The 57,671-nt window shown below is 42.1% G+C and carries 55 protein-coding genes and 6 pseudogenes (1 of these 61 running past the window's edge); 13 read left to right on the top strand and 48 right to left on the bottom strand.

Annotated features, from left to right (window positions below; genetic code table 11):
• The 3 genes from NE473_RS08300 to NE473_RS08290 form a co-directional block, all read right to left on the bottom strand.
• Positions 1-141, bottom strand: the start of a protein-coding gene (locus tag NE473_RS08300; RefSeq protein WP_006775234.1) for a DUF3267 domain-containing protein. It extends 480 nt beyond the left edge of the window; the window shows 141 of its 621 coding nt (coding positions 1-141); its start codon is at positions 139-141; its stop codon lies off the left edge, out of view.
• Positions 142-207: 66 nt separating this feature from the next.
• Positions 208-798, bottom strand: a complete 591-nt coding sequence (locus NE473_RS08295) for an NAD(P)H-dependent oxidoreductase (protein ID WP_039892288.1) — start codon at positions 796-798, stop codon at positions 208-210.
• Between the two features lie 439 nt (positions 799-1,237).
• Entirely contained in the window at positions 1,238-2,041 is an 804-nt protein-coding gene (locus NE473_RS08290; protein ID WP_006775237.1) for an SDR family NAD(P)-dependent oxidoreductase, read from the bottom strand.
• An 89-nt stretch (positions 2,042-2,130) separates the two neighbouring features.
• Between NE473_RS08290 and NE473_RS08285 the strand changes: the two genes are divergently transcribed.
• The gene (locus NE473_RS08285) at positions 2,131-2,490 is read left to right on the top strand and encodes a MerR family transcriptional regulator (protein ID WP_055650793.1); all 360 of its coding nucleotides are present in this window, start codon (positions 2,131-2,133) and stop codon (positions 2,488-2,490) included.
• 96 nt (positions 2,491-2,586) lie between these two features.
• The gene (locus NE473_RS08280; RefSeq protein WP_055650792.1) at positions 2,587-3,255 is read left to right on the top strand and encodes a helix-turn-helix domain-containing protein; all 669 of its coding nucleotides are present in this window, start codon (positions 2,587-2,589) and stop codon (positions 3,253-3,255) included.
• A gap of 89 nt (positions 3,256-3,344) precedes the next feature.
• Here NE473_RS08280 and NE473_RS08275 read toward each other — a convergent pair whose 3' ends face one another.
• A complete protein-coding gene (locus NE473_RS08275) occupies positions 3,345-3,872 on the bottom strand; it encodes a nitroreductase family protein (RefSeq protein ID WP_006777254.1) in 528 nt (175 codons plus the stop codon).
• A gap of 162 nt (positions 3,873-4,034) precedes the next feature.
• Here NE473_RS08275 and NE473_RS08270 point away from each other — a divergent pair, with 162 nt between their 5' ends.
• The gene (locus NE473_RS08270) at positions 4,035-4,382 is read left to right on the top strand and encodes a winged helix-turn-helix transcriptional regulator (protein ID WP_006777253.1); all 348 of its coding nucleotides are present in this window, start codon (positions 4,035-4,037) and stop codon (positions 4,380-4,382) included.
• A gap of 276 nt (positions 4,383-4,658) precedes the next feature.
• Here the strand turns inward: NE473_RS08270 and NE473_RS08265 are convergent, their stop codons facing one another.
• Positions 4,659-5,357 carry a helix-turn-helix domain-containing protein gene (locus tag NE473_RS08265; protein ID WP_006777251.1) on the bottom strand — a complete coding sequence of 233 codons (699 nt, stop codon included), beginning with the start codon at positions 5,355-5,357 and terminating at the stop codon, positions 4,659-4,661.
• Between the two features lie 241 nt (positions 5,358-5,598).
• Between NE473_RS08265 and NE473_RS33110 the strand changes: the two are divergent.
• A pseudogene (locus NE473_RS33110) lies at positions 5,599-5,864 on the top strand (transposase domain-containing protein); the annotation flags it as partial.
• A 211-nt stretch (positions 5,865-6,075) separates the two neighbouring features.
• Here NE473_RS33110 and NE473_RS08250 read toward each other — a convergent pair.
• Entirely contained in the window at positions 6,076-6,750 is a 675-nt protein-coding gene (locus NE473_RS08250; protein ID WP_006777676.1) for a hypothetical protein, read from the bottom strand.
• Positions 6,751-6,814: 64 nt separating this feature from the next.
• The gene (locus NE473_RS08245; RefSeq protein WP_039894240.1) at positions 6,815-7,063 is read right to left on the bottom strand and encodes a hypothetical protein; all 249 of its coding nucleotides are present in this window, start codon (positions 7,061-7,063) and stop codon (positions 6,815-6,817) included.
• 315 nt (positions 7,064-7,378) lie between these two features.
• On the opposite strand from NE473_RS08245, the pseudogene NE473_RS33105 reads away from it, so the two are divergent.
• Positions 7,379-7,495, top strand: a pseudogene (locus NE473_RS33105) (helix-turn-helix domain-containing protein); the annotation flags it as partial.
• Positions 7,496-7,547: 52 nt separating this feature from the next.
• On the opposite strand, the gene NE473_RS33100 reads toward NE473_RS33105, so the two are convergent.
• The gene (locus NE473_RS33100; protein ID WP_006777335.1) at positions 7,548-7,859 is read right to left on the bottom strand and encodes a hypothetical protein; all 312 of its coding nucleotides are present in this window, start codon (positions 7,857-7,859) and stop codon (positions 7,548-7,550) included.
• A complete protein-coding gene (locus NE473_RS32795) occupies positions 7,768-8,043 on the bottom strand; it encodes a winged helix-turn-helix domain-containing protein (RefSeq protein WP_341461068.1) in 276 nt (91 codons plus the stop codon). The genes NE473_RS33100 and NE473_RS32795 overlap by 92 nt, the downstream gene beginning before the upstream one ends.
• 339 nt (positions 8,044-8,382) lie before the next feature.
• Between NE473_RS32795 and NE473_RS08235 the strand changes: the two genes are divergently transcribed.
• Entirely contained in the window at positions 8,383-8,856 is a 474-nt protein-coding gene (locus NE473_RS08235) for a hypothetical protein (RefSeq protein ID WP_006777337.1), read from the top strand.
• A 122-nt stretch (positions 8,857-8,978) separates the two neighbouring features.
• Here NE473_RS08235 and NE473_RS08230 read toward each other — a convergent pair whose 3' ends face one another.
• The gene (locus NE473_RS08230) at positions 8,979-9,776 is read right to left on the bottom strand and encodes an amidohydrolase family protein (protein ID WP_039893876.1); all 798 of its coding nucleotides are present in this window, start codon (positions 9,774-9,776) and stop codon (positions 8,979-8,981) included.
• A 129-nt stretch (positions 9,777-9,905) separates the two neighbouring features.
• Here NE473_RS08230 and NE473_RS08225 point away from each other — a divergent pair, with 129 nt between their 5' ends.
• Positions 9,906-10,235, top strand: coding sequence for a winged helix-turn-helix transcriptional regulator (locus NE473_RS08225; protein WP_055650826.1), 330 nt, complete (start codon positions 9,906-9,908; stop codon positions 10,233-10,235).
• A 12-nt stretch (positions 10,236-10,247) separates the two neighbouring features.
• Here NE473_RS08225 and NE473_RS08220 read toward each other — a convergent pair whose 3' ends face one another.
• Together NE473_RS08220 and NE473_RS33095 are read right to left on the bottom strand one after the other, a co-directional pair.
• Entirely contained in the window at positions 10,248-10,775 is a 528-nt protein-coding gene (locus NE473_RS08220) for a DUF5131 family protein (RefSeq protein ID WP_006777524.1), read from the bottom strand.
• A gap of 28 nt (positions 10,776-10,803) precedes the next feature.
• Positions 10,804-11,079, bottom strand: a complete 276-nt coding sequence (locus NE473_RS33095) for a 4Fe-4S dicluster domain-containing protein (RefSeq protein WP_080552361.1) — start codon at positions 11,077-11,079, stop codon at positions 10,804-10,806.
• Between the two features lie 183 nt (positions 11,080-11,262).
• Here NE473_RS33095 and NE473_RS08215 point away from each other — a divergent pair, with 183 nt between their 5' ends.
• On the top strand, positions 11,263-12,081 hold the full coding sequence (locus NE473_RS08215) for an alpha/beta fold hydrolase (RefSeq protein WP_055650791.1): 819 nt from the start codon (positions 11,263-11,265) through the stop codon (positions 12,079-12,081).
• Positions 12,082-12,402: 321 nt separating this feature from the next.
• On the opposite strand, the gene NE473_RS08210 is transcribed toward NE473_RS08215, so the two are convergent.
• From NE473_RS08210 to NE473_RS08205, 3 genes are all read right to left on the bottom strand, one after another.
• Positions 12,403-13,791: an MATE family efflux transporter gene (locus NE473_RS08210; RefSeq protein ID WP_055650790.1), complete on the bottom strand. Its 1,389-nt coding sequence runs from the start codon at positions 13,789-13,791 to the stop codon at positions 12,403-12,405.
• A 118-nt stretch (positions 13,792-13,909) separates the two neighbouring features.
• Entirely contained in the window at positions 13,910-14,089 is a 180-nt protein-coding gene (locus NE473_RS33090) for an ATP-binding domain-containing protein (RefSeq protein WP_167594040.1), read from the bottom strand.
• Between the two features lie 70 nt (positions 14,090-14,159).
• Entirely contained in the window at positions 14,160-16,136 is a 1,977-nt protein-coding gene (locus NE473_RS08205; RefSeq protein ID WP_055650789.1) for a HelD family protein, read from the bottom strand.
• Positions 16,137-16,254: 118 nt separating this feature from the next.
• Here NE473_RS08205 and NE473_RS08200 point away from each other — a divergent pair, with 118 nt between their 5' ends.
• Positions 16,255-16,794: a PadR family transcriptional regulator gene (locus NE473_RS08200; RefSeq protein ID WP_055650788.1), complete on the top strand. Its 540-nt coding sequence runs from the start codon at positions 16,255-16,257 to the stop codon at positions 16,792-16,794.
• A 157-nt stretch (positions 16,795-16,951) separates the two neighbouring features.
• Here NE473_RS08200 and NE473_RS08195 read toward each other — a convergent pair whose 3' ends face one another.
• From NE473_RS08195 to NE473_RS08130, 14 genes and pseudogenes are all read right to left on the bottom strand, one after another.
• Positions 16,952-19,273 (bottom strand): ABC transporter permease, encoded by a 2,322-nt coding sequence (locus NE473_RS08195; RefSeq protein ID WP_055650787.1) that lies wholly within the window; start codon positions 19,271-19,273, stop codon positions 16,952-16,954.
• Positions 19,257-19,953, bottom strand: a pseudogene (locus NE473_RS08190) (ABC transporter ATP-binding protein). Before NE473_RS08190 ends, NE473_RS08195 begins: the two are co-directional and overlap by 17 nt.
• Before the next feature lie 62 nt (positions 19,954-20,015).
• Positions 20,016-21,245 (bottom strand): sensor histidine kinase, encoded by a 1,230-nt coding sequence (locus tag NE473_RS08185; protein WP_006775768.1) that lies wholly within the window; start codon positions 21,243-21,245, stop codon positions 20,016-20,018.
• Positions 21,242-21,934 carry a response regulator transcription factor gene (locus NE473_RS08180; RefSeq protein WP_055650825.1) on the bottom strand — a complete coding sequence of 231 codons (693 nt, stop codon included), beginning with the start codon at positions 21,932-21,934 and terminating at the stop codon, positions 21,242-21,244. The genes NE473_RS08185 and NE473_RS08180 overlap by 4 nt, the downstream gene beginning before the upstream one ends.
• Positions 21,935-22,317: 383 nt before the next feature.
• Entirely contained in the window at positions 22,318-23,016 is a 699-nt protein-coding gene (locus tag NE473_RS08175) for a response regulator (protein WP_006775765.1), read from the bottom strand.
• A pseudogene (locus NE473_RS08170) lies at positions 23,009-25,705 on the bottom strand (ATP-binding protein). Before NE473_RS08170 ends, NE473_RS08175 begins: the two are co-directional and overlap by 8 nt.
• 249 nt (positions 25,706-25,954) lie before the next feature.
• Complete coding sequence (gene kdpC, locus NE473_RS08165; RefSeq protein ID WP_006775762.1) at positions 25,955-26,557, bottom strand: potassium-transporting ATPase subunit KdpC; 603 nt, start codon at positions 26,555-26,557, stop codon at positions 25,955-25,957.
• 25 nt (positions 26,558-26,582) lie between these two features.
• Positions 26,583-28,649, bottom strand: a complete 2,067-nt coding sequence (gene kdpB, locus NE473_RS08160) for a potassium-transporting ATPase subunit KdpB (RefSeq protein ID WP_006775761.1) — start codon at positions 28,647-28,649, stop codon at positions 26,583-26,585.
• A gap of 14 nt (positions 28,650-28,663) precedes the next feature.
• Entirely contained in the window at positions 28,664-30,481 is a 1,818-nt protein-coding gene (gene kdpA / locus NE473_RS08155) for a potassium-transporting ATPase subunit KdpA (protein ID WP_055650785.1), read from the bottom strand.
• Between the two features lie 329 nt (positions 30,482-30,810).
• Complete coding sequence (locus NE473_RS08150; protein WP_006775758.1) at positions 30,811-31,005, bottom strand: hypothetical protein; 195 nt, start codon at positions 31,003-31,005, stop codon at positions 30,811-30,813.
• Positions 31,006-31,402: 397 nt separating this feature from the next.
• Positions 31,403-31,909, bottom strand: coding sequence for a YbhB/YbcL family Raf kinase inhibitor-like protein (locus NE473_RS08145; RefSeq protein ID WP_055650784.1), 507 nt, complete (start codon positions 31,907-31,909; stop codon positions 31,403-31,405).
• An 81-nt stretch (positions 31,910-31,990) separates the two neighbouring features.
• Positions 31,991-32,356 (bottom strand): winged helix-turn-helix transcriptional regulator, encoded by a 366-nt coding sequence (locus tag NE473_RS08140; RefSeq protein WP_006775756.1) that lies wholly within the window; start codon positions 32,354-32,356, stop codon positions 31,991-31,993.
• Positions 32,357-32,589: 233 nt separating this feature from the next.
• Positions 32,590-33,243 (bottom strand): hypothetical protein, encoded by a 654-nt coding sequence (locus tag NE473_RS08135; RefSeq protein WP_006775755.1) that lies wholly within the window; start codon positions 33,241-33,243, stop codon positions 32,590-32,592.
• The gene (locus tag NE473_RS08130) at positions 33,240-33,698 is read right to left on the bottom strand and encodes an RNA polymerase sigma factor (protein ID WP_006777050.1); all 459 of its coding nucleotides are present in this window, start codon (positions 33,696-33,698) and stop codon (positions 33,240-33,242) included. Before NE473_RS08130 ends, NE473_RS08135 begins: the two co-directional genes overlap by 4 nt.
• A gap of 182 nt (positions 33,699-33,880) precedes the next feature.
• On the opposite strand from NE473_RS08130, the gene NE473_RS08125 reads away from it, so the two are divergent.
• Both NE473_RS08125 and NE473_RS08120 read left to right on the top strand, forming a co-directional pair.
• Positions 33,881-34,237, top strand: coding sequence for a BlaI/MecI/CopY family transcriptional regulator (locus tag NE473_RS08125; RefSeq protein WP_006777049.1), 357 nt, complete (start codon positions 33,881-33,883; stop codon positions 34,235-34,237).
• A gap of 21 nt (positions 34,238-34,258) precedes the next feature.
• Positions 34,259-35,560: a M56 family metallopeptidase gene (locus NE473_RS08120; protein ID WP_118033135.1), complete on the top strand. Its 1,302-nt coding sequence runs from the start codon at positions 34,259-34,261 to the stop codon at positions 35,558-35,560.
• Positions 35,561-35,667: 107 nt separating this feature from the next.
• Here the strand turns inward: NE473_RS08120 and NE473_RS08115 are convergent.
• The 17 genes and pseudogenes from NE473_RS08115 to NE473_RS08040 form a co-directional block, all read right to left on the bottom strand.
• Positions 35,668-35,922, bottom strand: a pseudogene (locus tag NE473_RS08115) (IS1634 family transposase); the annotation flags it as partial.
• Positions 35,923-36,970: 1,048 nt separating this feature from the next.
• On the bottom strand, positions 36,971-37,375 hold the full coding sequence (locus NE473_RS08110) for a hypothetical protein (protein WP_256265206.1): 405 nt from the start codon (positions 37,373-37,375) through the stop codon (positions 36,971-36,973).
• A gap of 4 nt (positions 37,376-37,379) precedes the next feature.
• Positions 37,380-37,997: a septation protein SpoVG family protein gene (locus NE473_RS08105; RefSeq protein WP_039893629.1), complete on the bottom strand. Its 618-nt coding sequence runs from the start codon at positions 37,995-37,997 to the stop codon at positions 37,380-37,382.
• A gap of 25 nt (positions 37,998-38,022) precedes the next feature.
• Positions 38,023-38,967 (bottom strand): hypothetical protein, encoded by a 945-nt coding sequence (locus NE473_RS08100; protein WP_147418912.1) that lies wholly within the window; start codon positions 38,965-38,967, stop codon positions 38,023-38,025.
• 59 nt (positions 38,968-39,026) lie between these two features.
• Positions 39,027-40,841: a reverse transcriptase domain-containing protein gene (locus NE473_RS08095; RefSeq protein ID WP_055650144.1), complete on the bottom strand. Its 1,815-nt coding sequence runs from the start codon at positions 40,839-40,841 to the stop codon at positions 39,027-39,029.
• A 552-nt stretch (positions 40,842-41,393) separates the two neighbouring features.
• Complete coding sequence (locus tag NE473_RS33085) at positions 41,394-44,903, bottom strand: helicase-like domain-containing protein (protein WP_419066706.1); 3,510 nt, start codon at positions 44,901-44,903, stop codon at positions 41,394-41,396.
• 1,748 nt (positions 44,904-46,651) lie between these two features.
• Positions 46,652-46,957: a TnpV protein gene (locus NE473_RS33080; RefSeq protein ID WP_419066705.1), complete on the bottom strand. Its 306-nt coding sequence runs from the start codon at positions 46,955-46,957 to the stop codon at positions 46,652-46,654.
• Positions 46,958-47,763: 806 nt separating this feature from the next.
• Positions 47,764-48,285, bottom strand: coding sequence for a hypothetical protein (locus NE473_RS08085; RefSeq protein ID WP_006776038.1), 522 nt, complete (start codon positions 48,283-48,285; stop codon positions 47,764-47,766).
• Positions 48,282-48,842: a DpnD/PcfM family protein gene (locus tag NE473_RS08080; RefSeq protein WP_006776039.1), complete on the bottom strand. Its 561-nt coding sequence runs from the start codon at positions 48,840-48,842 to the stop codon at positions 48,282-48,284. Before NE473_RS08080 ends, NE473_RS08085 begins: the two co-directional genes overlap by 4 nt.
• A gap of 81 nt (positions 48,843-48,923) precedes the next feature.
• Complete coding sequence (locus tag NE473_RS08075) at positions 48,924-50,438, bottom strand: C40 family peptidase (protein WP_256265205.1); 1,515 nt, start codon at positions 50,436-50,438, stop codon at positions 48,924-48,926.
• 667 nt (positions 50,439-51,105) lie between these two features.
• Positions 51,106-51,603: a hypothetical protein gene (locus tag NE473_RS08070; protein WP_006776041.1), complete on the bottom strand. Its 498-nt coding sequence runs from the start codon at positions 51,601-51,603 to the stop codon at positions 51,106-51,108.
• A 114-nt stretch (positions 51,604-51,717) separates the two neighbouring features.
• A complete protein-coding gene (locus tag NE473_RS08065) occupies positions 51,718-52,116 on the bottom strand; it encodes a HEPN domain-containing protein (protein ID WP_006776042.1) in 399 nt (132 codons plus the stop codon).
• On the bottom strand, positions 52,104-52,433 hold the full coding sequence (locus NE473_RS08060; RefSeq protein WP_006776043.1) for a nucleotidyltransferase domain-containing protein: 330 nt from the start codon (positions 52,431-52,433) through the stop codon (positions 52,104-52,106). Before NE473_RS08060 ends, NE473_RS08065 begins: the two co-directional genes overlap by 13 nt.
• Positions 52,434-52,740: 307 nt before the next feature.
• The gene (locus NE473_RS08055) at positions 52,741-52,944 is read right to left on the bottom strand and encodes a hypothetical protein (RefSeq protein ID WP_055651432.1); all 204 of its coding nucleotides are present in this window, start codon (positions 52,942-52,944) and stop codon (positions 52,741-52,743) included.
• A complete protein-coding gene (locus NE473_RS08050; RefSeq protein WP_432764158.1) occupies positions 52,916-53,641 on the bottom strand; it encodes a DUF6674 family protein in 726 nt (241 codons plus the stop codon). The genes NE473_RS08055 and NE473_RS08050 overlap by 29 nt, the downstream gene beginning before the upstream one ends.
• A gap of 48 nt (positions 53,642-53,689) precedes the next feature.
• Positions 53,690-54,466 (bottom strand): hypothetical protein, encoded by a 777-nt coding sequence (locus NE473_RS08045; RefSeq protein ID WP_055651431.1) that lies wholly within the window; start codon positions 54,464-54,466, stop codon positions 53,690-53,692.
• A 78-nt stretch (positions 54,467-54,544) separates the two neighbouring features.
• Complete coding sequence (locus NE473_RS08040; RefSeq protein ID WP_256265204.1) at positions 54,545-54,766, bottom strand: hypothetical protein; 222 nt, start codon at positions 54,764-54,766, stop codon at positions 54,545-54,547.
• 302 nt (positions 54,767-55,068) lie between these two features.
• On the opposite strand from NE473_RS08040, the gene NE473_RS08035 reads away from it, so the two are divergent.
• The gene (locus tag NE473_RS08035) at positions 55,069-55,305 is read left to right on the top strand and encodes a DUF6061 family protein (RefSeq protein WP_004841179.1); all 237 of its coding nucleotides are present in this window, start codon (positions 55,069-55,071) and stop codon (positions 55,303-55,305) included.
• 487 nt (positions 55,306-55,792) lie between these two features.
• Here the strand turns inward: NE473_RS08035 and NE473_RS08030 are convergent, their stop codons facing one another.
• Both NE473_RS08030 and NE473_RS08025 read right to left on the bottom strand, forming a co-directional pair.
• Complete coding sequence (locus NE473_RS08030) at positions 55,793-56,365, bottom strand: hypothetical protein (protein ID WP_005421581.1); 573 nt, start codon at positions 56,363-56,365, stop codon at positions 55,793-55,795.
• 116 nt (positions 56,366-56,481) lie between these two features.
• The gene (locus NE473_RS08025) at positions 56,482-57,453 is read right to left on the bottom strand and encodes a DDE-type integrase/transposase/recombinase (RefSeq protein WP_256265203.1); all 972 of its coding nucleotides are present in this window, start codon (positions 57,451-57,453) and stop codon (positions 56,482-56,484) included.
• On the opposite strand from NE473_RS08025, the pseudogene NE473_RS08020 reads away from it, so the two are divergent.
• Positions 57,404-57,583: pseudogene (locus NE473_RS08020) on the top strand (ImmA/IrrE family metallo-endopeptidase); the annotation flags it as partial. The gene NE473_RS08025 and the pseudogene NE473_RS08020 sit on opposite strands and share 50 nt — an antisense overlap.
• Positions 57,584-57,671: the final 88 nt, after the last annotated feature.

The following is a 57,671-nucleotide window of genomic DNA, read 5'->3' as shown; positions in this document are numbered from 1 at the left end:
CATCAATATGATAGAAATTGGAAGCGAATACAAAATTGCTATACCCAAATTGGAGGGTTCCTTTAATCTATTCCAGCCAGATGATAGTAATTCTTTTGTTCTCTTTTTATTCTCGCCAGGTATTTTTTTCATAAATTGCATGTTTAAGTAATCTCCTCAGTCTCCTATTTGTGTTCCGTTCAACCTACCTGCAGGCGAAAAGCTGCTTTACGGGAAATAGTGGTTTACCATGCTCCTGGCCTGATTTAACCATTCTTCCCGCTCAGTGCAGCTGCTGTAAGCAACCACTCGAAACATGATTCGATCAAACACCGATACGCCGCAAAAATCAAAGATACAGTCCTTCCAAAGGCGGTTTAGCGGGTCACCAAATGTTTCAACTTCTCGCCTCTCGGGGGTATTTGAAGTATTGAATACAAGCCCTGCCTTTGCATTCAAAAGCCCAATAGGAAGTCCGCCGCCATTATCACCTTTCGGAAAAGTATAAGCAATGTTTTCCCGTAATACCCGGTCAACCCAGCCTTTTAATATTGCCGGCGGCTGTCCCCACCAGTTTGGGTGAACAATAATAATCCCGTCTGCTTCCCGGATTTCCTGTTGATGGAGCGCAACCAGACTATCTTTAGTTTGGTCGCTCACCAATTCTTCTTTGGGAATAACAGGATTAAAATTCTCCTGGTATAAATCATGAAACATAACCTGATGGCCGTTTTCCCTTAATGCTTCAACAACCGTTTTTGCAATAGCAGCATTAAAGCTGCCTTCATATGGATGTCCTAAAATAACCGATACTTTCATTGATACCTCCTTGTCAACTTTCCATTTATTCTGAATTCTACCCGTTATCTGCACCACCAATCCACATCCATAGAACCAACTCCTTTCAAAAAACAAAAAGCCCCTGTCCCCAAAGGAACAGAAGCCATAAACTCTGCAATGCCACCTACTCGGTTTTTCACATACAAACATATGCTCTCATCATAACGGTTAGAGTTTCCGTCAGCGCCTACTTGAAATTCGGGCTGCCCTCATAAGCCCATTCACCGCAGCTTGAAATGCCTTCTTCCACCAATGAAGGCTCTCTGTGATTTCTCCGCCATGGTTACTCCGCTTACTCAACGGTTTTTCATGTAAAATTGAACTTATTGTACTCCTCTGCAGAAACACTGTCAATAAGGCATTTGTAAAAACTAAAATTCTTAAGCCGCTCATAGACAATTCATAACCTCTTCATAGCTCAGCCCTGAGATTTCACAGCTTTCTGATTATGCCTGGAATTTCCCGCATAGTCAAATCTTGGACCGCACAGTCTAAATTCAAAGGTTTCCCGGTCAACCGCGCCAACTACCTGGTCACTGTCATACAGCTCCATCAGGAACGCTGCCATCTGCCAGCTGGTGTGGTAGGTTCCAAAGAGCCTGTCATAATCATACTCACCGGCATTGTTTGCCACTCTTCCAAATTCTGTTTTTGTGGCTGCCGGCGCCAGAACCTTGGCCCGCATCTTCGCCCCAACTTCCTCTAATTCCCTTGCCAGGCCTTCCGTGAATGTACTGACATAAAATTTTGCCGCACAATAAGTAACGGCAGTAGGTACGATTGTGTATCCGCCACAAGAGGATATATTAATAAGCTGCGTCCCCTCTGTGTCCTTATAATCCCGCACAAACAAGGAAGATAAAATCGTAAGCGCTTCCACGTTTAAGTGGAGCATACTTTCAATCTTTCTCAAATCCTGATGCGCCACGCTGTCATAGTTCCCAAAACCTGCATTATTAATCCATGTATCCAGCGGATACTCCTTCAGGCTTTCATAGAACTGATACACATTTTCCATAACGGATAGATCCGTGGCTCTGACCACCACATCCAGCGCAGGATTGTTCGATAAAATGTCTTTCTTCAGGGCTTCAAGATTATCCTGGCGGCGTGCTGCCACAACCAGGTTCCTTCCACGGGCGGCAAATGCCTTGGCTGTCTCATCACCGATGCCGGAACTGGCACCGGTGATTACCGTATATGCTCCTTTTTTCTGTACCATTTGAAAATCCTCCTTTATCTTGATATAATCGACTATACAATGTAGAGTAAACTCTATGTCAAGAAATTTTACCTGGAGGTGAATTTACCTTGGAATATTCAATCGGTGAATTTTCCAGGCTCACGGGCCTGGGAATCCATACCCTGCGCTATTATGAACAGGAAGGCCTTATTGCCCCGGAACGTAATTCCGGCAACCGCCGCCGGTATTCAGACCGGGACATTGCATGGATCAGCTTTATTAAACGCCTCAAGGATACCGGAATGCCCATTAAAGAGATTAAACGGTACGCACAGCTGCGGGCCGAGGGGAATCCGACGCTTCAGGCACGGCTGGAAATGCTGGTGCAGCACCGGCAGGCATTAAATGAACAGATTATGCAGCTCCAGGAGCACCGGGACCGGCTGGATGAAAAAATTGATTTTTACAGGAACGAAATCGGGAAGTAAAAGCACCATGCAACCAATAGTTTCCTGATAGTTGGTAGAAAGTAGCCACCCAGGCAGATATCATTTGCTTAAATACATTTCAAGGAGGCATATAACATGGACACACTGGGAAAACGCATCGCATACTACAGAAAACTACAGGGACTTTCACAAGAAAAGGTGGCCGAGCATATTGGTATCAGCCGGCAGGCAGTTACTAAGTGGGAGAACGATAATTCCAGGCCAAATACAGATAATCTGCTGCAATTATCCGCGCTGTTTGAAATTCCATTAAATGAACTGGTTTCTTCTTACTCGGAAGACCATTCACCAGAGGAGAAAGCAACGCGGATAGATGAAAATGGTTTGTTAAGAAACCGTATGCGAATCATTATCCCCATTTTCCTATTTACGTGTGGGATGAATTTACTGGGAATCAGCTTTCATACTTACAATGCAGATGGAGCTATAAACCGGGCGTTTTGGCTTTTTTCGATGCTGTCGGTTTTTATCCCTGCCTGTTTCATGGGTACTAATATCCTGCTTGACAAAGAACTTGACAGAGTAAAAACTGCAAGAGTGGAATTACTCTATGTCATTTTTCAGGCAGGGATTCTTATTTTAGGAGAAGTGTTGATTGGAAATATTATCAGTTTGGCGCTGTCTGCTCTGGTATACTGGGGTTATGTTGTGAAAATCAACAGGAGCAAATTAAACAGGCCGCTTTATATTGACAAATCAAAAAAACAAGCCAAACGTGATAGTTCTTCTCCTGATTTCCATTAGATATGCTCTGCGAATACCGTAAAATAGAAAGAGCTGCCAAAGTTTCTCCTGGCAGCTCTTTCGTTATACTCATATGGAATATCATTTATCTATAATTGCTCATAGGATACCGTACTGGAAAGCGGCTTGCGGAGCCTTCCATGGCGATCCGGCGACAATGCAGGTTCTTTCTCTGTATCTGCATAGCCAATCGCCAGGATATTGACCGGTTCCAGCCCCTCCGGAATTGCCAACTCCTCTTTCAGTACATCCGGCTTAAAATAGCAGATCCAAACGGAACCCAGACCCAGATCTGTGGCCTCCATCATCATATGGTCCGTAATGATACTGGCATCAATATCCGTCAGCTTTTTGCCGTCAAAAGGCCTTGTCCAGGTTACATTCCTGTCACTGCAGATGATGATTACCAGCGGCGCCCCATAAGTATTTGCTGCTTTTCCGACCTTATTCATTCCCTCATCACTCTCTACAACAATCAAATGCTGAGGCTGGTTATTTGCTCCCGTAGGCGCCACATGGGCGGCCTCCAGAATCGCTTCCAGTTTCTCTTTCTCCACCTTTTTTTCGGTATAAGCCCGAACGCTGTACCTCTTTTTTGCCAAATCCAAAAAGCTCATGATAATCCTTCCTTTCCTGTGTCAATTTTATTTTTAACCGAATACCGGAGGTAATTGCCTTATCCGTTATTCCATGCTATAATTCTAACATTGATTTTCAAAAAAGGAAGAACGCACTTTTTCCATATATACTATATAAAAAGATAGCGTGAGGAGGAACTTATGAAAAGCTGTCCCAGCAGTTATAACTGTCCGGTAGAAGCCACGCTGGACCTAATCGGCGGGAAATATAAAGCCCTTATCCTGTGGCACCTGATCGACAATATATTAAGGTTTAATGAAATCAGTAAGTTAATCCCCCAGGCGACACCTAAAATGCTGACGCAGCAGTTAAGGGAACTGGAAGCAGACCAGTTAATCACCCGCACAGTCTACCCAGTTGTGCCACCCAAGGTAGAATATTCTTTAAGCAGCTTTGGAAAAAGCATTATTCCGGTTCTGGATTCAATGTGCAATTGGGGAGCCGCTTACCTGGATGGACTGGATGTAAAACCGCCTTGTTCAAAATAACTGGTATCATTTACATGATCCACATGAAAGATACCTTCCTGTCAGATAATTGTCGTAATACTGGCGTTCCTTATTTTTTCCACTTCGGACAAATGGCTGTTGTCGAACAGGTAAATCATGGTTTTAACCGCAAATGCATGTGAGACAATCAGGACATTGTCGCCTTTCTCCAGCGCAGAATTCCCGATACCCTCCAATGCAGACTTTAAGCGTGTTCAGATTTGGTTCAAATGGTGATATGTGGCGGCAAAACTCTTGCTATTGCCACCTGTTTTGCTATTTCTTTTCTTGATTTTTTCTTGATTTTTTTCTATGACTTAAATAAGCTAATGTTCTCAACACTCCAAAACCTACTATGGCAATTCCTACAAAAAATATAAGTGCGCTATGAACCGCCTGAGGCATTGTTGCGCCCAGTCTAATATAACAAATTGCCAATACAATAGCGAATGCTCCCGCGCATATTACAGCTATCAACATATCTATAAAGGGAGTGCTTTTGAATCTGGAGCCGGTCTCCCAAACCCCATTATAGGTCATTACACCAATATACGCCACCCCGCCAACAAGTAAAACGACGGTTTCTCCCACAACAACCGATAAATTTGCCGCAATAAGCAACTGAATCACTATCACCACCGTACAAACAACAAAAGTCAAACCAAATGCAACATTTCCAGCCTTTGTCACCTTTTCTTTTTCCAGCTTGTTGTAATCAGCTACTTTCGATAACGTTTCTTTCAATTCTTTATCCATAATCTCGCTTTTCCTTTCTCCATCTAAAATTTCTTTTACTTCTACATCATAAAACTCTGCCATTTGAATTAGGACACTTAAATCTGGCATATTCATTCCTGTTTCCCACCGGGAGACTGTTCTTCCCGATACAAGAAGACTTTCCGCAAGCTGTTCTTGCGTCAATCCCTTTTCCTTGCGAAGTACCTTTAGAAATTCTCCTATCTTTTTCGTATCCATACTTTCACCTCACTTTCACTTACACATTATCATTAGTGCCAATAGCAAAACACGACACAAAACGAGAAATGCCTTATTTTCACTATTAGACACGATTGTCTAGCTGAATTTTCTTATTTTGCAAAACGATTTTACCAGATACTCACTTGATGACGGAATCTTCGAATTTAAGCATTCTTTTTGAAAAGATGAGGATAAAAATATCCTGCGTATAACGCCGCTTATGCACATATGCGGATAAGCGGCGGAACGCAGCATCCGACCATTTAATCGTCAGAAACAACTGGTTCCAGATCAATACGGTCAGCGGAGCCAAAGCCAGCGCAATCGCATACAGCATTGCTGAAACCGCGAAAGCAAACAAATTGAAGCCGTATTGGTATTTTCACTATCTGCTGGAAGAGCTGCCAAAGCATGGGGAACTGGGATCTTTCTTATATCGAGCAATTGTTTCCATGGTCGGAAACATTGCCGGAGTGCTACCAGAAAAAGATATCCAAAAACTGATCCGTTTTGTTTCTATCTGCCGTCCACAAAAGACGGCATTATTTTTAGCCAGATACTGGCTATGGGGCATTTACATTACATCTTCTATCACAGCCAAAAAGACCTACACCACATAAATAGTACCCCATATATGATATTCATAGGCTACTATCATATATGGAGTACTATATATATTCAAATATTATTATGACATAAAAAATAGGATTTTATTTTAGAGATAATCTAAAATATTATTGTCAAAATAATTACAGGTTACATCTAAGGACCATGTACCAGAACCCGCATGGTTTAAGTCTATATGAGAATTTGCTCCCAATACGCCTGTAGCAATGTCGGACACGTATGTAGTATATCCGGTGCTGTAGGAGAAAGTATTGCTGCTTGGGAACTTGGCAGTAATTTGATTCTGGTGGTTAACATCTTGGCATGTATATGAAACACGCCGATTTGACATTGTTACAGCATTATCTGATTTTTCCCATTTTCCATTCACTTTGGTTAATTTATAGCCTTTCAAACCGTTAGAAAGTGTCGTTGACGCATATGTAATCGTAATATACCCATGAACACTTATAGAGTCATCCCATTCATCATTACTCTGGCCACCTCTAGTACTAGGAGTAACTCGCTGCATATTTTTGCTATCTAACGAATAGCTATACGTTTTTGCTATATCACCATTACTACTTCTAAGCTGCATCTGAGGTTCTTCAACCGCCATAACATTGTATTTAATGCCATTTGGGCTGGTCAACGTAATAATACATGTCTCATGTGGTACATCAGACGATAAAGTACTGTTTTCGTTTGCAAAGCTGTAAATGGTATTACTTGCCACAAAAACTAAAGTTAATAATAAAGTTACTATCTTTTTAATTTTCCTCATAATTTCCTCCTAAAATTCTGGTTTTTGTTTTCTTATGTCATAACATATTTAAAATCTTAATTAATCATTGGTATTCATCCTTTGCATATTTTTTTATCTGTTCATCTATTAAAAACTTAGCTTTTGATGCATCACTTTTTGAAGTATAAATATAATACATTATTTCACAAGATGTATTTTCTCCAAACTGCCCTAATATTCTGCCAGTTCTCCTATTTGTTGAGCCCATATTGTTATTTTTTATTTCATATTTTATATTTCCACTTTTTAATGCCTGTTGAGCATAATGAAATAAATCCACTCTATTTGTCATGTATACTTCCTGTCTATTTAACCAAAACATATTTTAACCTCGATTCATATATAAATAATTATTGAACTTTATACTTTAAAACAAACGACTATTTTTTGTAGTCAACTAAATTGTATCACTATGTCTTAACTTTGTCAATGTAATTTGTCCTTGAGTTTCCGTAGTTTAATCCACATATAAATTTTTAAAGTAAACGCAACCCCTATATACGCTGCCAGTTGCATTTACTTTAAAAATATAAAAGGTTGCATTTAGTATGACAAATTTTGTATCATCCTCCTGTCGTGTCTGGGATTACGATTGGAGGTTATCATCATGAAGAAAACTCATTTATCATTAGAAGACAGGTTCACAATCTCACAGATGCTTTCACAACAGTCCTCCTTTAAACAGATTGCCGATGCCCTAAACAAAAACTGCTCCTCCATCTCCCGTGAGATCAGAAATCATTTGCAGTTAGACGCTCCGGCGGATACGGACGCTCCTATAATGCCTGCCTTGCAGACTTTAAGCGTGTTCCTATGCACTCAAAGCTTTCCAACCAGCCGGACTCATCTGCCCATACAAGGATATCAGGAATTTCTTGCAGACGCTGATTCAACTCTTTCATTCCGATTTCCGTCTCCAGCTCCTGGCGAATCTTCTGAGTAAAATCCCTATTTGAAATTCCTTCCAGGCTGCCAAAGCACCACTCACGCAGCCGTTTATCCTGTTTTAGCTTTACCGGATGCTGATGCCGGCCAGAATAATTCGTGCCGTCTCCACCGCCCGTCCACTGTTCGGATATATCCGCCATTGGGATTTTCCTGTTTTAACTTTCGCCGGATCTGGCTGATGATGTTGGTTACTGCTGTTACACAATGTTCACCTGCTTCTTTCCTGACGAACTCATAAATCTGTTCTTTAGAGAATACCCACCCCTGATGTCCGGCCAGGAAGCAAAGAGTAAAAAATTCATATCTGCTTAGTGAAATCTGCACGCCGTCCGGATGCACAGTCTATTCTCTCATCCGGATTTGCCGGCCAGCAAAAGATAATTCCTTCTGGTTCTTCAAGGAGGCAAGTATATCTGCCATTTTATCAGACCGCCTTTCCCAACAGATTTTTCTATCTATACAAAAAAAGCGGGGAATATCACTATACGATACTCTTCCGCTTCCTCGCAGACCAACTCACCCTAGATCTTAAAAAAAAAAATTCAAGAAACTTTCACATTATTTTCAATACTTTTTCACTTTAATCAGTTATATTATCCTCAAAAGAACCTTACGATTCCCATAGCCGCAAAATAGACTACACCTAAATGAAAGGAGCTTTCCATGGATAAAAAAAGAGTTTCCATACCCGTCTTGTTATTCTCCATAATCTGCACAGCCCTATGTACTGTAATTGCATCACAATGGTATTTTATAAAACAGGACGGGGATAAATACAGGACCCAGCTGGCAGGAGAGGTTGTCTCCAATGATGGCCGCCAATTAACTATTAAAGGCCAGGTAACCAATCCAAAAGGCCAGAATGGTACATATGTGGTTAAATATCATACTGGATTAACTGTATATGATTCAGCCAGAAATGAAATAAACTTTTCTGATTTACAACCAGGCAGCCCGATATCTGTTTACTATCACTGGAACATTCCTAAATATGTATCGCCCCGTACGGAATTTGATGAATTATTTGCCCTGGAAGAAAGCCAGCAAATACCTGATGTATCAGCAATTGCCCTTCTTGGGGATGACGAATCAGCAAAATCAATCGACTTTTTTAATACCAACCTTACAACCCCCTGATTAGAGGTTTAAAGAAAAAATTCTGATTTTTAGAAGTCTTCTTTTTTATAATAACATTTTCAAGCTCACAATTACCATGGTAATCTAAGTCAGTGAACCAAAGAATAAACTGCCATGCTACTTTAAATATGCAGAAGTTCCTTAATGTTATTGCCTAAAGCCATATCAGCAATTTCCTTTGATGGACTGACAAATTCAATCAGTTCCCGATATAGATATGGCTCTCCATATGGAGCATCGGAACTAAACAGACACCTTTGAGGCAGCTCTATCAATGCCATTCTGGTAGCTATCGATGCAAATGCAGCCGATAAATCCAAGTACACATTTTTATTTGTTTTTGCGAACTTTATTACCTCAATCCAATTTTTCCCGCCTAAATGTCCGAAGATAACAGGCACTCGCGGATATCGTTCGCACAATCCCATTAACAATTTTATTCCCCCCATTGTAACAGGTGAGAATGTATGCACCCACACAGGACAGATTTCAGTAGCTTCAATGGCCTGAAATACGGTATCTAATTGTAAAATCTGCTGCTCATTTCCCGGTGTGAATTCTCCAATACCCAATAGCGAGTTGGATATGATATAGTCCGTTATCCAGCTCTGTGTTTCATTGAAAGACATCCCTAACGGTACTGGTCCGAATCCCCCGAAACGGTCCGGATGTTTTCTGATAATGGAAACAAGCTCGGATATACTTTTCTGTTGCCGAATGATATTTGCTTCTATACTGTTGGATCCAGATAAAACTTTATAAAGCTTATCCATTTCTATTTCAAGCCCATTCAGTGAAGAGGCTTTTTCCGGATGCGGCACCGTGCTGAATAGGATTGTTTTATCAATTCCGGCTGCGTCCATCATCTGCATCTGCATTTCTGTGGGGAGCATCATATGCTCATGACTGTCAATAATCATATTTTAATCATTCCTTTCCAGCAGATTTTCTGCTATAATCAGGGTATCATTCCTACTAAAAAGACACAAGAACGCACTATTTTGATATGTAGCATCGTTTTTGATACTACAATCAGAGGAGGTTTTACATTGGCAAAAACAATGGAAGTTCCAGAACACTGTCCCATGGATGTAGGCTTAAATATATTAAGCGGAAAATGGACACTCCGGATCCTGTGGCACCTTTCCAAAGGGCCAGTCCGTTTCAATGAACTGCAGAGATTATTAGGTACAATCACCACCAAGACATTGAGCCAGCAGCTCCGCCAATTAGAAGAGCAACAAATTATCCTTCGTACTGTTTATCCGGAAACGCCTCCAAAGGTTGAATATTCATTGACAGAAGTAGGAAAAACCATCCAGCCAATCTTAAAGGAACTGTGCGAATGGGGAACAAATTATCAAAAAGCGATATCATGAACATCTCATAATTTAATGCTTGCAAAATGAAGCTGGAATCTCCTGTTTTAAATCTTCAGGACCTACAATATTTAAAAGAGAGCTTTTCATAAACACAGAGATTCCATGTTTTTCAGCCTGTTTTGCAATATTGAGAATCCATGTTTTATCAGAAGTAATTTTCCCGTTTCGATTTCCCGTTTCTGTTCCAATCACTACCCAGCCGATTCCGTTAAAATCAACCGGCCCCATATCCCCGAACAAAGGTTCAAAGGTTATAAAGTAATTGGGGGCTTTTATGTGTTTTTTCATACATAAAATTCTGTCCTTATCTGCCTGGCTTGTTATGGTCACTCCAATCCACACCTGCTCCATCATTGTTTCAAAATTGATTAGCTGTGGGCGTTTGGTTAAAAACAGATATACATGCTGCGGGTTCTGACCCATAATCTGAAATACTTTTTCACGCCACTCTGGTTTCCAACAGGAAAAGTCACTCATGCTTGTCATTAAATATGTGTGGGGGGATTTTACTGCTATCCTTTTCAGGCGTGTTTCCATAAAATCATCTCACAGTTTGATCGCATTATTATAACTTTTTGATTGCGGCATAAGGACATGTTTTGTAACAGGTGCCACAGTGAATACAGTTCTCCTCTCTGATCTGGAACGGGGGTCCCTGTTCTATACAGTTTGACGGACAGACAGAAAGGCATTTTCCACACTGATTACATACAGCCAGTATTTTATATCCCACAGGAGCAAGTTTTCTTCCGCCAAAAGCAAAACTCTGATGAAACGGCGGTTGCTGTCGCAGGTCAAAAAACTCTCCCTCCCCTTCATAAAGCTGGAACACAGTAAGCATTTAAATCAGTAAGATAGAGATTGACAACGGTAATGATATCAGCAGCATAGATATAGACAGCACAAAACCATTTGTTGTCATTCTCCCAGCAAACAGCGGCGCCATTACAATATATGATACGAATGGCAATTCGATTAAAAGCACACAGTATAATTTGTAGACTATCACTAAAGAGGTGCCACTATGTTCTATTCATACAAAAATATGAAACTGCATTATGAAATGATTGGTGATGGAAAGCCCATTATTATATTGCATGGTTTAGGTTGCGACTGGACTTTAATGAAAAGCTGTTTGGAGCCTATATTTGATACTCAATTCAATTATAAACGCATATATATAGACTTGCCCGGCATGGGGCAATCAGCGGCTTCCTTAGAGTATGCAGCCTCCGATTATATATTGGAAATATTGATTTCATTCATCAGAAATTTAGATTTGCAAAATTTTCTGTTAATAGGTGAATCCTATGGCGGATATTTGGCACGCGGAATTCTGGCACGACAGTTTAAGGATGTGGATGGGATGATGCTATTATGCCCTGTAATAGAACCGGATCATAGCAAGCGTACTCTGCCATTAACTGATATATTTTTTTCAGATGAAAAATACTTAAACACACTGACCGATACAGAAAGAACGGATTTTTGTGAGTATTCTGTTCTCGCTAATCAATATACACATCAGAGATATAAAAATGAAGTTCTGGCCGGCTTGGTACTGGCTGATAATAATTTTATAAATATCCTGGAAAATAACTATGAATTTAGCTTCAATGCTGACGAGATCATTCGGGATATTACTTATCAAAAGCCAGTTCTATTTATATGCGGTAAACAGGATAAGTGTGTCGGCTATCAAGACGCATGGCGGCTTACAGAGAGCTATTCAAGAGCAACATTTTCTGTATTGGATATGGCTGGACATAATCTGCAAATTGAACAGCCCCATTTATTTAATGAACTGGTTATTGACTGGTTATTAAGAATCGAACAAGAGTAAACTGATTTTTTGCATAGCGGCAAAACAAGGTGCAGTCTCTAAATATGAGAAAACTGCACCTTGCTTATTTCCACCTGTCTTTATTGTTAAATCTGCATCCTATTCAGACGATTTCAATGCCATCTGGGCCAGTTAGCTTCCACAGTACCTTTTGACTCTCCCCAATGTGGTAGCGGATGGTTTCGTCCTCATTGATGGATACAAATTCATCCCAGCTGTGGGTATATATCTGCTCCTTTGGAAAAATTCTGCCGGAATTAATTGTTTCTTGCAATACAGCGTTTCTAATTATCGCTAAACAATCATGTTTTAGAAAATGGTTTAAGAAACTGAATGCCCGACATCCATGGTAACAATGCGAATTTTTTCAGTAGCCAGTTCTTTATGAAGATGGACGGCCATAAATACCGTAACAACAGCAGAGAGCACATCCGCAATGGGCTGTGCATAGAGAATGCCGTTCAATCCCAAAAGTCCTGGAAGAATTAGAATAACCGGTACAAAACAGATTCCCTGCCTGCAGGCTCCAAGAATACAGCCCTCTGTCGCTTTCCCCATTACAAGGAACAGGAAGGAATAGACTGTATAGAATCCAAAAAGCATGAAGGAAAGGCCATTTGCCCGTAATGCAATCTGCCCCACACGTATCATTTCCATATCTCCCTTCGTGAATAGCGACACAATCCCCTCTGAAAATATAACCGCAGCCAAACCAAAGATGACACAAAATATAGTTGACCAAAGAATCGATGTTTTAATGGCCTCATGCAGACGGTCATATTTTTTTGCTCCGTAACTGAACCCGGCAATCGGCTGAAAACCCTTCAAAAATCCAAAGACAATCAGGGTCCCTACGGTCATGATTTTTGTAACCGGCCCCATTGCAGCCAGTGCGGAACTGCCGTATTCTTTTGCGGCGCTGTTAATCATTGCAATAGAGAGGCTGGTCAATATCTGAAAGAGCAGTGTTGGAATTCCAATCTTCAAAATCTCAGACATGATTTCTTTAGAAAAACAGCAGTCCTTGATACGGAATGAAAACACGCTCTTTTTTCTAAAAATGTAGAACAGATAGACCACCGTAGAAATAATCTGTGAAATGGCGGTGGCAATGGCTGCGCCGGCAACTCCAAAATTCAAAACATAAATGAAAACAGGATCTAAAATAACATTAAGCAAAGCACCTGACATCAATGCACACATGGCCGTTTTTGCTGCGCCCTCGCTTGATACGATATTATTCATCGTGACGTTGAACACATTGAAAAGCGAAAACGTGATATAGATTGCTGTGTAAGTCATCGCATAAGGCATGATACTTTCTATTGCACCCAACTGTTTCAGAATCGGCTTTAGAAAAATGACAGATCCGATGATAACAATTGCTCCAATTAAGACGCTGCTGTATACGGCAGTGCTGGCAACTTTGTTTGCGGTATCTTTATCTCCTCGTCCAAGCAGACGAGACAAATAGGCGGCAGCGCCATTGCCAAATAACAGGCCAAGGCCGACTACCACCTGCCCAAGAGGAAAAGCTACCGTAATGGCACCCATCTGGTCGGTTCCCAAGCCCCCCACGAAGTAAGTATCCACCAGATTGTAAAGCGCGTTGATCAGCATACCAATCATGGTTGGAAGCCCCAGCGCCAGAAGTGCTTTCGGTATCGGCGCACTTCCCAGCAGTTCCATTTTTTTGTTTGGTTGATTCATGATTCGATCTCCTTTCACTCAATGCAAATTGTTAAATACAATACTATAAATTATAGCATGTAATGAATATTACTATAATTTATAGTATATGTCAAGAAAAAAATAAATCCCCCAGCAATCAAGGGATCAACTTCATTTTTTCAGGTAAGCGGATAATATCCATTTTGTGAAGCGCTCTGGTAATCGCAACATACAAAAGCTTAATATCCAAATTGCTACATGCGTAGTCATCTTCGATACAGGTTACAATAACCGCGTCAAATTCCAGGCCTTTTGATAAGTAGGCAGGAAGCGCCATGATGCCTCCGCCATATGCAGTATCACAATCCTTTAATAGCTGAATTTCCGGGAATACAGGAAGCATTTTACTATATATTTTCTTGGCGTCTGTTTCTGTTTTCGTAACGATTAACCTTTTCTGCGATTGCTTCAAATAGCTGCTTTTCAGAAGAAACCGTGATACATTGGGGCCTGTCGCCATGACGGACCACAGGTTTTGCCCTAACCAGACTTTCATCTTGAATAAGAGAAAGCACCTGATTTGCAAAATCCATAATTTCAATCGTTGTACGATAGCTCTGCTCCAATACCCGGTATTCGCAGATTCCGTGGAATACGTCTTTACAAATAGTATCCCAGGTGTCTATGCCACGGTATCCATGTATCCCCTGTGACAGATCTCCCAAAATAGAAAACTTATCGGTTCTAAGCACCTGTTTTAATACGGCAAACTGCAATTCGCTGAAATCCTGTGCTTCATCAATTGCTACAAACCGCGCGGGTATCGTATCATCAATCCCTTTTAGCTTCATCTGCAGAAACATAAGCGGAGCCAGATCCTCAATTTCAACCATATTCTTTTTGCTCATGAGCTGGCACTGCCCTGCTACATATTCTGCAACTTCCGGTATCAGGGCGCTGCCGCACAAATGGCATAGTTTTTCAGGATCAGACAAAAGCCTGCGATAATCTTTCAGCACATCAATTTTGGGGAAATTGTCCATATAGACAGATACGGCCGGCTTACATTCTTTTTTGAATTCTTCCTCTGCCTGATCCCGCTTATTGATTAAGTCTATTATCCGTGTGCGGCGTTCTTCGCCTACAGCCATATGATTGTGTAGATATTCAATTTCATCATCGTATGGCTTCTGAAGCTCTTCTTCAATTTTATCCCGCATTTTCTTGACATTGATTTTAAGCCGATTACGCAGGGACTCCAGGCGTTCAGCCCACCCTGCATCTGATTTCAAAAATATTTCACGTTGCACTTGCTGGGAAGTATACAGCACATGCCCCCATAGAACGAAGTCTTTATCCGGTACGGTTTTCTCGGTCAGCTCCAGAACATACTGTTCCAACGCCTCCAAGAATACTAATGAACCTTTAAACCGGCCGGCCTTTTTTATCAGGGCTTTCTCTTTTTCATCCGTCTTTGGCGAAATCAATGCAGCGAGTTTTGCATTTGAGTCTGCAACCTTATACTTTCCACCTGTTATGCTGGATGCAAGTTTGATAAAGGTGCTCTGTCTGACTTGATCCACGCCCAGTTCCGGTAAAACTGCAGAGATATAATCCAGAAACAAATCATTGGGCGCAATGATTAAAAAATCATGAGCGGAAAAATCTTTCTGGTAAGTGTAAATCAAATAGGCAATACGGTGTAATGCGATTGTGGTTTTGCCGCTTCCAGCCACCCCCTGCACGACCAGAGGAACAGAGAGCGGCGCCCTGATAATCTCATTTTGTTCAGACTGTATGGTAGAAACAATATCCTTCAACCGATTGTCTTTACTGTCGCCAAGTGCCATCTGCAAAAAATCATCATTGGCTGAAACGTCCACATCCATCATGGATTCCAGTTTCCCGTCCTCGATAAGATAATGCCGCTTTAAAGATAAGTTCCCATTAATTTTACCGCCCGGTGCCATATATGACACTTTTCCAATGGTATTCGCATAATAAACATTAGCAATAGGGGTCCGCCAATCCAGAACAATCTGTCCGCCTGAATGATCGCTTAAACCACTTTTGCCAATATAGAATGCCTTCGGCTCTTTTGCATGCTCTTCCGCGAAGTCAATTCTGCAAAAATAGGGGCTTTTTAACGCGCGAAGATATTGCCGGCGGCGGTTTTGGGCATCCTCCTCATTTTGAGCAGAAGTGGTCATAATTCCGAGCTGTTGGTTTATGTCTGAATAGCTTAGATTGTGGAGCAGTTCCTGAGCCTCTTTCCGTTGGCTTTCCTCCAAACTGTCCACACCTTGAATCAGTGCTTTTACCGTCTGAATCGTTTCTTCCAGCCTTACTTTTTCCTGCTTTAATTCTAATTCTTTATTCGCCATATTCTTCTCCTTTCGCTTGACATGGTTTGGAAAATATATTACTATAATTTATAGCTTTTGCAATGTTGAATATACTACTCTAAATTATAGTATGTGTCAAGAGAAAAAGGAGAATATTATGGCAACCATTGACTTGATCGTATTAGGGATATTAAAAAAAGAATCATTAAGTGCCTATGACATACAAAAATTAGTGGAATACCGCAATCTTTCAAAATGGGTAAAAATCAGCACTCCATCAATATATAAAAAAGTAATTCAGTTGGAGGAAAAGGGCTATATTAAAGGTACTCCGGTAAAAGAGGGGAAGATGGCAGAAAAAGCGGTCTACTCATTGACTGAAGCCGGGGCGCAGGAGTTTGAAACGCTCATGCTGGAACTTTCTTCTAAGCCTATCCATATATTTCTGGATTTTAATGCAGTCATTGTTAACCTGTCCAGCCTTTCTCCAGAAAATCAAAAAATCTGTCTGGAACAGATTGAAAGTAATGTGCAGACTTTGAAAACATATTTGCAGGAAAATATTGATCAAAAAGAAAATATGCCTGATATTCCCGAAACGGGTATGGCCGTTTTACAGCAACAATTTATATTGGCTGAGGCAATTGATGCCTGGATTGCAGATTTGAAAAATAAATTTGAAACGAAACAGGGTTGAAGTGTTTAAATAAACAAGGTACAGTCTCCACTCTTTGAGATACTGCACCTTGCTTATTTTTTCCTTCTTGCATTGCTAAACCTGTATTCGATGCCCTAAATGGTTTCAATGCCAACCTGACAAGTCAGCACCCATGTCACCACCATCAGCAAACATGTCAATCTGCACTGATTGTATCAACAATTGACAAATCACGAATACGTCTAGCTGGGTTCCTGACGGCTATAAAGGCTGTAACAACTACAAGCCCCACTATAATGCCTACAGTGAGCACCGGAACTTTCCACGGGTCGCCCCAGCGGGATGATACCATTTGAACAAACAGATATCTGTTTATGCACAGGCCAATCATACAGCCTACAATACTTCCGGCAATAGAGTAAGCAGCCGCTTCCGCTGTTACCATTTTTATAAGCTGCCGGTTACTCATTCCAATAGCCCGCATAGCACCATATTGCCGGATACGGGCCGATACGCTCATATTGATACTGTTTACAACATTGAACACGGTAATTAAAGCAATCACTACCAAAAAGCCATAGATAAATAAAGCAAATGAATAATAGGCTCCCACAGACTGCTGGTTGCTTTGACGGCGATCTGAAAAGCTGAACTCTGATCCCGCCATCTCACGGATACTATTTACCTCCTGATTGGTGACGCCGCGTTTAAATTGTAAATCAATAATTGTATATTGTGTTTTACCGTAAATGTGTTGGAATGTATCTTCCGTACAAATAACATTGGCCGTTCCCGGCGTGTTCGTAAATGGGCTTTTAGAAAGTATCCCTACAACATTCAAATCCTGTTGCTGTCCGTCTATATTCATCGTAATCTTATCGCCCACATGTAACATATATTCTGAATTGTACACTGCCAATACCGCGTTATCTGAGGCATATATATCCTCCACTTCACCCTCAACCAGATTTTCCTTCGCCCACGAAAGCTGATGCTCCTCATAGGAAATCAAATTGATCAACTTGTCTTCATTATTTGTAGGTATATCATAGGCGAACATTCTTCCGTATACCCGCATTACAAAGGACTGTTCTTCAAACTGTGGCAGCAGTTCCCTGGGTACATTGCCCGTATTGTCTTTACTTGTAATTGAGACATCTGGTGTATATGGTTCCAACGCATTGATAGCATGGTTCATAAAATCAATTGCTGGGGAGAACGCTAAAAACAGAATAATACTCAGTGCGAATGAGCCAACCATCAGAACAAAGCTCTTTTTATTTGACATAGCATGATTGACCCCCAACGAAGTGTCAATATGGAACAGGCGCGTATTGGCAGCCGTTTTTACAGACTGGCGGCTGAAGGCATTGCCGGAAACGGCCGTCAATGGAGAAACACTTGCAGCCTTTTTTGCTGGGGCCTGAGCTGCCAGCAGTACGGTCAGAAACCCTATAATAATGCCGCAGAGAATACTAATCCAGCTCACACGGAAAACAGGCAGTTCAGCAAAATATTCCGGGCTGATAAACTTGAGAGCCGCACACAAGCCCCAGACCACCACAATACCACAAATCAGTCCAATGGGGATTGCAAATTTACACCAGCGCAGCCCCTCCCGGCGGACAAATTTCATGATCTGCTTTCGAGTGGCGCCAACACAGCGAAGCATACCAAAAAACTCTGTTCTCTGCATAACATTACTATTTAGGCTGCTTGTAATCATCAGGACACTGGCAATCAGAACCAATAGGAATAAGATAACGGCACAGCCATAGAGCTGTATAATAAAATTGTTGTCGCTTTGGCCGAGAACAGCCAGTAAGTTTCCATTCTGGATCACTTGCTTTTCAGACAGATGGAGCTGATCGGCAATGTCCGCAATTACTTTTTGCATATTACAAAAAGGTGATAACTGCACGACCAACTGCTCCGTGTAATTTTCTGCCGGAATATGAGTACGGAACCCATTCATAGACAGCAGAGCTGAAAAAGTGTCCTGACGCATTTGTTTTGCTGAATTCTCGGCAAAACCGGAAATCACCAACGGTTCATTAATACCATCAATCTGTATGGTATCACCGATATCAACCTTTAGAAGAGATTTGGCATATTCCGATAAAACCACTTCATACACAGTTTCCGGAAATCTCCCCTCTGAAATTTCGGACAAGAACATGGAACGGAATGCCTGTTCATCAATACCGCTGACGGAGATTTTTCTTCCATCAACCCAAAATCCGTTTGTCTCATTCACATAGCCATACCAACCTGAACCAGTAACTTCAGGACGGGCCTGTATTAAAGCTCCTGTCTTTTCATCAATACCTGAGAAAATAACATGCCAGTTACCACCATTTTTAATCTCCTGATACTGCTGGCTGCGAATCTCCATTTCTGCCATACCGAATATAACCGTTACTAAAAAGACCGAGAGAATAATACAGATCAGCGTCATTTTCCCTTGTCGTTTATGCCTTTTAGCAGATAGGGGAATCAGATCAAGATAACTTTTCATTCTCTTTCTCCTCCCAAATCTGTCAACACACCATCTTTCACATGAAGCACACGATCTACGGAAGATGTTAAATTGTTGTTGTGAGTAATCATTAAAATTGTCTGTTGATAGCGGCGGGAAGCCTTCGTTAGTAAATCCATAACATCCTGACTATTTTTACTGTCAAGGTTCCCGGTCGGTTCATCTGCTAAAATCAGCTTTGGCCTTGTTATAAGCGCCCGCCCAATTGCTACGCGCTGCTGCTGTCCTCCGGATAATTGACTTGGCAGATGATGGCGTCTGTCTTTCAATCCCAAAACTCCCAAAATTTCTTCAATCGTTCCCGGCTCCGGTTTTCGGTAATCCAACAAAATAGGAAACATAATATTCTGCTCGACTGTCAGGTCAGCCACTAATTGAAAGGACTGAAAGACAAAACCGATATTACGGCGTCTGAATACTGTCCTCTGTTCCTCTTTCATAGAAAATAAATCCTGTCCATCCATCAATACGTTGCCAGATGTCGGCATATCCAATGCACCAATGCAGTTCAGCAGCGTACTTTTCCCGGATCCGGATTCCCCAACTACCGCCGCAAACTCTCCCTGCTCTAAAGTAAAGGAAACATCCTTCAGCGCCTCCACTTTTGCCTCGCCTTTGCCATAGGTTTTACATAAATGCTGTACTTTTAAAATTTCCATGTCCAGTTACCTCCTTTCCCCAAAGGATAACAGGCTTAGCTTACAATTAGGTGAAAAGCAGATTACAGTTCCGTAAGGAAGGAGAGGGTGAACATCGTCCCCTTATTTAAACTGCTTTGAACAGAAATAATGCCGTCCTGTCCTCCAATAATAGACTTTGCCAGCGGCAGCCCAAGACCAATCCCTTGTGTATCCAACGACTTTTTGCTGCGATAGAACCGTTTGAATATGTGGTGAATGTCCTCCGGCGCAATCCCTGAGCCATTATCTGAAATATAAACCCGCAGCATAATCGGACTATGTTCCCATGATATATGGATTTCCCCACCCGCTTCCGTGTGGTCTAAGGCGTTTTTAACAATATTCCCAATGGCTTCACTTGTCCATCCTACATCACAGAAAATCATTTCCTCTGTGGAACCGTCTGTTAAAATTTTCTTACCTTCGCGTTCCGCCCGTATTATAAGTTCACGAATAGAACGTGCTATTAAATCTGCGACATAGCAGCGTTCCTTTTCAAAATCAATACTGCCTGCATCAAGCCGGGTTATTTTCAGCATGGACTGAATCAATATATCCATGCGGTTTATGGCTAGTCCAGTTTTTTCTGAATACTCTCTTACCGTCTCTACATTCTCCGGCTCATCTGAAATAATCTCATGGTACATGGAGAGGGCGGTCAGCGGTGTTTTGAGCTGATGGGATATATCGGAAATTGTATTCTTCAGAAATTCCTTTGCTTTTTCCTGTGTATCGTTCTTTGATTGCAGAATGGTAGCCAGTTGATCTACAGATGCAAAAAACTGAAAGATGGCTCCTTCGTTTGCCTGCGTAAGATGGTGGGAAAAGTCTCCTTGGATAAAATGCAGGATTACTTGTGTGGCCTGTCTGTAAAGCTGTTCCCGCTTTCTAAAGAAAAGAAATGTTCCGGTAAAAAGCATCCCTGTAAGAACTACCCAGGCAATCATCATAAACAACCCTGTTTGCTGTTGAAGATCCGTTATAAACGGGAAAAATTTGATAGCGGTATGTGATGTTATGCCAATCCGGGTAAGCAGTTCTGTTCCCACCTCTGTCCCTGAAGTATTTGTTATTGCTCTGGCAATAACGTCCTCTGAAATGCCTTGCTCTAAGAGGGATGTTACAACAGCTCTGTCATGTTCCAGAAACAGGTCCCGGACTATGCTTGCCTGTTGCGAATACGCCCACATTCCAGAAAAAAAGAGCAGGAGCACAAAAGCAATCAGGAATTCACAGTAATGTCTGATTTGCCTGTCTCTGCCAAAGCTCATAATGACACCTCTTTCCACTGATAACCAAAACCACGGACCGTTATTAAATGTTCTGGCTGTGAGGGTATGGTTTCGATTTTCTCACGAAGCCGCCGCACATAAACAGACAATGTATTATCATCAACAAAATCGCTGGTGTTATCCCATAATTCATTCATTATATTATCCCGTGTTACGGTCCGGTTGGCATTCCGCACCAATAGACAAAGCAGGCGATATTCTGCGCTGGTCAAATCTAACGGCTGTCCTTTCAGCAGGACACGGCTCCCGTACAGGTCAATGGAAATATCCCCGCACTCAATCATGCTGCTGGTACTGGCCGTCCCTGCCCGACGCAGCAAAGCACGAATGCGTGAGCAGAGTTCTCCCAGTTTAAATGGTTTCGTAATATAATCATCACCGCCACTATCCAATCCCCTTATAATATTTACTTCCTCATCGGATGCGGTTAAAAAAATGATAGGAATTTGATTCCCCTGTTTCCGTACCTTATTGCACACATCAAAGCCGGTTCCGTCTGGCAGGGTAACATCAAGCAGCAGTAAATCGTAACTGCCAATTTGTTGCAGACATTTGATTGCTTCCTCTATAGTGCGGGCAATCGTAATATCAAATCCATTCCTTTTCAAGGAATAACGCAGTCCATCAACCAAACTGACATCATCTTCTAAAAGCAATATCTGACTCATGTGTATCACCTCATTTTCTCCTGTCAACCAGCTTTTCCATGTCTTTAAGAAAAACCAGGTCTTCACCATCTTCACTGCACCGGGGATGCGATCTTCTGCATAATAGTAATCTATCTGCAGAGTAGTCATGTTCCATTCCTGGCCTGCCTCTTTTAAGGTCACATTATTTCATGTCTGCACCTTTAATGGCTCTATTATAGTTCTGACATTGAAACAACACAAGCATGATTCAATGAGCTAACAAGCAATTCACACATAAAAACAAGGTGCAGCCTCTTAATATGAGAGAACTGCACTCTGCTTATTTTATACTAATTTTTCTACATTTAAATCCACAATAGAAATATCTTTTTCTTCAGATATCCTCCATTTGCATCTGGCAGTTAAACCTTCAGCATCCGGTATCCAACGCCAATATGTGTCTGGATATACTGCGGCGCATCCTGCGTATTTTCAATCTTTTTGCGCAGGGTTGCCATAAAAACCCGCAGAGACGCCACATCATTGTCCCATGAGCTGCCCCAAATTTCCTGTGTAATATAGGTGTGCGTAAGCACCTTGCCGATATTTTTGGCGAGCAGGCACAACAGCTTATATTCAATGGGTGTCAAATGTAACTCGGTATCTTCAAGAAAGACACAGCCCGCCGCATAATCAATTCTTAGTCTGCCGTTTTCGAAAAAGGTCTGCTGTGCTGGCATAACACCTTGTGTAGCAATCAGTCTACGCTGTGTCGCCCGAAGTCTTGCAAGAAGTTCTTCAACGGAAAAAGGTTTTGTGAGATAGTCGTCCGCCCCGGCGTCCAAAGCGTCTATTTTATCCGTATCCTCGCTTCGGGCGCTGATGACAATAATAGGCATAAGCGACCATGTGCGGATTTTTTTGATGATATCCACACCGTCAATATCCGGCAGACCCATGTCCAGCAGTACAATATCCGGATTATGCGAGACTGCTTCCAAAATGGCGGCTTCACCGGTAGACGCAGTCAAAAAACGATAGTCCTGAGTTTCCAATGTTGTCGTAATCAGATTGCGCACGGCTGCATCGTCTTCTACGACCAATATTAAAGATTTATTCATGAAGCGTTACCTCCTCAATGGGTAATGTAAAGCAAAAAACAGTTCCCTCCGGTTCATTGTCCCGCACTTCTATTGTTCCGCCATGGGCAGTGATAATTGATTTACAGAGTGCCAGTCCCAAACCAAGGCTGCGTCGGCTGTCGGCAATTTTTGTACTGGAAGTATAGAACATGTCAAAGATCCGGAGCTTGACCTCGTCAGAGATACCTGGACCGTTGTCAGAAATTTCGGTAACAACCCAATCGCCTGAAGTAAATGTGCGAACGGTTATAGTGGACCCTTGGGGCGTATATTTAATAGCATTGTCAACAATATTTATTACGACCTGTACGATAAGCCGCCCATCCATTCTGGCGAGCGCCAGCTCGTTTGACTGCGCCACCGTAATGTGATGCTCCACACTTTTCCGGTTTATATGGTGCAAAGCTTCCGCGACCACATCGTCCATAAGCTCCGGTTTCAGCCGCAGATTCATACTGCCGTCCTCTATGCGCGTAACCGCCAGCAGATTTTCCACTAAATTAATCAGCCACAATGAATCATCATAAATATCGCCATACAACTGTCTGCGCTTTTCCTGTGGGATAACTGTGTCATTGGCCAGAAGTACGCCCGCATTTCCAGAAATTGAGGTCAAAGGAGTTCGCAGATCATGGGAAATAGCCCGCAGCAGATTCGCACGAAGCTGCTCGTTTTTAGCAAGAACCGCCGCCTGCTCTTTCTCACGGGTGGTCTGCTCATTTTTAAGCGCCATTGCACATTCACCGAGTATGGAAAGCAGAATACTGCTTTCAAATGGCTCCAATGCTCCTTGTTCCATTACAATCCCCACAACACCGTATACCGCGTTTTCAATACGCACCGCCAAATACAGGCATTTGGCACTGGAAAGGGTGTCGGTTGTTGCGCCGGCACGTTTATTGTTTTGATAGACCCATGCGGCAACGGCCCGCTCGTTTTCTGAGCAATAGTCCTGTTTGTTCTGATTTTCGGAAAAGGAGAAAAACAGCGGTTCTGCCAGAGTATTGCCATCCTGTTTAGCATAGAATACAACACTGCGTTCCAACAGCCTTACTATCTGATGGGCGGTAACAGAGATAATATCTTCATTCCCGTTTACCTGCTGCAGCGCCTGATTAGTGTCAAACATGACTTTGGTTCGGTACGCTGCCTGAGCCGACTTCCGCGCCTGCCCTTTAATCCGTATTGCCAGATTGCCGGTGATTAATGCCGCCAAAAACATGATAGGAAACGTCACAAAATAGCTTGGATCATAGGCTTTAAACGTAAAACGCGGCGAGGTAAAAAAGAAATTAAACATCAAAACGCTTGCCAGCGAAGTTACTAAACAGTAAATTCGAGCGGAAGTGCACACCGCTGTCAAAAGGACGCCCAATATGTAAACGGTAATGATATTTGCTTCGCTGAAGCCAAAATGATAAAAGACAAAGCCAATACCGGTTGCCACAGCCAGAATTGCCGCGCTACGCAGTAGATCAGCGACAGAAAAAGGGGGGACCGGGTTTCCTGCCTTCTGCGGACGATAGCCCGGAACTGGTCTGTCCGGAAGGATGTAGACCTCCAGCTTCGGCGCGTATATGGTCAGCTTTTCCGTTAAAGTCTGCTTGGCAAACAGCCGCCTTTTCACGGCGTTGTCACGCCCTAATACGATTTTGGACACACCGGACAGACGCGCGTATTCAGCGATTTGCAGCGCGATATCATCTCCATAGGTAGTTTCAACCGATGCGCCAAGCTGCTCCGCAAGACGTATGTTTTCCCGCAGGCGAGTTTTATCGTCTGCGGACATGTTTTGAAATTCAGGCGTTTCCACAAAAAGTGCTGTGAATTCACCACGAAAAGCCTGTGCCATTCTTGCCGCCGCCCGAATAATCTTCGGATTGGTAGGGGAAGACGAAAGGCAGACCAGAATATGTTCGTCTGTATAATAATCACTGTTGTTCTGAACCTTCACACTTTCCGCCATACGGTTTACCCGGTCGGCGCAGCGTCTGAGCGCAATTTCCCGCAGTGCTGTCAGGTTCTCTACGCTAAAAAAATGATTAAGAGCCTGCCTTGCCTGTGCTTCCCGATAGATTTTTCCCTCATTTAATCGTTCAATCAGCTCCTGCGGCTCAATGTCCACTAATTCCACCTGGGATGCTCAATCAAACACCTCATCGGGTATGCGTTCCCGGACAGTGACACCAGTGATTGAGGCAACCATATCGTTGAGGCTTTCTATATGCTGGACATTTACGGTGGAATAGACATCAATCCCCGCCCGCAACAGTTCCCTGACGTCTTGATACCTCTTCCTGTTGCGGCAGCCTTTGGCATTGGTATGCGCCAGTTCATCTACCAGAATGAGCTGCGGCCTGCGGGCCAGCGCCGCATCCAAGTCAAATTCCTTCAATGCAATTCCATTGTAAACATCCTCCATAAGCGACAGGCATTCCAGATTCTGTGTCAGTGCGGCGGTCTGCGGTCTTGCGTGAGGCTCTACATAACCGATTACCACGTCCACACCGCGCCGCTTCGCGGCATTGGCATCCTTCAACATAGCATACGTTTTTCCTACGCCGGCGGCATAACCGAAGAATATCTTCAAATGTCCGTTCTTGGAACTTTGTTCGTCTTCCTGTATTACACGGAGTATTTCATCCGGTTTGTTTTTCTTCTCTTCCATATTACACCTCTCTCATCCCTGTGAATATAGAATACCATATTGAAAATAAATCAGATATAAGTATTACAAACTGTCTATTAAGATTGTATAAAAATGGCGTTAACCAGTATCCGTTCTATTTAAGCTGACAACATATCCATTATATCATACGCTTCACACATGCTCTGATTCCATAGGCCGCAGTATATTGTCTCATGACATTATAGCATAAAAGTGCGGAGAGACAGAAAAACCGTCTCCCCGCTTTTTTTACAGAATACCATCCAGCATTAAATTGACCTTTAACACATTCACTATTTTCTCTCCAAAGATGCCCAGGAATTGACCATCTGTGCATTTTGCTATGATTTCCCGCACCTCCTGCTCGCTTTTTCCGCTGGCTGTGGCAACACGCGTTACCTGATATTCCGCCGCTGCCGGAGAAATATGTGGGTCAAGCCCGCTGCCCGAACAAGTGACCAAATCCACAGGGATGGCCGTATCCTTCATTATGGGATTTGATTTTTGTATTTTTTCCACTCGTTCCGCTACCAATGCGGCATATTCGGCGCTTGTTGGGCTTAAATTAGAGGGCGCGGAGTACATTAATATATTGCCCTCCCCATCTCGATAAGTCGTCACATCCAAATTCATAATTCGTCCCCAAAAATGAGCATCATCCGTATAATACTGGCCAAGCAGCTCGCTGCCGTATTTCACTCCGCCGATTTCAATCATACTTCCATTTGCCTTCTGAGGGAACAATACCTGTGCAAAACCTGTCACTGCGCCAGTATAAAACACGCCGCACAATAGGGTAAAAATCAGAAAGAGGCCAGCCGCGCGCAGCAAAATATCTTTCATTGTTTTCATAAAGACACCTCCAAATTCTAATTGACTATGCAAGCCCGCAGGCTGCTAACAACATATCAATCAGTTTCACAAAAATGAACGGTGTGGCAAGCCCGCCAAGGCCGTAAACCTGCAGATTGCGGGAGAGTAACTTTCCAGCCGGTACTTCGCGGTATTTCACGCCCCTGAGCGCCAGCGGAATCAGCGCAATGATGATAAGTGCGTTATAAATAATTGCGGACAATACCGCACTCTGCGGAGAATGCAGTCCCATGACGTTCAGTGCGGCCAGACCGGGGTACAGTCCCATGAACAGCGCCGGAATGATTGCAAAATATTTCGCTACATCATTGGCGATTGAGAAAGTCGTCAAACTGCCGCGCGTCATCAAAAGCTGCTTTCCAATCCGCACAATTTCTATCAGCTTAGTGGGTGATGAGTCCAGATCTACCATATTGCCAGCTTCCTTTGCCGCCTGCGTACCGGTATTCATCGCAACCGCTACATCTGCCTGGGCCAATGCCGGTGCATCGTTTGTACCATCGCCAGTCATGGCTACAAGGTGTCCCTTACTTTGAAAATCGCGAATCATCATGAGCTTTCCTTCTGGGGTTGCTTCAGCGAGAAAGTCATCCACTCCGGCTTCCGCCGCGATAGCCGCCGCTGTCAGCGGGTTGTCTCCGGTAATCATAATGGTCTTAATTCCCATTTTCCGAAGATCTGCAAACTTCTCCTTCACGCCCTGCTTAACGATATCCTTCAGATGGATAACACCCAAAATTTTGTGATCTTTCGCCACAACCAGCGGCGTGCCACCCTGGTTAGCGATTTCCTTGACCACCCGGTCACAGTCGTTGGAGAATGTTCCTCCGGCCGCCTCCACATAGTCACGGACAGAATCCGCCGCCCCTTTACGGATTTCAAGCCCGTCATAGTCCACGCCGCTCATACGTGTGGCCGCAGTGAACGGGCTAAAAACCATGCCCCTGTCCTGCAGTGTCCGGCCCCGCAGTCCAAACTTTTCTTTTGCAAGTATCACAACGCTTCTGCCCTCCGGCGTCTCGTCAGCGAGGGAGGAAAGCTGTGCTGCATCGGCAAGCTCTCTTGGGTCGGCTCCGTCCACAGGAATGAAGTCACAGGCCTGTCGATTGCCCAGCGTGATTGTGCCGGTTTTGTCCAACATCAGAATATCAACATCTCCGGCTGCTTCAATGGCTCTGCCGCTCATAGCAAGCACATTGGCCTGATTGAGACGGCTCATTCCCGCAATACCGATTGCGGAAAGCAACGCGCCGATGGTGGTGGGCGCGAGGCAGACCAGCAGCGCCACTAATGTCGTAACCGAGGTTGGATTCGATATGTCAGCCAATTTTGCTGAAAAAGCAGAGTAAGCGTACAAAGACATCGTAACCAAAATAAAAATGACAGACAACGCAATCAGAAAAATCTGGAGTGCAATTTCATTCGGTGTCTTTTTACGTGCCGCGCCTTCCACCATAGCAATCATCTTATCAAGAAAACTCTCTCCGGCCTCATTTGTCACCTGAACAATAATCCAGTCGGAAAGAACTGTCGTGCCACCGGTCACAGCGCTGCGGTCTCCGCCCGCCTCCCGGATCACCGGAGCGGACTCTCCGGTAATGGCGGACTCATCCACGCTGGCAGCACCCTCGATTACTTCACCGTCCGCGGGAATCTGTTTTCCGGCTTTTACAATTACGATATCACCCTTTTTGAGAAGTGATGAGGATATTGCAATCGCGTCATTTTTACGGCTTATGGACGGGATGCGATGCGCTTCCACATCTTTTTTTGCAGCCCGCAGAGAATCCGCCTGCGCCTTGCCGCGTCCCTCGGCAATAGCCTCGGCAAAGTTTGCGAACAGGCAGGTGAACCATAAAATCACCGCGATGGTCAGCGTATAGCCCGAGGGGGCGTCCATAATTCCAAACAGGGAAACAACCCACAGTACGCTGGTCAGGACCGCGGACAGATAAACCAACAGCATAACCGGGTTTTGCGCCTGCGTTTTGGGATCCAGCTTTATAAAAGAATCCTTAATGGCTCTGCCGAGCATTTTTTTGTTGGCAAAAACGCTTGTTGCGTTCGTCATTTATGATACCTCCTTTATGCAATGCCGCTGAAGAACTCTGCCAGCGGCCCCAGCGCCAGCGCTGGGAAGAAACTCAGAGCGCCCACCAGCAGCACGACAAAGATGAGCAGGAATATAAACATTCCATTAGTCGTGGAGAGCGTTCCGGCAGTTACAGCAATTTTCTTTTTTTCGGCCAGGCTGCCCGCGATGGCCAATGTCCCTACAATGGGTAGAAAGCGTGCGAACAGCATGACAAGGCCGATTGAAACATTGAGGAATACAGTATTGGCATTAAAGCCCGCAAAGGCCGAACCGTTATTTCCTCCAGCGGAAGTGTATGCGTAAAGCATCTCGGAAAAGCCATGCGCGCCGCCGTTATTGAGACTGTCCATTACTTCCGGTACCATTGCCGCAGTTCCGCTTCCGGCTAAAATAGCAATCGGTGTGGCAAGACACGCCAGTACCGCCCATTTCATCTCACGAGGCTCAATTTTTTTACCAAGAAATTCCGGAGTGCGACCTACCATCAGCCCTGCAATGAACACGGTCAAGATGGCGAAGGCCAGCATCCCGTAAAGTCCACAGCCTACGCCGCCAAAGATTACTTCGCCAATCTGCATTTGCAGCATCTGCGCCAAGCCGCCAAGCGGAGTGTAACTGTCGTGCATGGAGTTTACCGATCCGTTGGAGGCTGCCGTAGTAAAAGCTGCCCAGGTAGATGATGCCGTAATACCAAAACGGGTTTCCTTGCCCTCCATGTTGCCGCCCGCCTGATCTATCATGCCCATATTTACATTATTATTTGGGGAAAGCATTGTAGCGGCGCTTTGTTCATTGACCGCAATCAAGCTGAGTGAAGCAATCAGCATTAGAAACATGGCTAAAAAGATTGCAGTACCCTGCTTTTTGTTTTTGACCGCCTTGCCGAAGGTAAAGCAAAGCGCCATGGGAATTAAAAGCAACGAGAGCATTTCCAACAAATTAGTGAGTGCATTAGGATTTTCAAACGGGTGAGCTGAATTGACGCCAAAGAAACCACCTCCGTTGGTTCCTGTCTGCTTGATGGCAATCTGGCTTGCTGCTGGACCCATTGGAACAAACTGCTCCGTTATAATTCTGGCATCAGGAACGAGTTTTCCGTCAACTGTTACCTTCTTTGTTTCAAGGTCGATATCTGCGTCTTCGAGAATCTCACTGCTTGCGCTAACCGCCACAGGCTCCAGCAGCATTACCTCCTCTGCCGGTTTCAGATTTTGTACCACGCCTCCAGCCACTAATAGCAGGGCGAGCACAAGGTTCAGCGGAATCAGAATATGTAAGACAATCCGCGTCATATCTACCCAAAAACTGCCGATTCCCTTTGCCTTGACCCTGGTAAAGCCACGAATCAAGGCAAACAGCACAGCAATGCCGGTGGCGGCAGATACAAAGTTCTGCACTGTCAGGCCAACAGCCTGCGTCAGATAGCTCAAAGTCGATTCACCGGAATACGACTGCCAGTTCGTGTTGGTTACAAAGCTGGCGGCGGTGTTAAAAGCTAAATGCCAGCTTGTGCCGGCGAGTCCCTGTGGATTGCCCGGCAGCGCGCCTTGTAAAAGCTGGAGCAGGAACAGGAAAACAAATCCAATACCAGAGAAAAGAAAAACGGATGAGAGATACTGCTTCCAAGTCATATCCTCACTCTCTTGCACATGAAGGACTTTGCATACAATCCGTTCGCAGGGTGTGAAAATTGAGGAGAAAATGGTTTTCTCGCCATACATCACCTTTTTCATGTAAGTTCCTAACGGAATTGCCAGCACAACCAAAACCGCCAGGTAAAGAACATATTGCATGATTGAACCAGCCATCAGGAATCCCTCCTTTTTTGCACCTGCACATCATATTTTTGCATAGGATGGATGTGCTTTGTAACTTTGTTATAAATAAACACAAACAGGGCGAAGGATGCAAGTATGACAATTACCATGCCCAAACGCCATAAAAAATAGATTCCCATTATTTCTCGTCTCCTCCCATTAAAATGTAAATGTAGTAGATTAGCAGCGCAGCCATGCACATGCCAATGATACCAATAAGTATTTGCATAGTTTATGTCCTCCTTATCGTCACAAATTATATATGAAAATGAATAAAAACAGCGTTAGCAGCCATGGAACCACATAAAGTTTCCATAAAATCAAAGCCAGCCAAACATCCATGCAATAGGTAATATGACTATCGTCGTACTGACACCAACTGCCGCTAAAATAAAAATGGGGACACCCACAACAATTCCCACAAAACTCAGGAACGGATGTTTAAATATAAAATGTTCTGCTTTCTGATCAAATGTGATTTCCCATGTCTTTATTGTCTGTATCATGTATGTCATGTTTTATTCCTCCTGCACATTCAGAATAGCAGAGAAAAAATAAAACCGGTAAAAAGAGGTGACTTTACAAGATTAAGATAAAGTAAGTGTGAGAAAAAATTGGAAAAAACGACAGATATATCACTTTCGAGTAGTGTTTCTTATTTTTTCTGCTGTTTAGTTTTTTTATCAACCACAAAAACTCCGTAGAATTGTTTAAATGCTCATGTTTCTATGGCTTGGGGTCATAATATTGCTGCATAGCCATCAGATTTCATGAATATGATGAAAAATTTATTCAGACATTGCATATAATCCTAATTCAGTAAAGCTGCTTTTAGCAATAAAATCTTGTCCCCATTATGCAAAGAACAGGGGCATGATGCCAGTCTATTGGCTCCCATGCCCCTGCTTATATTTAGATTTTGTCGTATATGCCCTTTAACGTATGCTTATCTAAAATATGCCCTTCCATCTTGTGATACAGCTCATTTAAGTAAAATCCCGTCTGCAGATCCAACAGGCCATCCAGTGCACAAACATGCAGCTCATAGGTATGTGCCTGATCGGGCGGTGTCATCCCCCCATAGAAGCAGGACCACTCCCTGCTCTGCTGTCCGCCCTGGATACTCGTCCAGCTATTGCAGCCCTGTATAAAGTCACTGGCCGTCTGGCTCTCATTATTCTTCAGCTCATTGCGCGTGATGTTCGCGGCCAGCCAATGAACCCATACAAATCCACCTGTAACCGGATAAGAGTCTTTGTCTTCCAGAATGACCGCAAAAGAAACGGTCTTCTCTGGCGCCTCCTCAATTTTAAATGGCAGGGAATACGTTGGAACCCCGTTTTCATTAAACTGGGTTCCGCGCCCTCCATATTGGTCCTGGATCTTTCCGCCAATGATTCCTGTACTCGTCACAATCATAATTCCACCTCCATGCGGTTTATTCAATACCATCATAGCCACATGGATCCCCGGCGTAAATTACCCACTTTTTCGTAGGTATTATTCCGGGACAACCCCCTTTTCAATCAGCAGCGCCTCTTTTCCCTGTGCTTTCAGATATTCAATCCCAATATGCTGCATGATTTTTAGTGCCTGCAAAAGCTCCCGGCCCTGTCCGTCCGTTAAGGAATACTCTACATGCAACGGATAGCCCTCAAAGGATTTCTTCTCTACAAAACCATAGTCAATCAGCTCCTTTAGCTGCTCCAACAGCATCTTCTGTGTAATCCCGTCAATATCCTTTTCCAGCCTGGCAAGGGAGGTCGGTCCCAGGCGCAGCCGCCATATAATGATTGGCTTCCATTTGCCTTTTATCATATCATGCACCAGTTCCAGGGGGCATGTAAATTCTTCCCGCATTTTCATATTGCTGTCACATCCTTTGCCCCCTATCTTACCTCAAATTCTCTTTTTTCTCAATGCCATTGACAGCTTTGTAAATCAGATCAACATCCCATTATTAGGGCTTATAATTTGTCCTGTCATGGAATCCTGGACTTGAACCGTACAGATTAATTCCGCAATGTCTTCCGTTGTTGAAATCCTCTGTAATGGAATAATGCTTGCTAGAACAAATTAGCGATATCTGTCAGAGATATTTATCTATTTTGCAGTTCTATCCCATTCTCCTCTGGATAACATACCAGACGAATCAGTTCAGCACTCCCCGTTTCTTCTTCATGCAGTTGTATCGATAGTTCTGTACATAACCTATTTTCCTGGTTATAAACACAGTAATTCAAAATAGGTGATGACAACGCATTTGATATCATAAGCTCACTGCCATCTGTATCGTAAAGTTTCCCGCTGCTATCCTTCCAGTAATCCGGAATCCAATATACATCATTATCTCTAATGAAAATTGTTTCAAGACCAGTCCCCATATCCTCAATATTCAGTTCATAATGGTAGCCTTCTTTCGCAACCATCTGCAAAGTATAGCCTTCCCCCAATGGTGTCTCCGTTCTGGTCAACGAAAATACTCTCCCTGAACCTATGTCCAATACCTCTTTTCCAGAAACATCTTTCGCATACACCGTCAAAGGAAGCAGCCCCCTCTCATTGGATATGTGGGAATCGTTGCTTAATGGGAAGACAATACTGGCGATTACAACAGCACCCACAAGAATTCCATTCCTCAGTCGCGCCTGTTTTCTTCTCTTTTGTGCAATCGTCCTGCCGTTTCTAAGAATTCTTTGTTTCACCTGGTCATCTAAAACCATTTCCTCTGGTAAATCAGATAGTTTTCTCATTGTCTCACTCCTAACTGCCTGCTTAATTCCTCACGGCCTCTCTGAAGTCTCTTTTTGATTGCTGACTCCGATATTTTTAGCATTGCTGATATCTCTTTTATGGAATATCCCTCGACAGCAAATAATATCAAAACCTCCTTTGATTTGCCTCGCAGCCGGGAAATCTCATGTAACAGTTCCCATTCTTTGAATGAATCAATCTTAATAGGAATCTCCTCAAGCTCATACTGCGGATGTCGCTTCCAAAAACGTATCTGATTCTTACAAATATTGATACATACCCTCAACAGCCATGCCTTTCCATGTTCTTCATCAGCAAACTTTGGCTTTTTTACAAGCATACGCACATAAGTTTCCTGTACCGCATCCTCGGCATCATGAGTATTCGACAGCATAAAAAAAGCCATCCGGTATATCTGATCCATATATTTCAAAAATAATTCTTCTCTATCCATTAGCACTTGCACCTCTATAATAGTACACACCAAATAAGCCTCTTTCGTGACATTATATTTTTATTTTAGCATACTGCTGGACCTGTTCCGTTATTTTAATAGTAATTGACAAATCAGCTAAATTAATGCTACAATACATACGACTAATATAATTAGTCATAAAATATTTTGGGGGAAATTTTATGAAGCAAAACTTAACTCCTGCAGAGCAGGCAATTATGGAGATTTTGTGGAAAAATAATCACTGGATGACGATCAGTGAGTTAATCGAGATTTTTGAACACTTAGGTAAAGATTGGAAACGCCAGACAGTAAATACATTTTTAGCTCGATTAATAGAAAAAGGTCTTGTTGTAAAAAACGGTAGAAAGTATTTCTATACTTATACCAAAGATGAGTATGAAGCGCAGATCGCTTCGGAAATGCTCAAGACCCTTTATGGAGGATCTTTAAAGAATTTTATAGCTGCTCTGTCTGGCAACCATACCTTAACCGATGAAAATTTAAAAGAGTTAAGGGAATATCTAGATAATTTTTAACTACTAAGCGGGGTACGAATCTTGAACATAATTTTTACTATGTGCTTCACTGGAAGCACCTTATTTTTATTATACTTATTAGCCATCAAAGTTTTTAAAAATAATTTAAGTAACCGTTGGAAATATGTTATATTGAAATTTGTACTCCTTTTTTTTCTTACTCCATTAGGTTTTTTTAAACTGCTTCTACCTAAGTTGGAAAAACTGTCAGAGTTCCAATTATCCGGAGATTTGCCGATTATGGTATCAACCCCTGATGGAATTTATCCAAATTTTACATATCAAACCAATAAAACTGTTGTAATTATATGGATTGTTACGGCAATTATTATATTCATTTGGCAACAACTAAAATATTTCCATTTAAAAAAATTAGTAAAACAGTCCATGACAGATATTGTTGATTTAAATATATTAAGTTTTATTGATTATTGTCGCCATAATATGGGGATAAAAAGAAAAGTCCAGGTTTTTTATTCAAACTACCTAGGTCCTTTTACAACAGGATTTTTTTCACCCGTGATCGTTCTTCCCACTGGTTTGCCCTTTGAAAAACAAAAACTTATTATCAAACATGAGATGGTTCATATTCATCGCTGTGATACACTTTTTTTATTTCTAAGACATCTCGTTGCTTGCTTTTACTGGTTCAATCCCTTGGCTTATCTTTTTGAAGCTCAAGTTGAAAAAATAGTGGAAGCTTCATGCGATGAATCTGTTATCCGCGATATGAGTCAAAAAGAACGTAAAGCTTATGCTTTGCTTATTATAGATATGGCTGCATATGACGTGCAATATCGCAGAACTTATGCATCTTCATTTAGTAACTCAACCACTAGTCTAAAAGAAAGGATGGATATTATTATGACTCCACCAAAAACAAAGAAATTTAGCAGAAAATTATCTGTAATACTCACCTCATGTATGGTTTTATGCAGTAGTTTTACTTCTTTTGCCTACCAGCCATCAACAGAGCTTGATATGCTTGGAACTTTTTCAACGAATCCTTTATCTAATATTAATTCCTCTGACACTGTAGTTTTTCAAAGTGGGGACTTTCAACCCGAGAATCAATATGGGCCTATTTTGTATAATAACCAATTTACCGATATTAATGGAAATATTTATAACATTGATTCCGACCGTTCCAGTTATGCGACCTGTGAACATAATTATATTGATGGGACGCTTTCAAGACATACAAAAAAAAGTGATGGCAGCTGCATTACAAAATTCTATGATTCTCAGCGCTGCACTAATTGCGGTCAATTAATAGTGGGCGAATTAATTAATACAGAGACATATACAAAATGTCCTCATTGATGATATCTAATTTTTTCTATTAAGAAACACAGGTCTTGAATTTCCAACAAGATTCTGTGTTTTTTATTTATAAGAATTCAATGCTCTTAGGGCAGCCAGGATTTCCCCTTTAGGATCTCTCCCGAATCATCTTCAAATAAAGTCGTGCAAACGGCGTAAAAGCCATCATACCTTGCTTCCTCCACAATCTTTTGTTCATCCAGAACATATAAGATGTCTACGGTCTCTCCATCATTTGTAACTGCTGATTTATCAATGAATCTTGCAGGATCATTCGGATTTTTCCATGTTTTCTTATGATTTCCGCCTGCAAGTATGGCTTTTGTCCGCTCCACCTGCTTTTCTCTGAGTTCTCTCTGGTACTCCCGCGAGTTTAGAAACCATTTCATGTGTTTTTCCTATACCTCGACCAAAAGAAGGTACTGTTCCCTCTGCGAAAAATGTAACTTGATCTGTTCTGTTTTTAAAGGAAATCGATACAGCAAACTGGACACCCCCCTGCGTCTGCAATGGTTATTTCGACAGGCACAGCTGTACCCTGAAGAATCAGTCCTACTTTACATGATAAATGCGTAAAACAGCCCTACTTTACATTTTTTGCAAAATAGGGCTGATTGAGTTGCATTTAATTTGATAAAGTTGCATTAATTTTGAAATTTAACCCTTTTCACATTTTTTTAATGTGACTGGTGGAATTTACTCTTGCACTGAAATTTACTTTTTCAAGTCAGCAAACAAATACTCTCCCTTTGAAGAACCATATCTGTTTAATGCTTCAACGGTAGTTTAACGTTTATGTTCTTTAATATACTTGATACAGCAGATAATAATACAAATTAACGCACTAAATTCCAAGATTTTTAATATTACAGAAAAAATCAATGTTAATAACGGAATATATTGCATGCTACTACCTCACTTATAAAAGATAAAAAACATAGAAGGAAATGACAGCTTAATTTTATATATACTAAACACTAAGAGTTGTGTCAACACATATTTTATTACGATTATCACCAGAGTTACCCGGAGAATACATTAACATTTCAACATAGCAGTTCATTGTATATTGGCCGCCCACGTCAAAAGTTTCATAGCCATCAATGAGATATTCTTCATCAGTCATCTTAATTGTATAGCTTGAACTTTTATCCGTTATGGAAGCCCCTTGTGGATGAACTGCTGTTATTGTGGAACCTATCACACGAAATCTCTGAAAATAGGATCGGTCTTACAAATACCTGCACATCTTGGCGGAATTAAAGTGTTAAAAACGACTAATTATTATAGTCATTATGTTAGCACCTTTTTTTACTATTGTCAATACAATTACTTATAAAACATCGCCGGTGACGTATCCCTCTCTTCTCAACACACACTGGATACCGGTTCTATTTTTTCATTTACAGGCTATTCAAAGATCAAGAACTGGTCTTCTACAACTATATTCTGGTCCGTCAAAACAACTTCACATGCCTGCCCTTCAATCTCTTCCCAACTCAACCCGGTAAAATTGTGGATACAGGTAATCAGGGACCTCCCCTGTTCCATGTACAGATAAACCTTTGTTTCGGCATCAAAAAACATATAAAAATCAAAATCTGGTTCAAAGTTACCGTCTTTATCATCTTCATATTTTTCGTACCAGACGCCGCTATGTATTTCCAATCCAAGCCCCCGGAGAATCAAGTAGTTTTTATCCAGCCAAACCTGGTGTTCCTCATCTTCCTCAAAAAGAAAGTTTTCCGTTTCCCACTCCTCATTCTCCATCAGTTCTTCCAGGTTTCCTATGGTAATTTTGATTTTCTTCTCCATATAACTACCTTGCCTTTTCTTTCGCAGTCCGCTGCTTATCCAGATTCTGTTCATACTGTTTCATGATATCTCCGTACAGCGTGTCATGAAAATCCTTTGTTACCGGATATGCAATATCCTGATATTCTGCCTTACCGTCGATCATCCTTCTTTGGGAAGGCATGGCTACAAAGTTATTCCCGGCAAAGGATCTTTTCACAGAGATCTGATTGACTACAAATACATCATCAATCACCAGTCTGGCAAATGCTTTCGTGGCACAGGATAAATCTTTGTTGTTTACCACCTGAACGTAATACTCAAAACCCGTGTCCCCATATTCAAGGTCAACCTCATTTCTTCCATCTTCCCGATTCTGATACGCCTCTAAGATCTCCCCCCGTAACAGGGTGCTAAAATCCGTAGTTTTGGGGAAGAATACATCGCTGTATATCAGCTTGTTATCCTCCCCCCTTTCACCTGTAGGATACTGTGGCATACTTACGTAAAGATTCCCTGCTTTTCCTTCCCTGACTGTGATACCTGTCACCTTAAAGCAGTCTCCAAACGTCACCGCAGCAAACGCCCTCAATTTTGTGTCCTTTTCTGTTGATACTTCATAAATATTTACTGTGTATTTCATATTCATTCTCCTTTTCTACATAAAATCATCTGGCCACTGCCTGTTCCGGAAGATTATCTGTCACCACCAGTTCCTCTCCCTCTTCTTTGATTTCCAATTCATCATTGATTTCTTTTTGGCGGACCAGCTTCTGTCTCAGCTCCAACTCATATGTAAAGGTCTTATTAAATTCTTTTTTGGACTCCTCCATATTTCTCTTGTACTGCTCTAAGTTTTCTTTGTGTGCGGCGACTCTCTTTTCCAGTCCACTCAATAAATTTTCAAGACGGACCATATTTCCGGAGGCACTGCTGCTCATATCTGCTGTATACTTCATATTTCCACATAACTGCATGGTACAGTCGGAAAATTTCTTATTGATCACCACATCAAATCCTTTGTAGGTCCCTATTTTACGGCTTTCCATACTATCAAGCGATTGTCCGATCTCTAAAAGAAGACTGCCTGCCGCTTCACGCTCATCATATGTATGTCCATTCAATGTGATCAGAAAATCCGGTTCCATCGCAAGTTCATTGTCCCGTTTGCGGATATCCTTTTCTATACCGAACAGCCGGTTTTCAGTCTCTGAAATTAATTTGGGATACTTAAAAAGAAAGTTATCCTGATGAGCATAGCGCTGACTTTCATAATTTGCCTTTAACATCTGCAGACGTGCAACCTCTGTGTCAACTTCTGTTTTTTCCATAATCAGGGGATTCCCAGAAGCGATAGCCTTAATTTCTGCAAAAGATAAAACCGTTTCATCTACGTCCTGACATTCTCTCTCCACTGTCTTATTGGTCATGATCTGGGAGATAAACCGCTGTTTATTTTCCACAATTCCCCAAAGGTAACTATCGAACGTCTTTTTTGTGATATAGCGGTAAATGCTGACCTCTTCGTTATCATTACCCTGGCGTATGATACGCCCTTCTCTCTGTAGGCTAAGTACCCAGCGCCTTGCCATATTGCTATGGTAGGTTTCCAAATACTCGCCCCCGAACCGTACTTACAACTCTCGCTGTATACGGCTCTCCGTTTATAAACTCAATTTAACTGTCCACAGTGTAATTTCTTATGACATTCTCTACACAAAGCTATTGTTTTGCGATTTCTTGCTATCATAAGAGCTTCCCAAAAAGTTTTACCTTGTAAATCTTTAAGCCGATGAACGTGATGAATTTCTATGGGAGTATTAGTTTTTCCGCACAGCTCACATTCTCTGGCTTTTAATCTGTCGATTAGCTTTGTACTGCTGAAATATTTAATTGTATTTGGAACTAAGTCTGCATTAGATTGAAATACTTTTTTCTGCCGTTTGAAACCTTCGTTATAAAATACTCTCATTTTCTCAAATCCTTTGGAATTACGGAATTTTACAGCAAAATCTTTACCTACTCTGAATTTTCCGATTACTTTTGAAATTGATGTTCTGTATTTTGTGCCGTAGGTTTTGTACATACTGTATTCCATAATATATTTGTAGCTGTTGATGATTGAGCTGTTATTGGCTATACAATAATAATTGTAAAATCCTCGTATCATACTGTTGTAATAATCGAGTATTTCCAAATCATCACAGTTTTTCAATCTGTATATTGCTTTTGGCTTCCAGATTTCTTTTCCATTATGGTAGATTAGCTTCATAGCACCTGTATCAATTAAATGTTTCTTGATTGTATCGCTTGAAACCTCCAGTACAATTCTGCCCATATAATTACGAACAAGCTTGCCTGTTTTATCTCTTTTGGTCAGGTTGCTATGCCGTACTCTGATTTCATAGCTGAGAAATTTCGCACTTTTTTGAGCATTGGTAATCAGCGTTTTTTCTTCCGATAACTCCAACTGTAATTTTTCATTAAGAAAATTCTTAAAATCTTCTTTGATTTTCTTACAGTCCTCTTTCGAGCCGATAACTCCGCACAGCCAATCGTCAGCATATCTGACATAAACCAGCCTTGCATATTTGTTATCCATAGGGTCACTTTGTGGAATAGTCACCCGCTCTTTTTCCAACTGCCTTATGAGTGCAATCGCACTTTCTCTTTCATAGTCGCCATTTGCATTTTTCAATGCTGTTCTGGCTTTGCTTAATTCGACTTCGTTCTTGCGGTACTCTTTTGTACGCATACGCTTTTTGCCTTTGTTAAACTTTTGGACATACTCATTTACATACTTATCAAATTTATCCAAATAGATGTTTGCAAGAATAGGACTGATAATGCCACCCTGCGGTGTTCCCGAATAAGTGTTATGAAAGGTCCATTTTTCAATATAGCCTGCGTTCAGAAATTTTCTTATCAATCGAAGAAATCTTTCGTCATTTATGCGTTCTCTTAAAATTCCAATCAGCGTATCATGGTTGATATTATCGAAAAAGCCTTTAATATCTCCCTCGATAAACCATTTCACACCCGTGAAAGTTCTTTGAATTTCATTGAGTGCCGTATGACAGCTTCTGTTTGGTCTGAACCCATGAGAGGTATTTTCAAAATGTCCTTCATAGATGGCTTCTAAAATCATTCTGATGACTTCTTGAAGCAATTTATCCTCAAAGGACGGTATTCCAAGTGGACGCATTTTTCCGTTCTTCTTTGGAATATAGGTTCTTCTTGCAGGTTTTGGTTGATAGCTTTCATCTTTGAGCGAAACTATGATTTTTCGTATTCTTTCGACACTCATACCGTCAACAGTTTGGTTGTCAGTACCTTTTGTCATACTTCCGTCATTGGAATAAATGCTTTGATAAGCGGTTAAGTACAGTTCCTCATTGTAGAGCAAACGGTATAAACGCTCGTATTTGTAATCTTTTTGGTTACTGTGTTTTGTTAAGCTGATTAACACATTTTCAGGATTTCTCATAATGTATCGCACATTATCCTTTCTATATTGTTAATGTTATAAACTGCCTTCCTTCGCCATGTAAGTGTCATTAGCACTCTCGGACTACTATGAAGGCTCCGTTACCATATCGAATATTCATAAGCCTACGCTTAATAGCTTAAGTTTTTTAAGCATCTCGACTTAGGTAATCCCCGTTTAGCACCATAATAACTATTTGGCTTGTTAGGTTGTCGGATACGACTTCCATCCTTTTATGCTTATTGCATATACGTCTCAGCCTATCTTTGCTTATGCTCCTGAGCAGCGGAACATAAGTGCTGAGATATGGCGAATAATAATTACCTTACGCCATAGTCCCGACACAGACCGTTTGGACTATCGTTCAACCAGTATGGGCTTTATCCTCATACCTAACTTTTCATCTCCCCATTCAGTCGCAGCTTGGTAATTAGCTGACTTATGGCTTTACCGACGTGCTATTTTCCCTGATATTTGGTCTCCCTCACAGGTAAATCGGTTGATGATAGGACTATAAGATACTATCCTAATACCTTGCCAAAGGTATATTTATTATGATGCCTTTACGGGCGCACGCTCAATGTCTGACGGTTTCCAGGGGCAGTCAATATGATGAGCCGCACAGAGCCGTTTCTGAATATTGGTTCCTGTCCCCATCATGGATGTACTGCCAATTAAAATCCTCTTTCTTCCTGACCGCATATCCGCAAAGAGTTCCTCTTTTTGCTTATCATTTTTTGCATCATGAATAAAGGCAATCTCATCACGGGGAATCCCCTTTTTGATAAGCTCGCCTTTTAGAAAATCATATACATTAAACCCTTTTTTTCCGGTAGGTGTTCCTATATCGCTGAAAACAACCTGGGTCCCTTTAAAATCTTGTGAGGCAACATATTCCTGATAAATATTTTCTGCTGCCTGATAAAGTTTTCCATCTTCATCCACCTCTGCATCTGGGTCGATCAAACGGGGATCCGTACCCAACAATCGCGCTTCGTTGGTAATTTTCAGCATATTGTCTTCTGAAGGATCTACGCTTCCGTTTCGAATTTGCTCTGCCCGTCGCACTAACTCCTGCATCATAATATCAACACTATCAGACGCTACACTTTCCACGATCTTGTATTTTCCGCCCTTTAATTTCGGGACGTTTAGGTCTAGCATGGATGGAAGTTGAATGTCTGCCACTTCCCGGAACATGTTCATGAGTTCAGGTAAATTGCAGAATTTATTGAAACGGCTCCGCATCCGGTATCCGCCCTCCGGGGACATCTCGAGTGAAGTAGTCACTTCACCAAAGTTTGCGGCCCAGCTATCAAAATGTTCAATCCCTTTTTCGCGTAATTTTTGGGATTGCAGATACAACTGCATTACATACATTTCGCACATTGTATTGGAGATTGGAGTCCCTGTTGCCAGGAATACGTTTCTTCCTCCTGTATGTTCCTGTATATACTGAATTTTCTGGAACATATCCATTGCCCGCTGGGAACCATTTGTTGCAATCCCCGCCACATTACGAATTTTTGTAAAAATAGACAAATTCTTAAAAACATGGGCTTCATCAACAAACAGAGCGTCAATCCCTAGCTGTTCGAAATCCAGCACATCATCTTTTTTCGCATCATTCCGTAACTCCAATATCTGGGCTTCCAGGTTTGCCCTCTGGCGCTCCATATCCTTTATTCCCCATTTTGCTCCCTGTTCCTCTTTCAATTCAGATACCGCATTTGAAATACGGTCAACCTGCTCCTCCAGCATTGCAGCACGTCTGTCCGCAGATAAAGGGATTCGTTCAAACTGGCTGTGTCCTAAAATAACGGCATCATAATTATTTGCTGCTATTTTACAGGTTAATTTACGCCGATTCTCTTTTGTAAAATCTTCTTTTCTGGTAACAAGTAAATTTGCGCCTGGATACAAAGTAAGGAACTCGGACGCCATCTGTCCCACCAGATGATTAGGCACTACGATCATTGCCTTATTCATTAGTTTCAGCCGTTTCAGCTCCATACAGATAGCTGCCATCTCATAGGTTTTTCCAGCCCCCACCGCATGAGCCAGAAGGGTGCTGCCATGGATTGCCCGCTCAATAACGTTACGCTGATGGGGACGCATCTTTTTTTCCGGATTCATACCGGGAAAGGTCAAGTAAGAGCCGTCATATACACGGAGCCTGTTATCATTGAAATTCTGATTGTAAAAATCAACATATTTCTTTCTCCGATCAGGGTCTTTCCAGATCCATTCCTTAAAGGCTTCCTTTATCATAGTTGCCTTTTCTCTCGCCAGAGTTGTCTCTTTTTGGTTGACTACATATTTCACGCTGTCGCCCGATTCAATTGCATCTTTCACGGTGATTATATTCTGGTTCAGAAGGGCTTCAATGATAGAGTATGCGTCGATCCGCTTCGTACCGTATGTCTGTTTTGCGACCACGGAAGAATAATCTGCGGACTTGTTTGTAACCTTATACGACATAGTATACCGATTTAGTTGTACTTTGATTGCATAAGGTCCAGTTCTATATGACTCGGGCGTGTTTAACAGTTCATAAATAAAAGCCTCATAATCCTCCAGTTCAACCCAGGCAGTCCCCAGTTTCACGCTGATATCAGCCGCACTTAAATCTTCTGGCTGCACAGCTTTCAAGGCTTCTACATTTGCAGAATATTGAGACTCACGCTGTGCATACATTTCCGCTGTTTTCAGTTTTTTCCGGACCGGACCGCTCAGATATTCACTCGCCGTCTCCCACCCCTGATTAGGATTCGTTTCATCAGCCTTAACAGGGTTCAGGAATATCTGCCCCTTTAGTTCGGCAAGGAGTTGTTCTCGGTCCACTGGATACAAACTTTGCATGTATGGAATGTGGACCTTCCCATATTCTGCTAAGCTTATTTGCAACGCGTCCATGGCCGTGTCAGCCTTCTCGATATATGTCTGTGGCGCAATCGTCTGCTTATAAAATATATCTGATTTTTTTACATTTTTATTTTCATCTTCTGTTTCCAAACTGCACAAAAGATAATAATCATTGTCTTCCCGAAATGCCAGTTTGTTTCCTCTGCTGGACAGATATCCGTATTCCTTCACATAGGCATCATAGATTTTATTTAGTTGTGCCTGCCCTTCGGTTAGCTGTTCCTCGGTGCATCCCCGAGTCTGGATGTCTATCAGATATCTGACAGACTGCCGGATAGCATGCATTCCAAGGATCCGTTTTCTTTTTGTCTCATTGCCTTTCCATCTGACCATGGAATCATTATCCCGGTAATAGATCTCGCCCTCTATGACGGTATAAGTATTATTTGCCACCTCCAAAAGTGCCGGTATAGTATCAGGAAGTTCCTCTTTATTGTTTTCCACACCCTCTGTTTTCTTTTCTTCCGGAAGATAAGTGGCCGACAAAAAAGAAATAGCACGGTTCAGTTGTTCCTCAAAATCAAAATGTTCTTCATCTTCAACGATCAATTCTGTGTAATTAGAATTTGGTCCATAGGTATGTGTATCAAAGGCCATCTTTCCCAACATCATTTCAGGGTGTCTGCTAAAATACTCATTGACCGGAACACCATCATCTGTATAGGTTATATTCATCCAATCCTCTGATGTATTAGCAGTCAACAGCCGTCCTTTTTTTTGGAGGAAAATGATATCTGACGTAACTTCGGCACCTGCGTCCTTTTTGAAGGCGATTCCCGGCAGACGCACCGCGCCAACAAAGTCTGCACGTTCCGCTATATATTTACGGATTATAGAATTAGCCTTATCCATAGTGAATTTTGTCGTCACTACTGCTATCATCCCCCCTGGACGGACCAGGTCTATGGATTTTGCCAGAAAATAATCATGTATCCGAAAACCATACTTTTTATATTCTGGGTCAAAAACCTTGTAAGCGCCAAATGGCACATTTCCCACAACGACATCAAACTTGTTTTTTTCAAACTTTGTTTTCTCGAAACCTTTCACCTGAATAGTTGCGTGAGGATGAAGCTGCTTTGCAATCCTTCCACTGATACTGTCCAGTTCAACTCCGTAAAGCTGTGAGTTTCTCATATCTTCTGGCAGTACGCTGTAAAAATTTCCGATTCCCATACTGGGTTCCAGGATTGAGCCGCCCTCGAATCCGAATTGTTGCAGCGCCTTATAAATCACCTTTGCCACAACAGGCGGGGTATAAAAAGCAGAATTAACGCTTGCTCTTGCCTGCTCATATTCTTCTTCTGTCAGCAGCTCCTGCAATTCCTGGTATTCATTTGTCCAATTGGGGCTTTTGGGGTTGAACGCATTGGCAAGACCACCCCAGCCCACATACCGGGCCAGGATAATCTGTTCTTCTGGTGTTGCCGGCCTGGATGATTGCTCCAGCTCCTTCAACAGTTGTATAGCTGCCACGTTGCTTTTGTACTTTGTTTTATCACCAGAAGGTATTTCCCAGGCATCAGGATAAAAAAAATCCGAAGCCTGGCTGACGCTTTGGTTTCGGTTTTGCATTTCCTTATATAATTGGTAACTTTCTTCCGGACACAGGGAAAAACCTTCCTTTACAGCCGCTTCGTATTCCCCAGGTGATAGATATTCTCCAGCATCAATCGCTTCCTGTATCACACGCGCAGCCTCCTGCATCGTGAACCTTCCGTGTCCTTCCTTCTCACCATGCATTAGCTGAAAATCAACAGTCCCTTTTTCAATGGTATAATGGACTAACCCCTGGTCTGTATTTAGAACAGATTTTCCGTAATCTCTTTTGGACTGCAATTCCAAAAGTCTCAAAAGAAATTCTTGCTTATCTTTATCTCCTGCCTGTTTGAAAAAATTCTGAATCAATGGCTTTGAAGGAATCAATGTCATGGAATGCAGGGAAAAAGCTTTTGTAACATCATAAAAAACTGTCTCTAAAATATCACTTTTCTCATTGTCGGGTACTTCCTCTTTTTCCCCATCTGTATTCTCTTTCTCAATAGCAGCTTCTGAACTTAGATATGGTATTTCTACCGCCGGTTCCTCTCCTGCCTGCTCCAATAAATCCTGATATTGGACAGCCAACCTTTGGAACCAGGGGAATTCTATTAATTTTTCAACTGGCAGATCGTTTTTTGATTCCGGATAATTATCCTGCTCAATGCTCCGTGCCAAAATGTCTCTGATTATGCTCCATGAATAGGCCAGTGTCTCTTTCCCGTCTATGGAACAGGACACATCCTGCTCGTGGAAAACCAGTGTTGCGGAGAAAGACCATTCTGCATCGGAGCCAAGCAACGCCAGAAAACTTTGCCGGACAAATTCCGTCTCCTGCTGTGGCAAAAGATTTACGGTCATGACATCATAAATCATGTCAAAAATCACCTTGCCATCTGCAACTTCCACAAAATTTTCAACCGTATCGACCAATGGCTGCGGGATTTCCATATCCGTTTTTATTGGTTGATAATACTTCCCCCTGTCGATCAAATGGAGTATCTCTTCCGCTGCTACCTCAAACGGAAGATAACCGCTCAGATATTGTCCGTTCTCATGCCAATATAATTGGATTCCTGCCTCGTCCGTTTCATATCTAAATACATGCCCCGCCTCTGTTGAAATAGTGTCTCCAGCTTCATACATCTGGCACAGGTATCTGGCACGATCTCTTAATCCCTCATTCAGTTCAAAGAAATGATAAATTTTCTGTCTCGCCATTGGCTCTGATGTTCCCGCCAAAAGCAGTTCTATGCGAAGTTCTTCGGATATTTCTGCCGGTATCGAAGAAAAAGAAGGAACTGCAACAGCAGTTCCTTCTTTAACATCACTATCATTTATATCAGTTATCTCGGTTTGCAGATAACCTCCTGAATCACGGTCTCCTGGGCTATCATTGCCGCCTCGTTCCGCAGTCTGGTCATTTCCATCGTATCCGATGGATTGATCTTCCGATCCGCCGCTTTCATTTTCACGTAGCTCTCCACGATCTGGTCGTGCAGATCCCACGCCTCTTCCTCTATCTGTTTCAACGTCTCCTGCAGCTTGCCTGTCCTCAACAGCAGGCTGTACCTGCTTTTGTCTTTTACTTTCAGGTATTCCTCCGCCAACTTCCCGTATCTGCCCAGAGACATAGACTCCGTCTCTTCCATCATGCTCCCTGTTTCCAGCAACGGGTACAGTAACCCGTTCTTTTCTTTGTAGCTCAGTTCTACCATTTTGATTTCTCCTTTCATCTTCACGGATCTCTTTTGCGACTGCCGCAAATCTCCGCAGTGTTGTCTCTGCAATATCTGATATGAGGATCCCTATTTTTGATAAAATAATCTCTTCCTGGTAATCTGTTATTGCAGACAGACCTGTATCAAAAGTATCAATCCCACATCTCCGCAAGATCAGATATGTGGCGCTCTGCAAGATGAATTTTTCAACCGGTGATTCCCCATCGGTATACGCTTCATCCCTGGTAAGAACTGCTATTTCATGAATCCTATCGTTTTCCTCTTTCATTATAGCACGCACATATGTTCTAGTAAAGTTTTTTATTGCAATTCTAAAACTATTCTCTGTCTGATATTCCTCTGGAAATAGCTTATTAGCGAATGCAAGTGCATTCTCATCATTGATCTCCCAAATCCAGGGCATGGTTCTCCCACCGGTACTTTTGATGTCGTAGACATATTGAGCTCCTCCCAACATCTCGATTGGGAATGTTGCGATTCCAATCTCACCTCCCCGGACATAGCGCCTCGCTTTTTTCCAGTCCGCAAAGTCCAAAAGAATTTCCGCTTCTGGATATTGCTCATAGATGATACAGGTATTCAGGAAGTCATAACGATACAAGTTTCCCCTCGCTGCAAACTCCAGGAATTTCTTCCACTGCTCCCCATCACGAGAAATATCGAAAATTGCAATATCATACAGATCTGATACTTTCATGGTATGCTGGTCCATATATTCACCTGCTTTCCCCAGCAAATAGGCTCATCTGCTCTATTTTGGGTTCTATTCTCTCGGAGCTTCTTTCCACGATCAGTCTGCACTTTTTAAAGTCGGGCTTTTCGTAATATCTCCTCATAACAACAAAATCCTGTTTTTTAATTGCACCTTCTAACTCTTTTACATTTTTGAGTGCATTTATGACCTCAGCCATCCTATCCATTTTAGGATTCAATTCCAGTCCACACAAAAACTGATAGTCCGCATCATCTCTGCACTGACGGAAGATATCTATAGCCGTCTGATAAATTTTCTCTGCCTTTACCATAAATGACTCCGGCAATTCTTCCGGTGTTTTCCGGTGATATATTTCTGGCAGCTCCCCGGTTTCCAGTATCTGCGTTTTATAAGCAATAATATGTTTTCTTAGAAGATTCATATCCACTCCATCTGAATAATATGGATCGCTGCCCCCACTATAAAGTTCATTGTCCCAGCGCTGGAAGGATTCTTCCAGTTCTTCTTTTAATGTTTTCTTCATCTTCCTCCTATACTTTTCTGTTTTTCCAGATCCAGATGAATGCCCGCCATAGAGAAGGTTACTTCCTGCATATCTTCATAATCCATAACATATCCTTTTTTTGCATCTGAATAATTATCATGTGCATCTGATAAAGCCGATTCCATGCTCTCTGCCCGGACAGTTACTATTTTGCTAAGTCTTTCTGTAATACGGATATCATAATCCTGTACGCTTTTCGCCTCCTCCATATGACTCCCCTGATTCTCCCCTTCTCTGATTCCAAACCGTCTTCTGAATTCTGACAATAATGTATCCACACCCTCAAGTTTTTTCCTGGCCTTAATTTCAGGTATATAAAATTTGCCGTCATCGCATTTAAAAAAGGGGATTTTTTCACCATCCTTTTCTATTCCTAACTCCAGTTTTCTGTATGTAATCCCTTCCTGCAGACTGTTTATGAATGTCTCCCTGGCCTCCCAAATCCCCATCAGGGCTTTGTAAAGCGCTACATGATATTCCTCTCCCGTCTTTACTTTTTCGATATAATAATAATTGTCCTCTGCATAGTCATCCATTAGTCTACTCCTTTCAAGAAGGCAGCCCTGTCAGCCGCCTTCCAGCATATTCCCTCATTTCTGTTCTACAATACGCATCTGCTATCGGCATGGTCTTCCGTATAGGCCAATATTGGATGGAACCAGCGGACGGTAAACCACCCCATATGCTGTGCCGCGTGCATCTACCTGCATACCGTTACCCACATAAATAGCAACATGTCCAATCGACATAAATTCATCGGCATTATCATCACGGGCGTGAAAAATCAAATCTCCTGGTCTTAACTCGTTTTCACTGACCTGCAACCCATTATCTACAATATACTGCCCCTGTGTCGAAGCAACAGAAGGAAGATTTACCCCGAACTGTGCATAACACCTTTGAACAAGGGAACTACAATCATAATATCCTTCTTCATATCGAAGATCCTGGCTATACTGGCACCCAACTTTCTCCTGCGCCAAAAGTGCTACCTGTTCGCCAATGCCACTTGCCGGCATACTGTGTAAAAATTCTTCACTCATAACCTCTCGCAGCAAATCCTCCTGGCTGGGTGTCAGTTTCCCTAATTCAATATAATCCTCATAGGAAAGGTTATACACATATAAAGATGTGTGTGTCACCTCCACACTATTACTCCCATTGGAATCCGCAAGATACACTTCCATATCCTGGTGACCGAAATTTTGTGCTGTCTGATGGTCCCCAAAATACATATCAAAATCTACACCATAGCGGTCAAAATCACCGGTGTCCTCCACCACATACTCTTTCCCATTTGCTATGATATGGGTTCCCATAGGCAACGTAGGGTTATAAGCATCTACTGCCAGCGTATGGTCTGCTTTCGGCATGGCTCCGCTCGCAGTGGGGCCGCCAGACCATTGACCACAACAAATTGAACAGTTACAGTATCCACTAAAGGTCATGACTCCAAGGCTTTCACCCACCCGTACTGTATCTGTTGTTGTTTCCGAAGCAAAATGGTTCATTTCGTCAAAAATTTCTTTCAGCTTCTCCTTATTCTTATCATTCATAACAGTGGAAAAATTTCCCTGTCCAGTCCCATATCGGACCATATAAACCATCATCACATCGGTAAAATTACTCCGTGCCACCCCATTCTGCATATTTTTATAAGTCACCTCTTCATCGTTTTCCTCTTCCGCCTCCCTGATATCATCGTAAAATTCCTGATAGTATCCTGACAGAACACTTTGCACCGTGTCACCTCCCAGCAATGGGGGCAGGAAAAGTGCCAGAGGGGTATTATACAGGATTACAATGATCAAAATAAACGGCAGGGCCACAGTGACCAGTCCTCCCAGCAACGGCCCCAATAGCCCAAGAAGATATAAAAAAAGCTGCTTGACAACCAGTCCAACTTTTATGGTTGCGATATCTTTTACCGTTTTAGCAAAACTGTCCTTTTGCTGTTCGTCCGTAAGTTTATTCACCATATAGGCAAACATACGCCTGCGAACCGCTTTTTTCATTCCAGTATTCTCTGTATCTTTCTTTACTCTTTTCTTATTCCCTTCACCCTTAGAGGATATCTTCTCGTCTTTTTTTCTCGTTTTCAGTGGGTCCTCTTCTTTTCCAAAACCGCCCATTGTCTCCTGTCGGTTTCCTCCAATCTCCGATTGTGTTTCCGGAGTCCCCAAGGGTGATTTTTCACGGGAAAATATGACATTATCTTTAAAGCCATACTCATGATTTTTGCGTCGGACCTCGGGACCAGACTTCCTTGAAAAATGAAATTTCTCGTCGTTCCTGGCTTTCTGTTTTTGCTGTTCCTTAATATACTTCTCTTTTTGCCGTTTTTTCTGCCCATCCTCCCCCTGCGGTGCACCCTCCGGTCCCTTCTTATTCGATTCTTTCTTCGGATTGCTATGGACAGTCTGCTCAGACTGCATTTTTGTTCGCCCGGCTTTACCAGCCGTATTTTCATATCCCGGTGTATCATCTTCTCTACGTTTTGTCCGTTCCCCAAGCCCTGACGCAGAATTCACCGCCAGGAACACACGATTATTATCTTTCTGTTCCTGTGGTTCTGAAAATTCTGTGGTCTTCATATGGATTTTTCTATCCAGTCTGGGCGGTTCATCTCCTGAAACACCTGATTTCTGTTTCGGCACCCCAGGACCGGAATCAGACTTTTTATTCCCAAGATAATTATGGTTTTGCAATTTTACTTCTGCGTCTGTTTTTAGCTTTATCTGCGTTTCCTTTTTGGTCTTAAATCTGCTGTCAGTGATCAATATCCCTCCTTTCAGCCCTTCAAATTTGAATCACCTGATAATATAAGCTTTTAAAGTGAAAACCTTTTTCGCCTTTCAGCTCCGCGCAGCCAAGGCCAAATGGAAGTTCCTGCTGTGGCCCATACTTCTCAGCCAGCAATTGGTATGCCTCGTCCACAGGCAGATCCAGTTCCAGGTAATCCGTCTCATCAAACATATAGTTTTCAGCAAGTAGGATTTCAGCGAAAGTCCCCTTATCAATTAGTTCACTGATATCCTCCGGACACAACAAAGCCCCAAATTGTTCATATACTTCGTCTCTAAGTTTCCGAAAATGATAAGATTCCCTGTCATCCAGTATCATGTACTCCCTCTCAAACAGGACGGCAATTCCATCTGGAAATAAGGCAGCCTCCACGTTCATATTCCGACAGGCTTCCCGTGCCTCTCCCTCAGAGGGATATTTGTAATCTTTTGGTATTTCAATTTCCACTTCCCATTCATTCAGTTGGAATCCAAAAGTGAATACAAATCTCATATATCCAACCACCTTTCAAATAAAAAAAGGCCACGAATATCCGCAGCCTTTTCTCCACGAAAAAAAGCAGTTGCTTCTGCTAACTGCTTTTTCCCTGTTACATATTATTAATTTTTAAAGAACCTTTTTATCCTTCAAATACTTTTCGACCGCTTCAATAAATTGCTTCGCCCTCTCAATCTGCTCCTCTGCGTCTTGCTTCGACGCAATAAAGAAGTCCAAATAATCCGACTGCTCCTTCATGATGGAAGCACTTTTAATGATCTTTGAGGTCTCCTTTGCAAAGATTCCCGTCTTTATAAAATTTTGATTAAAATAAGCGATCACCCCGCTATGTTTGCTGCAATCAAATCCTTCCAATACGGTGATAGCCCGCATAGCATGAAAAATGGAATAATAGGATCGGTTCAAGGATGGTTTATACATTCCACCCGAAAGCATTTCCTTAGCGGCGGCCAAATCCTCCAAAACCCGCTGAAAGCGGTATTTTGCCAATGTCTCTACGCTGCCCAAAGTACCACCCCATCCTCTCTTACATTTTTATAAAATGGAAGGGTGTCCTCCCACTCCAGGAAATTTTCATAATCAATATTTATGATGGAAAACACCTGGTCATACTCCAAATCCATATCCACCGCCAAATCAACCATCTGATCGTGCATTTCCTTTGTTTCCCTGCCTTTAAGCAGGATTGCTATATCAATATCTGATTCCCGCGTATTAGTTCCACGGGCAAATGATCCATAAAGCAGAATACTTACCAGCATATCCCCATAAATACCACGAAGGCCCTTTACCAGCTTCTCAAACATTTCCTGATTCTCGTTCACGCTGTTTTCCCTCCTATCTTATCTTTTATATGAATATTGTACCGTATTTTTTGCTTTTATTCAATCTATATGTTATCTGCCTTGTTTTCTCTCATTCGGTATAATGGTGCGGCACTGTACCAGCTCAATTATCTCCAATTCTGGCATGAGTTGTCTTATCCTCAACTGCCTTTTGGACTAATGAGCTATCACGATAATATGGGATCGAATTAAGGATATCCAGATCTACCCAGTCCCATGTCATCAGCTCAAAATCACCGGAGTACATGGATTCTTCACTATCTTCAATCCTAAAGCCAATCCCATTTCACATGCATTTCACATGTTCTGGGAGCTTATGATAGATATCCACTGCTTGTTTCAGCTCCCTGCATTCGTATACCTGCCCCAGAGACGGAAATTCCATGCACTCCGCTACAAAAAAAGATATTTTCGGAACCGGCTTCTTTCCATATTCAATTCCACTTTCTGCCACAAATTCACTATATTCTTTTTCTGCATCTGGAAACATCTTTTCCTCCCTCATGCTCAAATACGTGTTTCTTCCTAATGGCCCTGTTATCTAAGGCTTTTTGGGATAATCCGTCCAATGATTTCAGCATATTTTCCGTGTGTCCTGCCATATTCTTAACGATTTTTCCACAGAATTCGATTGCCTTCCTGATTTTTGCGATAATGCCCTTATCGTAGTCATACTCAAATGTATCCGATGTCTCCTTCCCCTTAAGGAGTTTACGGACATTTTTTTTATGGCCCTTAGCAGCGTTAAGTTCCACTCCAATATCCCCCATCGTCTCGGCACTGTGTTCCAGGCTTGCGGCAGCACTTTCCAAATGTTCATGTATTACGGACAGCGCCCTGGCTGCCTTTGTTTTATCAATGGCAGCATATAAAGCCTGTCCTCCATGATACTTTACACTATCTACCGCTTTTCTAACCCCCGCCGATAAATCATTTTTAAGAGCTGCAAGCCACATTTTTGCCGCCCCCACCCGATCACCGGCATTTTGAATGAAATGTTCCATTTTAGCCTTCAAAGTTTTTTCATTCAGACGGTCTAGCTGGTCGCGTAAATAAATCAGTTCTTCCTGCATATCTCCAAAATATCGTTCCATTTGGTCAAAGTATTGTAAAAAATTCTCAAGATTCTGGGACTCTATCTCCATATGATTCTCTTCCAACACAGAGAACATTTCTTTTAAGTGCATCTGTTCTCCTAAAGGAACCTGTAACGTTACATCCATCATAATAACCTCCTATCTCTGTTTTCCCGTTTTTCCCGAAACATTGCTTCCACGCTCCTTTTCCGGACTGCGCTGTTCTTCCACTTCGATCATACGCTCATTCACTTCTGCATCGTTGAAACACTCGTAAACCGCGTCCAGATCAACGTCCTCCGGTTCCAGAACCTGCGCCGAATCGCAAAGGAAAAAAGCATGTTCCGATATCAGATCATAGTCTGATTTTTGGATTGTTGTGATTCCATAACGATATTCCAGCAATTCCATACAGGCATTAATGAGCTGCACGACCAGGGAATCCACAGGCTTATATGGCAGTGGAATCTCTGGGGTCTCCTGCCATGTCTTTGCAGCCTGCAGGATCCTGTAAAGATTTTCTTCACTGTATGAGCTGATGTCCATACGTTCTGCCCTGCACTTTTCCATGTTAGCCATATCTTCTTCCAGAGTCCCCTCATGGATCATCTGCAGGATATCTTTTCCGGTCCCGCCATCTTTTAATACCCGCGCTGCCACATGCATTTCATTTGGATATAAACACAATTTTTCCTCCGACAGATTTAGGACCTTTATTGCGGTGTCTCTGTCAAAATCTGTTTGGATCCTGTTAAAAGCAAAATAATAAGAGTCCAGCCATTTCTCTACTGCCTGATTTCTCGGCATTTCCCTGAATCCGTCATATTGCCCCATATCGACGCATTCCTCTGCCCAGGCAACCCATTTCTTGATATTTTCCTCTGTCTGAAGTAAGAGCCGCTTTTTTACAGCCAACACAAAAATCTCTCTATTCAACTATATTCCTCCTCACAACCCGCCAGTCTTGCCTTTTCCGTAATACCGTTTCTTTGGCACTCACTCTTTTTCCTGCCATTAAACATGGTTATTTTTCTCCCGAATCTCATGAATGTTTGTATTAAAGAGATCGTAGATAATATTATTTTTTCTGACTCTGGCATCAAAAGGAATAATGGTCTCCCCATGCTTTAAAATTCCCATACCGGAAGCACAGTTGCTAACGTACTGCAACTGTGCTTCTGGTATGCCTGCTACTTTGGAAAGTTCCTGGCTGTCTACATTGGCTTGTTTTAGCAAGGCGATAAATTCCGATTGAGATTTCACCTGTTTTAAGAGATTTGATAACTGTTATATCTTGTTATTAAATTCTCTGCCAACCCTTGAAAACACTGGATTTATCGCAGATGAGCTTTCCCTTATTCTTTCCCTTGTGTTATATCGTCCCATCAGTGTTTACGAATTCTGATAAGGGCAAATACAAGGGCAAGAAAATCATATAAAACAGTATAACACAAAATAAAAGTGACATGGTGAACTGATTGAAATGCTTCTGATTTTTGTATCTGATGATTGATTGAATGATAAGGAGATAGGATACGATGAGAACGATATTTGCAGAATACAATCCACACAGAAACAGTATTGATGTTTATACCAGTGCTGGCTATATGCTTCGCATTGATTGTTGGGAAGCAGAAAAGAATTTAAAAACCACTCCCGGATCAGACTGTGCATTAACTTCACTTGCAGTTGATGAACCACTTGAATATGCAAGATTATATCTTGATGGAAATTTGCAGATGTGGGTGAACGCGGAAGATTCATTAGAGATATAGAAATACCTTTTAGAACAAAGTAGTCTTTCGCCTCTACGAATATAATTGTGAATTAGACGCTTATATCCGAAATAAACAATTGGAACATACCCGACAGGAGAACTTTCTTTGATAAGTCACGAAAAGAAACAGTCTATCAGAAAATGCAATCTGACACATAGACGGGCTCGACACATAGAATAAACAAGAGGACTTGCAAGGTTTGTGACCTTCTTTCAAGCCCTCTTATGTATCATTGCGGTACTGGCTGTGTCCGTTCCGTAAAGGACTGCCCTAAGTGTATCGGCTTCACCTTGTTCCTTTACCTCACTATTCACAAATCACTTTTGCTATTTTCGCAATAATATTGCAAATAAAACAATTAGAACTAATATAATTATCAAAAAAATAAACCTTATTTGACCATGAAATCCTAATCCAATCCACTGCAATACTATTATTAACGCAAAAACTAATAACGCCCAATACTTTCTTTTCATGCAATTTTTTAATAAGTCATTCTTACGTTATCTACCACGTAATCATACATTGGATCTCCATACATAGTTCCTCTATTCACACAATGTGTGTCAAACTTAAAATATGCTACAGATTTACCCGAATTAAGAAATGATTTTAAATGACTAACGTAAGTACTCTCTCCGCCGATAAAATTAAGAATTACAGAAACACTGAGTCCAACAACCGAACCAACAGGACCACCTAAAGCAGCTAGCAGTAAAGTCCCTAAACTTTTAGTCGCACCCTCTCCCACATTTATTGCTTTAAGAGCTGCCTCTGCTTGACTTCTTGTCATAGAATATGAAAAAGTCTTATTTTTTACAGTACAGTATCCAATTCCGCCACCCATTCGTGTTTCTTGAGAAGGAACTATATATAGTTCTCCATCTTCATAAATTATAGTATAACCACCATTGGATAAGTCAACATCTTCTTTACTACAAGTCCCCTTCGAATTGTCATTTTGATTATACCTTTCACTAGCAAAAGATACTGTTGACATCGAAAATCCTAAAACCATTGACAAAATAATTGCTATACAACGTTTAATTTTTTTCATGATTTTCCTCCTTTCTTGAGGAATTTAAGATTTATAGACAACTTTAAAAGAATGCGCATGCTTTTGTATACACTTAATATATATCACTCTTTAAAAAATAAAAGACTGTAGGTTTGTCAAACATATGTTACACCCCGATCAATAAATTCCCTCAGAACAGTTTGTGGTGATTTCCACCCCAGAGGTCTCATGGGAAACTGGTTATAATCCCTACGGTTATAGGTTTGAAGCTGCTTGGAAAAATCCTCAAAGGAATAGAAAGTATGCGAGGTATAAAAACGTTCATTATCCTTGCGGTGGCTGCGTTCCACTTTTCCGTTATGACGTGGTGTAAAGGGTCGGATCAGTTTATGTTGGATGCCAAGTTCTTTTAAAGTCCGTTGGAATAAAGTCAATGTTTCTTTGCCGGAAGTGGAAAAGCGCTTTGTAAACTCCACGCCGTTGTCTGTCTGAACGCATTCGATTGGCATAGGAAAGCGTTGGATCAGATGCTTGAGGAACTGTGCGGATGAATAGGTGCTGTGTTCTTCAAAAGCTTCCACATACCGCCAGCGGGAGTACTCATCAATGGCGGTATACTGATAGAATTTCTTTCCTTTCGCATTATTGACAAGACAACATGCAGGAACGAATTTCACATCGACCTGGATACGCTGTCCGGGATATTTCATCTGCTCATAAGGCTTCGGAATATATTTGGGATTCGGAAGTTTTTGAGCCAAGATTCCCTGTTTCTTCAGAAAACGATACAATCCTGGGATGGAACGTTTATAACCGCGCTGCATAAGTTTGACCCAAAAGACAACCAGACCAGAATGGGGATTGCGCCTACGCATATCTTGGATCAGCTTGATTTCTTCAGGTGTATGCTGATTGGGATGGTGATGGGGACGGCGTGAACGATCGCGGAGAGACTCTATTGTGCCGTCATAGCGGCGCTTCCAACGATAAATATACTGGCGGTTTGTCTTATATTTAATTGCTGCTTTTGAGACACCATATTTTTCGGCGAAACGGATCAGGGATAGACGATACCTCATTGCTATCAACGAGGGCATGAGCGAATTACAGACCTTAAAGACCGCCATTCACGAAATCGCCCATGCGAAGCTGCACGACATTGACCTCAACGCGCCAAAGGACGAGCAACCCCGCGTTGACCGCCGCACCCGCGAAGTCGAAGCGTTATACTCAGCATTCCAAAATGTTAATCATTTTAAAGAATGCTGAGAAATAAGACGTCTTTCTACTAAAAGATGAGCATTATTCGTTAGCGCAATCCACAAAGTCTTGCCATTTCATCTTC

This window comes from Hungatella sp. SL.1.14 (genome assembly GCF_024460495.1).
Lineage (GTDB): Bacteria > Bacillota > Clostridia > Lachnospirales > Lachnospiraceae > Hungatella > Hungatella hathewayi.
The sequence above is the reverse complement of the archived record's forward strand: the minus strand, read 5'-3'. Positions and strand labels throughout refer to the sequence as shown.

Coding starts and splice junctions, on each gene's coding strand:
- NE473_RS08295 (WP_039892288.1), bottom strand. CDS start 798: ATGAAAGTATCGGTTATTTTAGGACATCCATATGAAGGCAGCTTTAAT.
- NE473_RS08290 (WP_006775237.1), bottom strand. CDS start 2,041: ATGGTACAGAAAAAAGGAGCATATACGGTAATCACCGGTGCCAGTTCC.
- NE473_RS08280 (WP_055650792.1), top strand. CDS start 2,587: ATGGACACACTGGGAAAACGCATCGCATACTACAGAAAACTACAGGGA.
- NE473_RS08275 (WP_006777254.1), bottom strand. CDS start 3,872: ATGAGCTTTTTGGATTTGGCAAAAAAGAGGTACAGCGTTCGGGCTTAT.
- NE473_RS08270 (WP_006777253.1), top strand. CDS start 4,035: ATGAAAAGCTGTCCCAGCAGTTATAACTGTCCGGTAGAAGCCACGCTG.
- NE473_RS08265 (WP_006777251.1), bottom strand. CDS start 5,357: ATGGATACGAAAAAGATAGGAGAATTTCTAAAGGTACTTCGCAAGGAA.
- NE473_RS08250 (WP_006777676.1), bottom strand. CDS start 6,750: ATGAGGAAAATTAAAAAGATAGTAACTTTATTATTAACTTTAGTTTTT.
- NE473_RS08245 (WP_039894240.1), bottom strand. CDS start 7,063: ATGACAAATAGAGTGGATTTATTTCATTATGCTCAACAGGCATTAAAA.
- NE473_RS33100 (WP_006777335.1), bottom strand. CDS start 7,859: ATGGCGGATATATCCGAACAGTGGACGGGCGGTGGAGACGGCACGAAT.
- NE473_RS08235 (WP_006777337.1), top strand. CDS start 8,383: ATGGATAAAAAAAGAGTTTCCATACCCGTCTTGTTATTCTCCATAATC.
- NE473_RS08230 (WP_039893876.1), bottom strand. CDS start 9,776: ATGATTATTGACAGTCATGAGCATATGATGCTCCCCACAGAAATGCAG.
- NE473_RS08220 (WP_006777524.1), bottom strand. CDS start 10,775: ATGGAAACACGCCTGAAAAGGATAGCAGTAAAATCCCCCCACACATAT.
- NE473_RS33095 (WP_080552361.1), bottom strand. CDS start 11,079: ATGCTTACTGTGTTCCAGCTTTATGAAGGGGAGGGAGAGTTTTTTGAC.
- NE473_RS08215 (WP_055650791.1), top strand. CDS start 11,263: ATGTTCTATTCATACAAAAATATGAAACTGCATTATGAAATGATTGGT.
- NE473_RS08210 (WP_055650790.1), bottom strand. CDS start 13,791: ATGAATCAACCAAACAAAAAAATGGAACTGCTGGGAAGTGCGCCGATA.
- NE473_RS33090 (WP_167594040.1), bottom strand. CDS start 14,089: ATGGCGCTTCCTGCCTACTTATCAAAAGGCCTGGAATTTGACGCGGTT.
- NE473_RS08205 (WP_055650789.1), bottom strand. CDS start 16,136: ATGGCGAATAAAGAATTAGAATTAAAGCAGGAAAAAGTAAGGCTGGAA.
- NE473_RS08200 (WP_055650788.1), top strand. CDS start 16,255: ATGGCAACCATTGACTTGATCGTATTAGGGATATTAAAAAAAGAATCA.
- NE473_RS08195 (WP_055650787.1), bottom strand. CDS start 19,273: ATGAAAAGTTATCTTGATCTGATTCCCCTATCTGCTAAAAGGCATAAA.
- NE473_RS08185 (WP_006775768.1), bottom strand. CDS start 21,245: ATGAGCTTTGGCAGAGACAGGCAAATCAGACATTACTGTGAATTCCTG.
- NE473_RS08180 (WP_055650825.1), bottom strand. CDS start 21,934: ATGAGTCAGATATTGCTTTTAGAAGATGATGTCAGTTTGGTTGATGGA.
- NE473_RS08175 (WP_006775765.1), bottom strand. CDS start 23,016: ATGAATAAATCTTTAATATTGGTCGTAGAAGACGATGCAGCCGTGCGC.
- kdpC (WP_006775762.1), bottom strand. CDS start 26,557: ATGAAAACAATGAAAGATATTTTGCTGCGCGCGGCTGGCCTCTTTCTG.
- kdpB (WP_006775761.1), bottom strand. CDS start 28,649: ATGACGAACGCAACAAGCGTTTTTGCCAACAAAAAAATGCTCGGCAGA.
- kdpA (WP_055650785.1), bottom strand. CDS start 30,481: ATGGCTGGTTCAATCATGCAATATGTTCTTTACCTGGCGGTTTTGGTT.
- NE473_RS08150 (WP_006775758.1), bottom strand. CDS start 31,005: ATGACATACATGATACAGACAATAAAGACATGGGAAATCACATTTGAT.
- NE473_RS08145 (WP_055650784.1), bottom strand. CDS start 31,909: ATGATTGTGACGAGTACAGGAATCATTGGCGGAAAGATCCAGGACCAA.
- NE473_RS08140 (WP_006775756.1), bottom strand. CDS start 32,356: ATGAAAATGCGGGAAGAATTTACATGCCCCCTGGAACTGGTGCATGAT.
- NE473_RS08135 (WP_006775755.1), bottom strand. CDS start 33,243: ATGAGAAAACTATCTGATTTACCAGAGGAAATGGTTTTAGATGACCAG.
- NE473_RS08130 (WP_006777050.1), bottom strand. CDS start 33,698: ATGGATAGAGAAGAATTATTTTTGAAATATATGGATCAGATATACCGG.
- NE473_RS08125 (WP_006777049.1), top strand. CDS start 33,881: ATGAAGCAAAACTTAACTCCTGCAGAGCAGGCAATTATGGAGATTTTG.
- NE473_RS08110 (WP_256265206.1), bottom strand. CDS start 37,375: ATGGAGAAGAAAATCAAAATTACCATAGGAAACCTGGAAGAACTGATG.
- NE473_RS08105 (WP_039893629.1), bottom strand. CDS start 37,997: ATGAAATACACAGTAAATATTTATGAAGTATCAACAGAAAAGGACACA.
- NE473_RS08095 (WP_055650144.1), bottom strand. CDS start 40,841: ATGAGAAATCCTGAAAATGTGTTAATCAGCTTAACAAAACACAGTAAC.
- NE473_RS33085 (WP_419066706.1), bottom strand. CDS start 44,903: ATGAGAAACTCACAGCTTTACGGAGTTGAACTGGACAGTATCAGTGGA.
- NE473_RS33080 (WP_419066705.1), bottom strand. CDS start 46,957: ATGGAAGAGACGGAGTCTATGTCTCTGGGCAGATACGGGAAGTTGGCG.
- NE473_RS08085 (WP_006776038.1), bottom strand. CDS start 48,285: ATGAAGAAAACATTAAAAGAAGAACTGGAAGAATCCTTCCAGCGCTGG.
- NE473_RS08080 (WP_006776039.1), bottom strand. CDS start 48,842: ATGGATGACTATGCAGAGGACAATTATTATTATATCGAAAAAGTAAAG.
- NE473_RS08075 (WP_256265205.1), bottom strand. CDS start 50,438: ATGGGCGGTTTTGGAAAAGAAGAGGACCCACTGAAAACGAGAAAAAAA.
- NE473_RS08070 (WP_006776041.1), bottom strand. CDS start 51,603: ATGAGATTTGTATTCACTTTTGGATTCCAACTGAATGAATGGGAAGTG.
- NE473_RS08055 (WP_055651432.1), bottom strand. CDS start 52,944: ATGTTTCCAGATGCAGAAAAAGAATATAGTGAATTTGTGGCAGAAAGT.
- NE473_RS08050 (WP_432764158.1), bottom strand. CDS start 53,641: ATGCACTTAAAAGAAATGTTCTCTGTGTTGGAAGAGAATCATATGGAG.
- NE473_RS08035 (WP_004841179.1), top strand. CDS start 55,069: ATGAGAACGATATTTGCAGAATACAATCCACACAGAAACAGTATTGAT.
- NE473_RS08030 (WP_005421581.1), bottom strand. CDS start 56,365: ATGAAAAAAATTAAACGTTGTATAGCAATTATTTTGTCAATGGTTTTA.
- NE473_RS08025 (WP_256265203.1), bottom strand. CDS start 57,453: ATGGCGGTCTTTAAGGTCTGTAATTCGCTCATGCCCTCGTTGATAGCA.